Annotated in this window: 53 protein-coding genes, 1 tRNA gene, 1 other RNA gene and 2 pseudogenes (2 of these 57 cut by a window edge); 34 read left to right on the top strand and 23 right to left on the bottom strand. The window is 69.7% G+C overall.

Annotated features, from left to right (window positions below; genetic code table 11):
• Nucleotides 1–1,563: the 3' portion of a bifunctional FO biosynthesis protein CofGH gene (locus I4J89_RS16925; RefSeq protein WP_196414936.1), read on the top strand. The gene continues 939 nt to the left of window position 1, outside the view; only the last 1,563 of its 2,502 coding nucleotides appear in the window; its start codon lies beyond the left edge, outside the window; it ends in the stop codon at nt 1,561–1,563.
• Between the two features lie 390 nt (nt 1,564–1,953).
• Entirely contained in the window at nt 1,954–2,211 is a 258-nt protein-coding gene (locus tag I4J89_RS16920) for a WhiB family transcriptional regulator (protein WP_014688021.1), read from the top strand.
• A 6-nt stretch (nt 2,212–2,217) separates the two neighbouring features.
• Here I4J89_RS16920 and I4J89_RS16915 read toward each other — a convergent pair whose 3' ends face one another.
• Entirely contained in the window at nt 2,218–2,724 is a 507-nt protein-coding gene (locus I4J89_RS16915; RefSeq protein WP_373688137.1) for a metallopeptidase family protein, read from the bottom strand.
• 156 nt (nt 2,725–2,880) lie between these two features.
• Between I4J89_RS16915 and I4J89_RS16910 the strand changes: the two genes are divergently transcribed.
• A complete protein-coding gene (locus tag I4J89_RS16910; RefSeq protein ID WP_196414934.1) occupies nt 2,881–3,243 on the top strand; it encodes a DUF3499 domain-containing protein in 363 nt (120 codons plus the stop codon).
• Nucleotides 3,244–3,448: 205 nt separating this feature from the next.
• On the opposite strand, the gene I4J89_RS16905 is transcribed toward I4J89_RS16910, so the two are convergent.
• The 4 genes from I4J89_RS16905 to I4J89_RS16890 form a co-directional block, all read right to left on the bottom strand.
• Nucleotides 3,449–4,183 carry a polysaccharide deacetylase family protein gene (locus I4J89_RS16905; protein WP_309238350.1) on the bottom strand — a complete coding sequence of 245 codons (735 nt, stop codon included), beginning with the start codon at nt 4,181–4,183 and terminating at the stop codon, nt 3,449–3,451.
• 297 nt (nt 4,184–4,480) lie between these two features.
• Nucleotides 4,481–4,855, bottom strand: coding sequence for a DUF779 domain-containing protein (locus tag I4J89_RS16900; RefSeq protein ID WP_196414932.1), 375 nt, complete (start codon nt 4,853–4,855; stop codon nt 4,481–4,483).
• A gap of 2 nt (nt 4,856–4,857) precedes the next feature.
• Nucleotides 4,858–6,381, bottom strand: coding sequence for an acetaldehyde dehydrogenase ExaC (gene exaC / locus I4J89_RS16895; RefSeq protein WP_196414931.1), 1,524 nt, complete (start codon nt 6,379–6,381; stop codon nt 4,858–4,860).
• A gap of 74 nt (nt 6,382–6,455) precedes the next feature.
• Nucleotides 6,456–7,775: a GAF domain-containing protein gene (locus tag I4J89_RS16890; protein WP_230859108.1), complete on the bottom strand. Its 1,320-nt coding sequence runs from the start codon at nt 7,773–7,775 to the stop codon at nt 6,456–6,458.
• Between the two features lie 41 nt (nt 7,776–7,816).
• On the opposite strand from I4J89_RS16890, the gene nfi reads away from it, so the two are divergent.
• The 13 genes and pseudogenes from nfi to hpf all read left to right on the top strand — a co-directional run bounded on the left by nfi (nt 7,817) and on the right by hpf (nt 22,321).
• Complete coding sequence (gene nfi, locus I4J89_RS16885) at nt 7,817–8,476, top strand: deoxyribonuclease V (RefSeq protein WP_196414930.1); 660 nt, start codon at nt 7,817–7,819, stop codon at nt 8,474–8,476.
• 48 nt (nt 8,477–8,524) lie between these two features.
• Nucleotides 8,525–9,904 carry a phosphomannomutase/phosphoglucomutase gene (locus I4J89_RS16880; RefSeq protein ID WP_196414929.1) on the top strand — a complete coding sequence of 460 codons (1,380 nt, stop codon included), beginning with the start codon at nt 8,525–8,527 and terminating at the stop codon, nt 9,902–9,904.
• A 45-nt stretch (nt 9,905–9,949) separates the two neighbouring features.
• A pseudogene (locus I4J89_RS49550) lies at nt 9,950–10,108 on the top strand (Trm112 family protein); the annotation flags it as partial.
• Between the two features lie 137 nt (nt 10,109–10,245).
• A complete protein-coding gene (locus tag I4J89_RS16870) occupies nt 10,246–11,469 on the top strand; it encodes an SIS domain-containing protein (RefSeq protein WP_196415174.1) in 1,224 nt (407 codons plus the stop codon).
• Between the two features lie 17 nt (nt 11,470–11,486).
• Nucleotides 11,487–12,671: a mannose-6-phosphate isomerase, class I gene (gene manA / locus I4J89_RS16865; RefSeq protein ID WP_230859055.1), complete on the top strand. Its 1,185-nt coding sequence runs from the start codon at nt 11,487–11,489 to the stop codon at nt 12,669–12,671.
• Nucleotides 12,672–13,631: 960 nt separating this feature from the next.
• A complete protein-coding gene (ahcY, locus tag I4J89_RS16860; RefSeq protein ID WP_196414927.1) occupies nt 13,632–15,107 on the top strand; it encodes an adenosylhomocysteinase in 1,476 nt (491 codons plus the stop codon).
• Between the two features lie 169 nt (nt 15,108–15,276).
• A complete protein-coding gene (locus I4J89_RS16855; protein WP_196414926.1) occupies nt 15,277–16,125 on the top strand; it encodes a helix-turn-helix domain-containing protein in 849 nt (282 codons plus the stop codon).
• Nucleotides 16,126–16,175: 50 nt separating this feature from the next.
• A complete protein-coding gene (locus I4J89_RS16850) occupies nt 16,176–16,379 on the top strand; it encodes a DUF397 domain-containing protein (protein ID WP_196414925.1) in 204 nt (67 codons plus the stop codon).
• A gap of 130 nt (nt 16,380–16,509) precedes the next feature.
• Nucleotides 16,510–17,199 carry an MtrAB system response regulator MtrA gene (mtrA, locus tag I4J89_RS16845; RefSeq protein WP_196414924.1) on the top strand — a complete coding sequence of 230 codons (690 nt, stop codon included), beginning with the start codon at nt 16,510–16,512 and terminating at the stop codon, nt 17,197–17,199.
• Nucleotides 17,200–17,252: 53 nt separating this feature from the next.
• Nucleotides 17,253–18,893, top strand: coding sequence for an MtrAB system histidine kinase MtrB (gene mtrB, locus I4J89_RS16840; RefSeq protein WP_196415172.1), 1,641 nt, complete (start codon nt 17,253–17,255; stop codon nt 18,891–18,893).
• Nucleotides 18,893–20,701, top strand: coding sequence for an LpqB family beta-propeller domain-containing protein (locus tag I4J89_RS16835; protein WP_196414923.1), 1,809 nt, complete (start codon nt 18,893–18,895; stop codon nt 20,699–20,701). Before mtrB ends, I4J89_RS16835 begins: the two co-directional genes overlap by 1 nt.
• A gap of 1 nt (nt 20,702) precedes the next feature.
• On the top strand, nt 20,703–21,422 hold the full coding sequence (locus I4J89_RS16830; RefSeq protein WP_196414922.1) for a ComF family protein: 720 nt from the start codon (nt 20,703–20,705) through the stop codon (nt 21,420–21,422).
• A 281-nt stretch (nt 21,423–21,703) separates the two neighbouring features.
• Complete coding sequence (gene hpf, locus I4J89_RS16825) at nt 21,704–22,321, top strand: ribosome hibernation-promoting factor, HPF/YfiA family (RefSeq protein WP_196414921.1); 618 nt, start codon at nt 21,704–21,706, stop codon at nt 22,319–22,321.
• On the opposite strand, the gene I4J89_RS16820 is transcribed toward hpf, so the two are convergent.
• Complete coding sequence (locus I4J89_RS16820; protein ID WP_309238349.1) at nt 22,322–23,398, bottom strand: GNAT family N-acetyltransferase; 1,077 nt, start codon at nt 23,396–23,398, stop codon at nt 22,322–22,324. It lies immediately after the preceding gene.
• 184 nt (nt 23,399–23,582) lie between these two features.
• Between I4J89_RS16820 and secA the strand changes: the two genes are divergently transcribed.
• Nucleotides 23,583–26,489: a preprotein translocase subunit SecA gene (gene secA / locus I4J89_RS16815; RefSeq protein ID WP_196414920.1), complete on the top strand. Its 2,907-nt coding sequence runs from the start codon at nt 23,583–23,585 to the stop codon at nt 26,487–26,489.
• Between the two features lie 151 nt (nt 26,490–26,640).
• On the opposite strand, the gene I4J89_RS16810 is transcribed toward secA, so the two are convergent.
• Together I4J89_RS16810 and I4J89_RS16805 are read right to left on the bottom strand one after the other, a co-directional pair.
• Complete coding sequence (locus tag I4J89_RS16810; RefSeq protein WP_230859102.1) at nt 26,641–27,228, bottom strand: Rv3235 family protein; 588 nt, start codon at nt 27,226–27,228, stop codon at nt 26,641–26,643.
• Between the two features lie 114 nt (nt 27,229–27,342).
• On the bottom strand, nt 27,343–27,570 hold the full coding sequence (locus I4J89_RS16805; protein WP_196414919.1) for a helix-turn-helix transcriptional regulator: 228 nt from the start codon (nt 27,568–27,570) through the stop codon (nt 27,343–27,345).
• A gap of 119 nt (nt 27,571–27,689) precedes the next feature.
• Here I4J89_RS16805 and I4J89_RS16800 point away from each other — a divergent pair, with 119 nt between their 5' ends.
• On the top strand, nt 27,690–28,229 hold the full coding sequence (locus I4J89_RS16800; RefSeq protein WP_196414918.1) for a DUF6912 family protein: 540 nt from the start codon (nt 27,690–27,692) through the stop codon (nt 28,227–28,229).
• Here I4J89_RS16800 and I4J89_RS16795 read toward each other — a convergent pair.
• The gene (locus tag I4J89_RS16795; protein WP_196414917.1) at nt 28,181–29,143 is read right to left on the bottom strand and encodes a hypothetical protein; all 963 of its coding nucleotides are present in this window, start codon (nt 29,141–29,143) and stop codon (nt 28,181–28,183) included. The genes I4J89_RS16800 and I4J89_RS16795 overlap by 49 nt on opposite strands.
• Before the next feature lie 97 nt (nt 29,144–29,240).
• On the opposite strand from I4J89_RS16795, the gene pruA reads away from it, so the two are divergent.
• From pruA to ssrA, 9 genes are all read left to right on the top strand, one after another.
• On the top strand, nt 29,241–30,869 hold the full coding sequence (pruA, locus tag I4J89_RS16790; RefSeq protein WP_196414916.1) for an L-glutamate gamma-semialdehyde dehydrogenase: 1,629 nt from the start codon (nt 29,241–29,243) through the stop codon (nt 30,867–30,869).
• A 269-nt stretch (nt 30,870–31,138) separates the two neighbouring features.
• Nucleotides 31,139–31,654, top strand: coding sequence for a PadR family transcriptional regulator (locus I4J89_RS16785; protein ID WP_196414915.1), 516 nt, complete (start codon nt 31,139–31,141; stop codon nt 31,652–31,654).
• Nucleotides 31,655–31,744: 90 nt separating this feature from the next.
• Nucleotides 31,745–32,857 carry a peptide chain release factor 2 gene (prfB, locus tag I4J89_RS16780; RefSeq protein ID WP_196414914.1) on the top strand — a complete coding sequence of 371 codons (1,113 nt, stop codon included), beginning with the start codon at nt 31,745–31,747 and terminating at the stop codon, nt 32,855–32,857.
• A 140-nt stretch (nt 32,858–32,997) separates the two neighbouring features.
• Nucleotides 32,998–33,678: a cell division ATP-binding protein FtsE gene (gene ftsE, locus I4J89_RS16775; protein ID WP_196414913.1), complete on the top strand. Its 681-nt coding sequence runs from the start codon at nt 32,998–33,000 to the stop codon at nt 33,676–33,678.
• A 66-nt stretch (nt 33,679–33,744) separates the two neighbouring features.
• Nucleotides 33,745–34,620, top strand: a complete 876-nt coding sequence (gene ftsX / locus I4J89_RS16770; RefSeq protein WP_196414912.1) for a permease-like cell division protein FtsX — start codon at nt 33,745–33,747, stop codon at nt 34,618–34,620.
• Between the two features lie 113 nt (nt 34,621–34,733).
• Entirely contained in the window at nt 34,734–35,963 is a 1,230-nt protein-coding gene (locus I4J89_RS16765) for a M23 family metallopeptidase (RefSeq protein WP_196414911.1), read from the top strand.
• Nucleotides 35,964–35,985: 22 nt separating this feature from the next.
• On the top strand, nt 35,986–36,462 hold the full coding sequence (gene smpB / locus I4J89_RS16760) for an SsrA-binding protein SmpB (protein WP_196414910.1): 477 nt from the start codon (nt 35,986–35,988) through the stop codon (nt 36,460–36,462).
• A 72-nt stretch (nt 36,463–36,534) separates the two neighbouring features.
• The gene (locus tag I4J89_RS16755) at nt 36,535–37,209 is read left to right on the top strand and encodes a cellulose binding domain-containing protein (protein ID WP_196414909.1); all 675 of its coding nucleotides are present in this window, start codon (nt 36,535–36,537) and stop codon (nt 37,207–37,209) included.
• 25 nt (nt 37,210–37,234) lie between these two features.
• Nucleotides 37,235–37,612, top strand: a transfer-messenger RNA (tmRNA) gene (ssrA, locus tag I4J89_RS16750).
• A gap of 335 nt (nt 37,613–37,947) precedes the next feature.
• Here the strand turns inward: ssrA and I4J89_RS16745 are convergent.
• Complete coding sequence (locus I4J89_RS16745) at nt 37,948–38,364, bottom strand: effector-associated constant component EACC1 (RefSeq protein ID WP_230859051.1); 417 nt, start codon at nt 38,362–38,364, stop codon at nt 37,948–37,950.
• Here I4J89_RS16745 and I4J89_RS16740 point away from each other — a divergent pair.
• The 3 genes and pseudogenes from I4J89_RS16740 to I4J89_RS16735 all read left to right on the top strand — a co-directional run bounded on the left by I4J89_RS16740 (nt 38,257) and on the right by I4J89_RS16735 (nt 40,985).
• On the top strand, nt 38,257–39,738 hold the full coding sequence (locus I4J89_RS16740) for a M48 family metalloprotease (RefSeq protein ID WP_230859050.1): 1,482 nt from the start codon (nt 38,257–38,259) through the stop codon (nt 39,736–39,738). The genes I4J89_RS16745 and I4J89_RS16740 overlap by 108 nt on opposite strands.
• An 11-nt stretch (nt 39,739–39,749) precedes the next feature.
• Nucleotides 39,750–39,899 (top strand): annotated as a pseudogene (locus tag I4J89_RS51955) (double zinc ribbon domain-containing protein); the annotation flags it as partial.
• A gap of 78 nt (nt 39,900–39,977) precedes the next feature.
• Entirely contained in the window at nt 39,978–40,985 is a 1,008-nt protein-coding gene (locus I4J89_RS16735; protein WP_230859049.1) for a hypothetical protein, read from the top strand.
• Between the two features lie 13 nt (nt 40,986–40,998).
• Here the strand turns inward: I4J89_RS16735 and I4J89_RS16730 are convergent, their stop codons facing one another.
• Nucleotides 40,999–41,805, bottom strand: a complete 807-nt coding sequence (locus I4J89_RS16730; RefSeq protein WP_196414906.1) for an S-methyl-5'-thioadenosine phosphorylase — start codon at nt 41,803–41,805, stop codon at nt 40,999–41,001.
• A 71-nt stretch (nt 41,806–41,876) separates the two neighbouring features.
• On the opposite strand from I4J89_RS16730, the gene I4J89_RS16725 reads away from it, so the two are divergent.
• Together I4J89_RS16725 and I4J89_RS16720 are read left to right on the top strand one after the other, a co-directional pair.
• Nucleotides 41,877–42,476: a YqgE/AlgH family protein gene (locus I4J89_RS16725; protein ID WP_196414905.1), complete on the top strand. Its 600-nt coding sequence runs from the start codon at nt 41,877–41,879 to the stop codon at nt 42,474–42,476.
• Nucleotides 42,477–42,549: 73 nt separating this feature from the next.
• A tRNA-Ala gene (locus I4J89_RS16720) sits at nt 42,550–42,622 on the top strand.
• Nucleotides 42,623–42,854: 232 nt separating this feature from the next.
• Here the strand turns inward: I4J89_RS16720 and I4J89_RS16715 are convergent.
• The 10 genes from I4J89_RS16715 to I4J89_RS16670 all read right to left on the bottom strand — a co-directional run bounded on the left by I4J89_RS16715 (nt 42,855) and on the right by I4J89_RS16670 (nt 52,234).
• On the bottom strand, nt 42,855–43,226 hold the full coding sequence (locus tag I4J89_RS16715; RefSeq protein ID WP_196414904.1) for a helix-turn-helix domain-containing protein: 372 nt from the start codon (nt 43,224–43,226) through the stop codon (nt 42,855–42,857).
• 63 nt (nt 43,227–43,289) lie between these two features.
• Nucleotides 43,290–43,865 carry a type 4a pilus biogenesis protein PilO gene (locus I4J89_RS16710; protein WP_196414903.1) on the bottom strand — a complete coding sequence of 192 codons (576 nt, stop codon included), beginning with the start codon at nt 43,863–43,865 and terminating at the stop codon, nt 43,290–43,292.
• Nucleotides 43,865–44,548 (bottom strand): PilN family protein, encoded by a 684-nt coding sequence (locus I4J89_RS16705; RefSeq protein WP_196414902.1) that lies wholly within the window; start codon nt 44,546–44,548, stop codon nt 43,865–43,867. The genes I4J89_RS16710 and I4J89_RS16705 overlap by 1 nt, the downstream gene beginning before the upstream one ends.
• Nucleotides 44,545–45,570, bottom strand: coding sequence for a type IV pilus assembly protein PilM (pilM, locus tag I4J89_RS16700; protein ID WP_196414901.1), 1,026 nt, complete (start codon nt 45,568–45,570; stop codon nt 44,545–44,547). The genes I4J89_RS16705 and pilM overlap by 4 nt, the downstream gene beginning before the upstream one ends.
• Before the next feature lie 27 nt (nt 45,571–45,597).
• Nucleotides 45,598–46,380 carry a prepilin peptidase gene (locus I4J89_RS16695; RefSeq protein WP_196414900.1) on the bottom strand — a complete coding sequence of 261 codons (783 nt, stop codon included), beginning with the start codon at nt 46,378–46,380 and terminating at the stop codon, nt 45,598–45,600.
• A 103-nt stretch (nt 46,381–46,483) separates the two neighbouring features.
• The gene (locus I4J89_RS16690; protein WP_196414899.1) at nt 46,484–46,966 is read right to left on the bottom strand and encodes a prepilin-type N-terminal cleavage/methylation domain-containing protein; all 483 of its coding nucleotides are present in this window, start codon (nt 46,964–46,966) and stop codon (nt 46,484–46,486) included.
• 110 nt (nt 46,967–47,076) lie between these two features.
• Nucleotides 47,077–48,306 (bottom strand): type II secretion system F family protein, encoded by a 1,230-nt coding sequence (locus I4J89_RS16685; protein WP_196414898.1) that lies wholly within the window; start codon nt 48,304–48,306, stop codon nt 47,077–47,079.
• Nucleotides 48,307–48,310: 4 nt separating this feature from the next.
• Nucleotides 48,311–49,429 carry a type IV pilus twitching motility protein PilT gene (locus I4J89_RS16680; protein WP_196414897.1) on the bottom strand — a complete coding sequence of 373 codons (1,119 nt, stop codon included), beginning with the start codon at nt 49,427–49,429 and terminating at the stop codon, nt 48,311–48,313.
• 90 nt (nt 49,430–49,519) lie between these two features.
• On the bottom strand, nt 49,520–51,187 hold the full coding sequence (locus I4J89_RS16675) for a GspE/PulE family protein (RefSeq protein WP_196414896.1): 1,668 nt from the start codon (nt 51,185–51,187) through the stop codon (nt 49,520–49,522).
• 69 nt (nt 51,188–51,256) lie between these two features.
• The gene (locus tag I4J89_RS16670; protein WP_196414895.1) at nt 51,257–52,234 is read right to left on the bottom strand and encodes a GlxA family transcriptional regulator; all 978 of its coding nucleotides are present in this window, start codon (nt 52,232–52,234) and stop codon (nt 51,257–51,259) included.
• A 53-nt stretch (nt 52,235–52,287) separates the two neighbouring features.
• Between I4J89_RS16670 and I4J89_RS16665 the strand changes: the two genes are divergently transcribed.
• Complete coding sequence (locus tag I4J89_RS16665) at nt 52,288–53,574, top strand: MFS transporter (RefSeq protein ID WP_196414894.1); 1,287 nt, start codon at nt 52,288–52,290, stop codon at nt 53,572–53,574.
• Here the strand turns inward: I4J89_RS16665 and I4J89_RS16660 are convergent.
• Nucleotides 53,564–53,881 carry an STAS domain-containing protein gene (locus I4J89_RS16660; protein ID WP_196414893.1) on the bottom strand — a complete coding sequence of 106 codons (318 nt, stop codon included), beginning with the start codon at nt 53,879–53,881 and terminating at the stop codon, nt 53,564–53,566. The two genes, I4J89_RS16665 and I4J89_RS16660, sit on opposite strands and share 11 nt — an antisense overlap.
• Nucleotides 53,882–53,973: 92 nt before the next feature.
• Here I4J89_RS16660 and fxsT point away from each other — a divergent pair, with 92 nt between their 5' ends.
• Nucleotides 53,974–56,397, top strand: a complete 2,424-nt coding sequence (fxsT, locus tag I4J89_RS16655; RefSeq protein ID WP_196414892.1) for an FxSxx-COOH system tetratricopeptide repeat protein — start codon at nt 53,974–53,976, stop codon at nt 56,395–56,397.
• On the opposite strand, the gene I4J89_RS16650 is transcribed toward fxsT, so the two are convergent.
• A protein-coding gene (locus I4J89_RS16650) for a putative bifunctional diguanylate cyclase/phosphodiesterase (protein ID WP_196414891.1) crosses the window boundary here: on the bottom strand, nt 56,392–56,537 show its end. 1,519 nt of this gene lie beyond the right edge of the window; 146 of the gene's 1,665 nt are visible here — the last part of the coding sequence; its start codon lies off the right edge, out of view — the gene reads right to left on this strand; the stop codon is at nt 56,392–56,394. The two genes, fxsT and I4J89_RS16650, sit on opposite strands and share 6 nt — an antisense overlap.

Genomic DNA, 56,537 nt, shown 5'->3' with positions numbered 1-56,537 from the left:
CCGCCCAACCTGATCGACGACGAGTTCGCGCTGCTGCTGCGGGCCGGGATCGACGACTGGGGCGGCGTCTCGCCGGTGACCCCGGACCACGTCAACCCGGAGCGGCCCTGGCCGCAGATCGACATCCTGGCCGAGAAATCGGCGAAGGAAGGATTCGAGCTGCGAGAGCGGCTCACCATCTATCCGGAGTACGTCCGCCGGGCCGAGGAGGGCTGGCTGGACCCGCGGCTGGCCGCCCACGTCGCCGCGCTGGCCGGTCCGGACGGCCTGGCTCGCTCGGTGAACCCGTCCGGGCTGCCCTGGCAGGAGCCGGAGGAGACCTTCGGCTCCGGGCGTACCGACCTGTTCGCGGCCATCGACACCGAGGGCCGCACCGGCGACCGCCGGTCCGACTTCGACGACGTCTACGGCGACTGGGACGAGGTGGCCGCGCACGTCAAGGAGGCGCCGCGGACCATGCCCACCGATGTGGTGGCGGCGCTCAAGCTGGCCGCCGACGATCCGGGGGCGCTCCTGCTGGAGAAGAACGAGGACAAGGCGATGGCCTTGTTCAACGCCGACGGCCCGGCCCTCGACGAGCTCGCCCGGATCGCCGACGACCTGCGCCGGGCGGTCAACGGCGACGACATCACGTACGTGGTGAACCGCAACATCAACTTCTCGAACGTCTGTTACGTGGGCTGCCGGTTCTGCGCCTTCGCCCAGCGGGAGAAGGACGCCGACGCGTACCGGCTGTCCGTGGAGCAGGTCGCGGACCGGGCCGAGGAGGCGTGGCGGGACGGCGCCTCCGAGGTGTGCATGCAGGGCGGCATCGACCCCAAGATGCCGGTGACCGCGTACGCCGATCTGGTCCGCGCGGTCAAGGAGCGGGTGCCGGGGATGCACGTCCACGCGTACTCGCCCATGGAGATCGTCACCGCCTCGGCCAAGGCCGGTGTCTCGATCCGGGAGTGGCTCACCGAGCTGAAGGCGGCCGGCCTGGGCACCGTCCCGGGCACCGCGGCCGAGATCCTCGACGACGACGTGCGCTGGGTGCTGACCAAGGGCAAGCTGCCCACCTCCAGCTGGGTCGAGGTGGTCACCACGGCGCACCAGGTCGGCATCCGGTCCAGCTCGACCATGATGTACGGCCACGTCGACCACCCCCGGCAGTGGCTCGGCCACTTCCGGGTGCTGGCCGGCATCCAGGACGTCACCGGTGGTTTCACCGAGTTCGTGGGGCTGCCGTTCGTGCACACCAACGCCCCGATCTACCTGGCCGGGATCGCCCGCCCGGGTCCGACGTGGCGGGAGAACCGGGTGGTCCACGCGATGGCCCGGGTTCTGCTGCACGGCCGGATCGACAACATCCAGTGCTCCTGGGTGAAGCTCGGCGACGAGGGCACCCGGGCGATGCTCAACAGCGGCTGCAACGACCTGGGCGGCACGCTGATGGAGGAGACCATCTCCCGGATGGCCGGGTCGGAGCACGGGTCCGCGCGTACCGTGGCCGAGCTCAAGGAACTGGCCGCGTCCGCGGGACGTCCGGCGGTCGAACGCACCACGGTGTACGGCCGGCGGTAGGGCGGAACGCACCACGTTGTACACCTCCCGGCGGGCCTGGACACGTGCCCGCCGGGAGTTGCGTGATCCATTTGGCGGACCCGAGACGGGGGACCCCCTGCCCCTTGATTACAAAACGGGTTAAATTGGACGCGAAGTGTCGGGCTGGCGTTACCTTCCGGTGGCTACGGGAGATAGGGCTGGAACGGGACCCGTGAAGCGTTGCCGACGCTTCGGGGAAACGGGCCCATTTAGCAGGTTCGGCTTGACGACGCACGTCTTACACGCGTGTAATTTTGGTGGGGTTGTGGGGACGATGTGGCACATTCGCGTCGAACCCACAGAAACACGCCGCGTGCGTGGGGGGTCAGCGTCGGCTTCACCGTCGACGCGGAATTTGGAGGCACGCCGATGGAAGCGCAGGTTGAAGGGGTAGACCTGCTCGGGGACGCGCCCGAGTGGCAAGAACGGGCGCTGTGTTCACAGACCGATCCGGAAGCGTTTTTCCCGGAGAAAGGCGGCTCGACGCGCGAGGCGAAGCGCATCTGCGGCCGCTGCGAGGTCAAGGCCGAGTGTCTGGAGTACGCACTGGGCCATGACGAGCGATTCGGGATCTGGGGTGGACTGTCCGAACGTGAGCGTCGCAAGTTGAAGCGGCGGGTCGCCTGAGCCGGCTCAGGCGAGCTCGTCCGGATCCACGCCGAGCAGGTTGGCCACCTGCTCGATGATCACGTCGTGCACCAGGTCGGCGAGGTCCTCGCGATCCATCGCCCGGAACTCCAGCGGGCGGCGGTAGAGCACGATCCGCGGCGGCAGCTCGTGCCGTCCCGGACGGCCGGGCAGCAGCCGGGCCAGAGGCACCTCGCCGTCCTCGAGCACGTCCGAGTCGTAGACGTTCAGCTCGGGTGGCACGTCCTCGACCGCGAACTCGACGCCGGCCAACTCCTTCGCATACCGCCGCTCAAGGCTCTCGACGGTGTCCAGCACCAGGTCGTCGAAGATCTCCGCCTTGGTACGGGCCAGCGGCACAGTCGCCGGCACGAGGCGGCCGCGAAGGCCCCGCCCGTGCCGGTCACGCCGGGTGGGACGGCCCGGTCCGGCGGTACGCGCCGCCTTCGGGTCCGTCCGGCGGCGCTCGGGGCTGGTGGTCACGCGGCCAGCGTATCCCCACCCGGGCTCCATACGTGGTCAGCCCGTACGCATCGTGTGTCTGCGCCGTTAATTCGCCCCAACGGGGCGGCGTGTCGATCCGCCATGGCCGAATCGTGATGCATCCGGGGTCGGCGTGTCGCGGGGTAACGCCCCCCAGATCGGCCGATGGAGAGATAACGTGCCGCCGTGAGGTCACCACGGCGCTGCTCCCGGAACGGCTGTCCCCGACAGGCGGTCGCCACCCTGACCTACGTCTACAGCGATTCGACGGCCGTGGTGGGCCCCCTCGCGGCCTTCGCCGAACCGCACACCTACGACCTGTGCGAGCCGCACGCCCGTAGCCTCACCGCCCCCCGAGGCTGGGAGCTGGTCCGCCACGACGGTGACTTCGCGCCCCCACCCCCCACCACCGACGACCTCGTCGCGCTCGCCGAGGCCGTCCGCGAGGCCGCCCGTCCGGTGCCGCCGCGCCCCGACGAGACCGACCACAGCCCCGGTCACCAGACCGGCCGGCGTGGCCACCTCCGGGTCATCCCGCCCACCCACTGACCGACCTCGGCGGGCCGGCCCCGCGCCGCCCTGTCGCGGCCGTGCGGGCACGCAGCCCCGCGCAGGCCAAGCCGTGCCCGGCGGCTCGCAGCCACCTGCCGTTTCCCGGCGGGCGCCTTTGCGGCCCGGTGCGGGCAGCCAGGCCGCGCCGGCGCCGGCGGGAGGTGTAGCTGTGGTTGTGGACGGCTTAGCCCGTACCGTCGAATCAGAGTGCCACCAGGCGGAAGCGTTGCCGCAGCCACGGCAGAAGCGTGCGGTACGCGGCGATCGTGTCCGGCTGTGCGTAGTCGTGCGAAAGCACGATCGAGCCCGGCCTGGTGTGCCGCTGAACGATCTTGATGATCTTCTTGCGGTGCTGGCCGGGAGACTCGCCCTTCGGGTGCTCCCAGTCGCGCGGGTCGACCTTCCAGTAGATGGAGGTCATGCCCATCTTCTTCGCGGTGACGACCACCGGCTGGTTGAAGTGGCCGCCGGGCGCGCGGAAGTAGGGGATCTTCGCGTCCGGCACGGCGGCGCGGATGGCGGCGTTGGTGCGCTCCAGGTCGGACTTGATCTTCGCGACCGGCTTCTTGCCGAGTTTGAGGTCGTGGTTCCAGGTGTGGTTGCAGAGCGTGTGCCCGGCCTTCGCGATCGCCCGGACCAGATCGGGATGCCGCCTGGCCTGCGTGCCGACCACGCAGAAGGTCGCCTTGATCTTCTCCTTGGCGAGCATCCGCAGCAGTACCGGTGTGTAGTCCGGGTCCGGCCCGTCGTCGAAGGTCAGGGCCACGCCGTCGGTGCCGGTGGTGAGGTGGCTACCGGCCGGGCCGGTGCGGATCTTTCGCTTCTGGACGATCGCCTTCTCGATGGGCTTGCTGGTCGGCTTGGCCGGTGGTGTCTTCGTGGCGGGAGCCGATGAGGGCGGTGTCGTGGTGGGTGCCGAGGGCGGCGGAGTGGTCACCGGAGCCGGAGCCGATGGCTCGGTCCCTAGTGCACTCGCGGTCTGAGCCGCGGCCGCTTGGCCGAGAAGGCCGGTCATGATCAGCAGCGCGCTGATCGTGAGTGCCTTTCGGGTGTGCGACAGCCGCATCAAGATCCTCCCCAGGTTCGACGGCAAAGTGCCGACGATGCCTGGGAATCTGCTCAACCGCTAGTCCCCTTGGGGTCTTTCACACCGAATACGGCACGAATCCGGGGTTAACGGCGTACGCTGCCGGGCCGGCACGCCCCCCGCGTGCCGGCCCGGTAACGCGATCGCTCAGCCGGCCAGTTCGGCCAGCTCCCGCTCGGTGAGCAGGCGTGAGCGGATCAGGAACCGTACGCCCTCCGGCGCCTCCAGCGAGAAGCCGGCGCCCCGCCCGGGGACCACGTCCACCGTCAGATGCGTGTGCTTCCAGAGTTCGAACTGCGACGCCGACATCCAGAAGGTGATCGGCTCCGGCACCCCCTCGATCGCCAGAGACTCCAGCAGGACGTCGGAGCTGCCGGTGCGGAACTCGCCCTCCAGATAGCACATCGGCGAACTGCCGTCGCAGCAGCCGCCGGACTGGTGGAACATCAGTGGGCCGTGCTGCTCCCGCAGCTGCCGCATCATGTCGGCAGCCGCGGGAGTGACATCTACTCGGGTAGCCATCTCTAGAAGAAGCCCATGGCCTTGGGCGAGTAGCTGACCAGCAGGTTCTTGGTCTGCTGGTAGTGGTCCAGCATCATCCGGTGGTTCTCCCGGCCGATGCCGGACTGCTTGTACCCGCCGAACGCGGCGTGTGCCGGGTAGAGGTGGTAGCAGTTCGTCCACACCCGGCCCGCCTTGATCGCCCGCCCGGCCCGGTACGCCTGGTTGATGTCCCGGGTCCACACGCCGGCGCCGAGGCCGTACAGGGTGTCGTTGGCGACCTTGATGGCGTCGTCGAAGTCGGCGAACGGTGCCACCGACACGACCGGCCCGAAGATCTCCTCCTGGAAGATCCGCATCGAGTTGCGGCCCTCGAAGATGGTCGGCTGCACGTAGTAGCCGCCGGACAGATCGCCGGACATCTCGGCGCGGCTGCCGCCGGTCAGCGCGCGGGCGCCCTCCTGCCGGCCGATGTCCAGGTACGACAGGATCTTCTCCAGCTGGTCGTTGGAGGCCTGCGCGCCGACCTGGGTGTCGGTGTCCAGCGGGTTGCCCTGCTTCAGGTTCTCGGTCCGCTTCACCGCGGCGGCCAGGAAGTCGGAGTAGTGGCTCTGCTGGATCAGCGCGCGCGACGGGCAGGTGCAGACCTCGCCCTGGTTGAGCGCGAACATCGTGAAGCCCTCGAGGGCCTTGTCGTAGAAGTCGTCGTCGGCGCGGCTGACGTCGTCGAAGAAGATGTTCGGGCTCTTGCCGCCGAGCTCCAGGGTGACCGGGATCAGGTTCTCCGAGGCGTACTGCATGATCAGGCGGCCGGTGGTGGTCTCGCCGGTGAAGGCGACCTTGGCGACCCGGTTCGAGGAGGCGAGCGGCTTGCCGGCCTCCACGCCGAAGCCGTTCACGATGTTCACCACGCCCGGCGGGATCAGGTCGCCGATCAGCGAGAACAGGTAGTGGATCGAGGCCGGGGTCTGCTCGGCCGGCTTGAGCACCACGGCGTTGCCGGCGGCCAGGGCGGGCGCGAGCTTCCAGACGGCCATCAGGATCGGGAAGTTCCACGGGATGATCTGCGCGACCACGCCCAGCGGCTCGTGGAAGTGGTAGGCGACGGTGTCCTCGTCGAGCTCTCCGGCGGTGCCCTCCTGGGCCCGGATCACGCCGGCGAAGTAGCGGAAGTGGTCGATCGCGAGCGGGATGTCGGCGGCCAGGGTCTCGCGTACCGCCTTGCCGTTCTCCCAGGCTTCCGCGACGGCCAGCTTCTCGAGGTTCTGCTCCATCCGGTCGGCGATCTTGTTGAGGACGATGGACCGCTCGGTCGGCGACGTCCGGCCCCACGCGGGAGCGGCGCCGTGTGCCGCGTCGAGGGCCTTCTCGACGTCCTCGGCGGTGCCCCGGGCGATCTCGGTGAACGTCCGGCCGGTGACCGGGGAGGGGTTCTCGAAGTACTGGCCCTTGGCCGGCGGGACGTACTCACCGCCGATGTAGTGGTCGTAGCGGGACTGGTAGCTGACGATGGCGCCGTCCGAACCGGGCGGGGTGTAGATGGTCACGGTCCTGCCTCCGTACTTCTTAGGGGGTCAGGCCGGACGTTAGTTACGTCAACGTTGCACGGACGTTGCTGTGCTTACCGGCGTCGCCTCCGGCTCGCTGGGATTGCGCCCTTTGACGCCGGTGTCGAGGGCACCGGCGGGCGCAATCCGTAGCTGGTCTGGAGCTCTGCGACGCGGCGGGCGGCGACCGGGTCGGTGGGGGCCAGCACGGCGTAGGCCTCCCACATCTCCAGGTCGTCGGTGCCGAGCGGTCCGTTGAGCCAGGTCTGGAGCAGCCGCCGGTCGCCTGCGGCGAGCACGGCGGCACGCAGCCGATCATCCAGGCGGCGGCGCAGGCGGACCACGCCGGGCGCGTCCGAGGCGGGCAACAACACCCCGGGGTACGCGGACAGCGCCTCCGCCACCCGTCCCGAGTCCAGCAGCCGGGCCACCGTGCCGAAGTCCACCTCGACCTCGGTGCGCAGCCGGTACGGCCGGGAGTCGAGCAGCTCCGGGCCGAGGATGCGGCGCAGACGGGACAGCTCGGCGCGGACCGTCACCGGGTTGACGTCGTCCCCGTACAGGTCGAAGCCGAGCTGGTCACCGGTGCGGCCCTCCGGGTGCGTGGTGAGCAGGACCAGCAGCTCGGAGTGGCGGCGGCCGAGGCGCAGCCGCTTGCCGCCGAAGGTGAGCAGGGCCTCGTCCCGGCCGAGGGCCGCGGCAGCCGGGCGGTCACGCGCGGGCTGTGCCGAGCCGAGGTACGCCTCCGCGGCCAGCGCCGTGGCCCGGACCAGCGCCAGGCTGTGCGGGTTGGCCAGGTGGTCCCCGCCGGTCACGTCGATCGCACCGAGCAGCCGGCCGGTCGCCGGGTCGTGGATCGGGGCGGCCGCGCAGGTCCACCGCTGCACCGGGCGGCTGAAGTGCTCGGTCGCGAAGATCTGGATCGCGTGGTCGACGGCGAGCGCGGTGCCCGGCGCGTTGGTGCCGGCGTGCGCCTCGTCCCAGCGGGCGCCCGGCACGAAGTTCATCGAGGCGGCACCGCGCAGCGTGGCGGCGTGGCCCTCCACCCAGAGCAGCCGGCCGTGCGCGTCGCAGACCGCCAGGATGTGGTCGCCGTCCTCGGCCAGGCCGCCGAGCAGGTCCCGGAAGATCGGCATGACCCGGGACAGCGGATGCGCCGAGCGGTACGCGTCCAGGTCGGCGTCGGCCAGGTCGATGGGCGCGGTGTTGTCGGCGCCGATCCAGGCGGCCGACCGCGCCCAGGAGTCGGCGACCACGGTCCGCATCCGGTCCGGGCGCCCGCCGCCGGAAAGAAAGCTCTCGTGGGCACGACCCACCTGACGAATCCGCTCGGCGGGGTCGTCTCCGGGGGTCAAGGCAAGCCACGGGTTCACCGGCAGCACCTCCAGACCCATCGTGACCCGGGTCACGCGCGGAGACAACATATGTTCAGGCGGTGCAGTCGTGGCCGCGTACCGAAGAAGAAGCTCTTGCCGTGCAGGACACCCTGCGTTCCCGCGTGGTTCTCACACCCGGGCCGATGTCCCCGGCCACCGTGGCCGGTCTCGACGTCGCCTACGACGGCGACCGGCTCGCCGCCGCCGTGGTCGTCCTCGACGCCGCCGACCTCTCGGTACGCGACACCGCCGTGGTCCGGGGCCGCCCCGCTTTCCCGTACGTCCCCGGTTTGTTCGCCTTCCGGGAGGTGCCGGCCCTGCTGGAGGCGCTGGACCGGCTGACCGTCCGCCCGGACGTGCTGGTCTGCGACGGGCAGGGGCTGGCCCATCCCCGCCGGTTCGGTCTCGCCGCGCACCTCGGCGTGCTCACCGACATGCCGTCCTATGGGGTCGGCAAGACCCGCCTCGTCGGTGAGTACGAGCCGGTGGGGGAGGAGCGGGGCGCCCGGTCGCCGCTGATCGACTCGGGCGAGACGGTCGGCGCGGTGCTGCGTACCCGGGCCGGGGTCAAACCGGTCTTCGTCTCGGTCGGACACCGGATCGATCTGGACACCGCATGCGCCCTCACCCTCCGCCTGACCCCGCGTTATCGGCTGCCGGAGACCACTCGGGCAGCTGACCACGCCTGCCGTCTCGCGGTTGCAACCATTCGCATGTGATCGCTCCGATACCCTCGGCCCAAAGGTATTCGGCTGAGGAGTGAGCAAGTGGCTGATCTGTCGCAGATCATCAAGGCGTACGACGTGCGTGGGATCGTTCCGGACCAGTTCAACGAGTCGGTGGCCCGGGCGATCGGTACGGCGTTCGTCGAGATGTTGCGCGAGTCCGGCGACGAACCGGACCGGATCGTGATCGGTCACGACATGCGCGAGTCCGGGCCGGGCCTGGCCGCCGCGTTCGCCCGGGGCGTCAACTCCGCCGGTGCCGGGGTCGTCAACATCGGACTCGCGTCCACCGACCAGCTGTACTACGCGTCCGGGTCGCTGAACCTGCCGGGGGCGATGTTCACGGCCAGCCACAACCCGGCCCAGTACAACGGGATCAAGCTGTGCCGGACCGGCGCGCGCCCGGTCGGGCAGGACAGCGGTCTGGTCATCGTCCGGCAGCGCGCCCAGGAGCTGCTCGCCGACCTGAACGCGGAGGCCGACGGCGTGTCCCGGGTGGAGCAGCGCGACCTGCTCAAGGACTACGCCGAGCACCTGCGGTCGCTGGTCGACCTCTCCGGGATCCGCCCGCTCAAGGTCATCGTGGACGCCGGTAACGGGATGGGCGGCTACACCGTCCCGGCCGTGCTCGGCGACCAGGTGTTGCCCGCGCTGCCGCTGGAGATCGTGCCGCTCTTCTTCGAGCTGGACGGCTCGTTCCCCAACCACGAGGCGAACCCGCTGGACCCGAAGAACCTGGTGGACCTGCAGAACGCCGTACGCGAGCAGGGCGCCGACATCGGCCTCGCCTTCGACGGCGACGCCGACCGCTGCTTCGTGGTGGACGAGAACGGCGACCCGGTCTCGCCGTCGGCGATCACCGCGCTGGTGGCCGCCCGCGAGCTGGCCAAGTTCCCGGGTGGCACGATCATCCACAACCTGATCACCTCGGCCGCGGTGCCGGAGATCATCATCGAGAACGGCGGCAAGCCGGTGCGCAGCCGGGTCGGCCACTCCTTCATCAAGGCGGAGATGGCGCAGACCAACGCGGTCTTCGGCGGCGAGCACTCGGCGCACTACTACTTCCGCGACTTCTGGTTCGCCGACACCGGCATGCTCGCCGCGATGCACGTGCTCGCCGCGTTCGGCAGTCAGCCGCTGCCGCTCTCCGAGTTCGCCGCCGAGTACGAGCGGTACTCCGCCTCCGGTGAGATCAACTCCACGGTGGCCAATGCCTCCGCCAAGATCGCAGAGGTGCGCGCCGCGTTCCCGGACGCCTCGGTCGACGAGCTGGACGGCATGACCTTCCAGGTCGGCGAGGGTGCCTGGTTCAACCTGCGTGCCTCCAACACCGAGCCGCTGCTGCGCCTGAACGTCGAGGCGCCGGATCCCGAGCGGATGGCGGCGCTGCGCGACGAGGTGCTCGCCATCGTTCGTGGATAGGATCGCCTCGACCCTGTCTTCGCACCACGATGAAGGAGTAGCTCGGTGGCGCTCGATCAGCAGTTGCTGGAGATTCTGGCCTGCCCGGACACCCATCACGCGCCCCTCGACTACGACGCGGACGCGGCGACGCTGACCTGCACCGAGTGCGGGCGGATCTTCCCGATCCGCGACGACATCCCGATCCTGCTGCTGGACGAGGCGGTCGAGCCGTCCACCGCGCCCGGCTCGCCTGATCCGTCCAGCTCGGCTGATTCGTCGAGCTCGGCTGATTCGTCCAGCTCGGCGGCCTCGTCCAGCTCGTCTGATTCGTCTGATTCGTCGGATGAGGAGGGCAAGTGATGGTCAACCCACTGGACGGCTCGGTCGGCGTCAACGGCCATCGCGTCGCCGACGAGTCGCTGCTCAACGACGAGAAAACGATGCTCGGCAACGACCCGGGCGGCATGCTGCGGGCCACCGCCTCGGCCGGCGCCCAGGTACGCGAGTCGGCCGCGCTCGCCGCCGAGGTCGACCTGTCCATGCTGGCCGACGAGGGGCGCCCGCGCGCCGTCGTGGTCGCCGGCATCGGCACCGCCGGCCTGACCGGCAGCATCCTGTCCACCGTCGCGGGCCCGCGCTGCCCGGTGCCGATCATCGGCCACCGCAGCGCGGGCGTGCCCGGCTGGGTCGGAGCGGCCGACGTGGTGATCGCGGTCTCCGCTTCCGGCCGCAGCCCGGAGGCGCTCGCCGCCGCCGAGGCCGCGGCCCGGCGCGGCGCCCGCCTGGTCGCGATCGGCAACCCCGGTTCCGAGCTGGAGGCGATGGCCGAGCGGGCGCGCGCCCCGTTCATCGGCGTGCCGCGCCGCGCCCCGGCCCGCGCCACCCTGTGGGGCCTCACCATCCCGGTGCTGCTCGCCGGCCGGGCGCTCGGCCTGGTCAAGGTGACCGAGGCGGACATCGCTGAGACCGCCACCCGGCTGGACAACGACGCCGAACGGTGCCGTCCCGCCGCCGACTCCTTCGTGAACCCGGCCAAGGAACTCGCGCTCGGCCTGGCCGGTTCGGTGCCGGTCATCTGGGGCTCGTCCCCGCTGGCCACGGTCGCCGCCCGGCGGTTCGCCGACACGCTGGCGGCGAACGCCCGCTACCCGGTGATGGCCGGAGCGCTCGGCGAGGCCGGCCGGGGCCGGGTCGGACTGCTCGACGGCGTCTTCGGCGGGCTCGCCGAGTCGTCGCGCGACATCTTCGCCGACCCGGACGAGACCGACGAGAGCGTGACCCGGCTGCGGCTGGTCGTGCTGCGTGACGGCGGCCTCAACCCGGAGGACGACGCGGACGAGCCGGTCGCCGTGGAGGAGCGGCGCGCCGACGCCGTACAGACGCTCGCTGACCAGCGTGGCGTCCGCTGCGACGTGCTCACCGCCGAGGGCGGATCGACGCTGGAGCGGCTCGCCTCCCTGGTCGCGGTGCCCGACTTCGCCTCGCTGTACCTCGCTCTGGCACACGGTCTCGACCCGATGGCGGTGCCGGCCATCAGCGAGATGAAAGAGCTCTCCAACCCGATGCCGGAAGGTATCCAGTAGCTGCTACTTTGCCGGGTATGACCGTGTATCCGTTGACCGGTGTGATCCGGCCGTACGCGTGGGGATCCCGGACCGCGATCGCCGAGCTGCAGGGCCGTCCCGCCCCCACCGAGGGGCCCGAGGCGGAGCTGTGGCTCGGCGCGCACCCCGGTGACCCGTCCACCGTGCCGGGCCCGGACGGTCCGGTCCAGCTCACCGACCTCATCGCCGGCGACCCGCAGGGCCAGCTCGGCGGCGAGATCGCAGAGACGTTCGGCCCGCGGCTGCCGTACCTGATGAAGGTCCTGGCCGCGGACGCCCCGCTGTCGCTCCAGGCGCACCCCGACCTGGCGTACGCCCGCGAGGCGTTCGCCCGCCAGGAGGCCGACCCGGACGCCCCGAAGAACTACACGGACGCCAACCACAAGCCCGAGATGCTGGTAGCGCTCACCCCGTTCGAGGCGCTCTGCGGCTTCCGCCCACCCACCGTCACCGCCGACGTGATCGCCGGGCTGGACCTGCCCCGCCTGGCCCCGGTAGTCACCACGCTGCGCGCCGGCGACCTCTCCGAAGCCGTCCGGCTGCTGCTCAGCTGGCCAACCGACGACCGCAAGGCCCTGATCGAGGACGTCGTCACCGCCGCCGGCCGCATCCCCGCCGACCATCCGCACACCGACTCGTACCGCCTCGCGCTCGACCTCGCCGGCCACTACCCCGGCGACCCCGGCGTACTGGTCGCGCTCCTGCTCAACCTGGTCCGCCTCGCCCCCGGCGAGGCCATCTGGATGCCCGCCGGCAACCTGCACGCCTACCTCCGCGGCCTCGGCGTCGAACTGATGGCCGCCAGCGACAACGTCCTCCGCGGCGGCCTCACCCCGAAACGGGTCGACGTCGCCGAACTCCTCAAGGTTCTGCGCTTCGAGGTCCTCGACGACCCGCTGCTGCACGGCGCCGAGACCGAGCCCGGCGTGACCTCCTGGCAGGTCCCGGTGCCCGACTTCGAGCTCTACCGAATCACCCTGGCCGAGAACCGCCCCCCGCTCCGCCTGCCCGGCACCGGCCCGCGCATCATCCTTGGCGCCGCCGGCGACGTCCATGTGGGCGAAGACCACGGCATCCCGGTCACGGTCGCACCCGGCGAGGCCGCCTACGCGCCGGCAAGCGCCGGCCCACTCACCGCAGCCGGCACCGGCACGATCTTCATAGCCGCCGTTCCGGCCTGATTCCGGTACGGTCTCCGCCTCCCCAACCCCCGCTACGGGGTTCTCGCCCTACCACGCGCGCTGGGTGCCACTCAGGCCCCAGCGCGCCCGCCGGGCCCATGCACCCACTCACCCTCAACCCACACCCTGCTCCCGCTGGCCGTCACGGGCTCGCACAGCCCGGCCTGGGCCGCCGCTCACGTACCCAACTCGGCGTCCGCAACGCGCCAGCTGAGCCCACCGGGCCAGTTGGCTCAAGGCCCTTAACGCGCCCGCCGAGCTTAAGCACGGCTCACCAGCGGCCGTCGTGCGTGGTCTGGGTCGTGGGCCAGCCGGCATCTCGGTTGGGGCCAGGCAGGGATCCGAGTGTTTGTGACATGTTTCAGCGCCAGCTGGCCCACAGGGCTTGGGGCCCTGCTGGGGTTCCGGCAGCTGCACCGGGGCGCTGTGCTGCGGCCGAGATGCTGCGGTCGCTGCGCGTCGGATGCAGCGCGGTGCTGGGGCGAGTGCGTTGAGGGTGCTGGTGCTGGTGCTGGTGCGTGCTGGTGCTGGGGGCCTAGGGCCCTGGGGGCGTGGTGGGGGGTGGGGTTGAGGGGGCGCGGGAGAGTGGTGAGTGGCGGGTGCGGTTGCTGTCCGTCAAGAGAAAGTCCGAAATTTCGCTAAATTCCTTGACATGGCATGTGCGGAGTGTGAATCTAGAAGCACGCAGCGTCATTGGTGATCGGGGGGTCCCACGGACGCGCGCGGTACCAAACCGGGGGGATGAACGGGGCGGCGGGTTTCGACCTGTCGCCCCGTTCGCTATTCCGGCCCAGGAATAGCCGGGCCCCTGCCGGCCGATGGGCGCGGCGCCGTGGGTGAGTGGGCGGTGAGCGTGCGCTAGTGCCACCGCGGGACGGGGCGGATTGTCGGGGACGGCGTCGTCCGTACAATAAATGGTGTTTATGTATTAATTGCCCCCTCGAGACTCGGGAGATTTGGATGACCAGCACGCAGCCGGCAAGCCGTCCCACGACGCTCGCCGAGGGGGACTTCAAGGTCGCGGACCTGTCGCTCGCCGGGTTCGGCCGCAAGGAGATCGAGCTGGCCGAGCACGAGATGCCCGGCCTGATGGCGCTGCGGGAGGAGTTCGGGGCGAGCCAGCCGTTGCGGGGTGCGCGGATCACCGGGTCGCTGCACATGACGATTCAGACCGCGGTCCTGATCGAGACGCTGACCGCGCTCGGTGCGCAGGTTCGCTGGGCCTCCTGCAACATCTTCTCGACGCAGGACCACGCCGCTGCGGCGATCGTCGTCGGCCGGGACGGTACGCCGGAGGAGCCGCGAGGTGTGCCGGTGTACGCGTGGAAGGGCGAAACCCTCGACGAGTACTGGTGGTGCACCGAGAAGGTGCTGCTCTGGCCGGACGGCGAGGCGCCCAACATGATCCTCGACGACGGTGGTGACGCCACGCTGCTGGTGCACAAGGGCGCCGAGTTCGAGCGGGCCGGTGCGGTGCCGTCGCCGGACACGGCCGGCTCGGAGGAGTACGCGGTCATTCTCAAGCTGCTGGCCCGCAGTCTCAAGGAGGACGACAAGCGCTGGACCCGGACCGCGGCCGGGATCAAGGGGGTCACCGAGGAGACCACCACCGGCGTGCACCGGCTGTACGAGATGCAGCAGAGCGGCACGCTGCTCTTCCCGGCGATCAACGTGAACGACTCGGTGACCAAATCGAAGTTCGACAACAAGTACGGCTGCCGGCACTCGCTCATCGACGGCATCAACCGGGCCACCGATGTGCTGATCGGCGGCAAGGTGGCGGTCGTCTTCGGGTACGGCGACGTCGGCAAGGGCTGCGCCGAGTCGCTGCGCGGGCAGGGCGCCCGGGTCATCGTGACCGAGGTGGACCCGATCTGCGCGTTGCAGGCCGCGATGGACGGTTACCAGGTCGCCACGATCGACGACGTGGTTTCGTACGCCGACATCTTCGTGACCGCGACCGGGTGCTTCGACGTGATCACCCACGAGCACATGGCGCGGATGAAGCACCAGGCGATCGTCGGAAACATCGGTCATTTCGACAACGAGATCGACATGGCGGGCCTGCAGAAGCGTCCGGACGTCACCAGGATCAACATCAAGCCGCAGGTCGACGAGTGGCGCTTCGCCGACGGGCACTCGATCATCGTGCTCTCCGAGGGCCGGCTGCTGAACCTGGGCAACGCGACCGGGCACCCGTCGTTCGTGATGAGCAACAGCTTCTCGAACCAGACGATCGCGCAGATCGAGCTCTTCACCAAGACCGACGAGTATCCCGTCGGGGTGTACGTGCTGCCCAAGCAACTGGACGAGAAGGTGGCCCGGCTGCACCTGGACGCGCTGGGCGTGAAGCTGACCGAGCTCACCAAGGAGCAGGCGGAGTACCTGGGTGTGGCGGTGGAGGGCCCGTTCAAGCCGGAGCACTACCGCTACTGACGTGCCGGAGCCCCCACTCGCCCGCCGAGCGGGGGCTCTCCCCCGGCGGTTGCCGCCACCGGGTCCGGCCTTCGCCTTCTCATTACGTCACGCTGCGGCGGAGCGCTGCAAGTGCATTGCCCTCTATGCAAGTTGCACCACCCCATCGATCCGCCGTTATGGTGGCTCCGTGGCGAGGCCGACATCGACAGCGCGCCGTGAGCTCGGGGGAGAACTGCGCCGGCTCCGCGGCGAGCGCCGTGCTGTCGACGTGGCGACCGCCCTCGGCTGGTCGGAGTCGAAACTGAGCCGGATCGAGACGGCGCACACCGGGATCAGCGAGTCCGACCTGGACCGGTTGCTCACGCTCTACGGCGTCTCCGTGGAGGACCGCAGCCGCCTGCGCGAGCTGGCTCGCCGCGGCCGGGCCCGGGCCTGGTGGACGCCGTACCGTTCGTCGGTGCCTGATCCGTACGACGAGTACCTCGCCCTGGAGGCCGAGGCGGTGCGGATCTCCGAGTGGGAGGCCCAGGTGGTGCCGGGCCTGCTCCAGACCGATGAGTACGCACGTGCGGTGATCGAGACCGGCGCGGACATCGAGGACTCCTCCACCATCCAGCGCCGGCTCGCGTTGCGGATGGCCCGGCAGGCCGTGCTGACCCGCGATCCGCCGCCGGATCTTCGGCTGGTCATCGACGAGGGCGTGCTGTTGCGTGAGGTGGGTGGCCGCGAGGTGCAGCGCCGCCAGCTGAGCCGGCTCTACGAGGCCAGCAACCGTCCCGGCGTGGAGCTGTTGATCCTGCCGTTCCAGGCCGGAGCGCACGCCGGGCTCATCGAGTCCTTCCTGGTGCTGGAGTTCCCGGACGGTTCCCGTAACCCGGTGGTGCACATCGAAGGGCTGACCGGCGGCCTCTTCCGGGTGAAGCCGGAGGAGATCGACGTGTACCAGGACGCCTTCGATGACCTGCTGGAACGCGCCTTGTCGCCAGAAGAGAGCCGAACGGCCATCGCTGAGACGAGGGATCACCTGGGGCGATGAACGCCCGCCGTGGGGTCCAATGGAGAGGCATTCCACGGAAGGAGATGATCATGCAGGACGCCACGCTCACCTGGCGTAAGAGTAGCCGCAGCGGCGCTGCCGGCCATTGCGTCGAAGTCGCGAACGTTCCGGCTGCGGTGCTGGTCCGTGACTCCAAGGACGTCACGGGGCCGGTGCTGAGTTTCGGCACCGGCGACTGGTCCGGCTTCATCGCCGGGGTACGAGCAGGGGAGTTCGACCGGCCCGGCGCATAAATCATGATCACGCGCCACGGGCGGTCCCGGTCCGGGACCGCCCGTTTTTCTATGCCTGCGAGTAGGCTCCCGGGCAAGATCGACCCCCAGGTAGCGCGAGGACCGGGAGGACAGTGCAATATTGGACCGCATGAGAGCCCGGGTACTGGTCGTCGATGACGATCCCGCGTTGGCCGAGATGCTCGGCATCGTGCTGCGCAGTGAGGGTTTCCTGCCATCGTTCGTGGCGGACGGAGAGCGGGCCCTTGCCGCCTTCCGGGAGAATCGTCCGGACATCGTCCTGCTGGACCTGATGTTGCCCGGGATGAGCGGGATAGACGTCGCGCGGGCGATTCGCGCCGAGTCGGGGATCCCGATCGTCATGCTGACCGCCAAGAGTGACACCGTCGACGTCGTGCTGGGGCTCGAGTCCGGTGCCGACGACTACGTGGTCAAGCCGTTCAAGCCCAAGGAGCTGGTCGCGCGGATGCGTGCCCGGCTGCGCCGGGGCGAGGACGCCGCGCCGGAGATGCTCACCATCGGGCCGCCCGGCAATCAGATCACCATCGACGTGCCGGCACACACCGTGTCCCGCGACGGCGACGAGGTGAAGCTGACTCCGCTGGAGTTCGACCTGCTGGTGGCGCTCGCCCGCAAACCGCGCCAGGTCTTCACCCGCGAGGTGCTGCTGGAGCAGGTCTGGGGTTACCGGCACGCGGCCGACACCCGTCTGGTCAACGTGCACGTCCAGCGGCTGCGCGCGAAAATCGAGCCGGATCCGGAACGACCGGAAATCATCCTCACGGTCCGGGGGGTCGGCTACAAGGCGGGCACCGGGTGATGGTTTCCAGCGGCTAACCTTGCCGCGAGATGCGTGCTCCGGCCTGGCTCCCCATGCCCGTGCGCCGCACCCTGCGGGTGGTGCGGCGCTACTGGCGTGTGCTCGTGCGCTGGTTCCAGCACTACACGGCGCCGGCCCGCCGCGCCTGGCGCCGGTCGCTCCAGATCCGGGTGGTCTCGCTCACCCTGGTCGCCTCCAGCCTGCTGGTCGGCACGTTCGGGTGGTTCATCGCGGACCGTAGCGCGGAGATCCTGCTGAGCAGGACCAAGGACGAGGTCTCCTCGTCGCTGAACGGCAAGGTGGCGTACGCGTACAAGCAGTTGACCGTGCACCCGCTGGCCCGCGACCCGGAGCTGCCGAACACCATCGCGGCCACGGTCAACGACCTGTTCGACGGTGACCCGGCCGAGGACGGCGGTTCGGTGATCTCCATCCGGGCGGCCAACCACCCGGACCTGGGTGCGGTGACGCTGCCGAACGTGGATACCCGGCAGCTGGTCACCCCGGAGATGGTCCGGGCGGTGGCCGAGTCCGGTTCGGTGGCGCAGCAGATCCGCACCGCCGAAATCGACGGGCAGACCGTCAAGTACCTGGTGTACGGCTCGCCCGTGCAGACCAAGTTCGGTCACGTCGAGCTGTACTACATGGTTCCGCTCACCACCGAGGACCGGACCGCCAACCAGATCCGGACCACGGTGCTGGCCACCGGCATCGCGCTCGTCTTCCTGCTCGGCGTGGTGGCCGGCCTGGTCACCCGCCTGGTGGTGAATCCGGTCCGGGTGGCCGCGCGGACCGCGCAGCGGCTCTCGGCGGGCCTGCTGGACCAGCGGATGAAGGTGACCGGCGAGGACGATCTGGCCCTGCTCGCGGCCGCGTTCAACCAGATGGCGGCCAACCTTCAGCGGCAGATCGTCCGGCTGGAGGAGATGTCCCGACTGCAACGCCGGTTCACCTCGGACGTCTCGCACGAGCTGCGGACGCCGCTGACGACCGTACGGATGGCCGCCGACCTGATCTTCTCGGAGCGGGACTCGTTCGAGCCCGCCGTGGCGCGCAGCGCCGAGCTGCTCCAGGCCGAGCTGGACCGGTTCGAGGACCTGCTCACCGACCTGCTCGAGATCAGCCGTTTCGACGCCGGGTTCGCCGCGCTGGACGCCGAGCACACCGACCTGCTCCCGATCGTGCAGCGGGTCGCCGAGCGCCTCACCGGCCTCGCCGACCGGGCCGGCGTCGAGCTGGACCTGCGCCTGCCGGAGGCGCCGGTGATCGCCGAGATCGACCCGCGGCGGGTCGAGCGGGTGCTGCGCAACCTGGTCGGCAACGCGATCGAGCACGCCGAGGGCAAGCCGGTGGTGATCACGGTGGCGACGGATGAGGCCGCTGTGGCGATCACTGTTCGTGACTACGGGATCGGGTTGAAACCCGGCGAGGAGCGACTGGTCTTCAACCGCTTCTGGCGGGCGGACCCGTCCCGGGCCCGGCAGACCGGCGGCACCGGTCTCGGGCTGTCGATCAGCGTGGAGGACGCCCGGCTGCACGGCGGCTGGCTGGAGGCCTGGGGCGCGCCCGGTGAGGGCGCCCAGTTCCGCCTGACCCTGCCGGTGCGGGCGGGGGACCGGCTGGTGGCGGCTCCGCTGCCGCTGATCCCGCGGGATCGTCCCGCCGCGACCGGCGAACCGGCGGAGGTGAGCTGATGACGCGGCATCGCCTGCCCGCCGTCACGGCGGTGGTGGTCCTGCTGCTCGGCGGGTGCGGGATCCCGGACGAGACCGGGGTCACCGAGGTCGGTTCCGGGCCGTCCACCGGCGTCTCCTCCGGTGACAACGACACCCCGGTGCCCGAGGCCACCCGGGGGACGACGAAGGACCGCACCCAGTTCATCGCCAACTACCTGGAGGCCGCGGCCGGCGACTTCGACACCGCGTCGGAGCGGGTGAAGGGCTTCATGACCCAGTCGCTGGCCGACCGGTTCAAGCCGGCGCCCCAGCCGCGGGTCATCCGGCTGACCGACGAGCCGTCGGTCACCGTGGGCCAGGAGAAGGTGGAGCTCTCGTACGAGCTGATCGGCACGCTGGGCAAGAACGGCGTGCTGGAGCCGGCCGCCGAGCCGCTGCGCAGCAATTACGACATCACGGTGGCCGAGGTGGCCGGTGAACCCGGGCTCTTCATCGCCGACGCGCCGAACTTCCTCCTGCTCAGCGACACCGCGCTGGCGGAGAAGTACGAGGAGCGGACGATCTACTTCTGGAACACCGAGCGCACCGCTCTGGTCCCGGACGTCCGGTACATGCCGCGCAACCTGCCCAGGGAGCAGGAGCCCAACACGATCCTCAACTGGCTGATCGGCGGCCCGGCGCCGTGGCTGCGGAACGCGGTCGAGGTGCTTCCGGAAGGCACCGCCGCCGAGGGCAAGGTGCCCGCCATCGACGGCGGCCGGTTGCAGATCAACCTGAACGCACAGGCGGTGCCGGCCAAGGGCGCCGCGGAGGCGCTGGATCGGCTGCGCCGTCAGCTCCAGTGGTCGCTGCGGCGGGTGCTTCCGCAGTACCTCGAACTCAAGATCGGCCACGAGGAGGCGGTGGAGTTCACGGGGCCGGAGTACTACTCCAGCAATCTGGCGAACCGGCTGGCCTCGCGCCCGGAGCGGTTCGTGGTGTACGACGGCAAGATCGCCCGCGTGTCCGAGTCGACGAACGACGAGGAGCCGATCCCGGCGATCCCGGCCGAGGCCAACAAGGACGTCCGGACCGCGGCGCTGGACACCTCGACGACCCACACCTACGCGGCCGTGGTCAGCGGAGTGGGCAGGAGCGAGGCGCTGCGGGTGGGCGCCGCGCCGTTCGGCCAGCCGGCCGAGTTGCAGGTGGTCTCCGGTCTGCCGGCCGGGCGAGGGCACCCGGTGTGGGCGATAACCCCGGACGGCGAGACCGAGGGCGCGGTGGGTCTGATCATCGCGAACGGCCGCCTGTACAGCTTCGGCGCGCGCGGTGGCAAGGCCCAGCCGGTGCCGCTGCCCGGCGGAAGCGGGAAGATCAGCGCGGTGTCGGTGGCGCCGGACGGGCGCCGGGTGGCGCTCGTGGTCGGCGGCCGGCTCTACCGGGCGGTCCTCACGATCACCGGTGACGGCGTCGCGCTCAGCGACCCGGAGCAGCTCCACCCGCCGCTGGACAACATCACCGCGGTCGCCTTCAGCAGCGAGAGCTGGCTGAACGTGGCCGGCGCCCGCCGGGGCCGGGTCTCGATCATCCAGGTGTCGATCGACGGTGCCCGGCAGGGGCCGCGCCCGCTGGACATCGGCAACGGCGTGGTCGACTACCTGACGGCGTACCCGACGAATCCGCAGTCGGACGAGTACCAGTCGGCCGCGGTGTCGTTCACCATCGGCACAGCGGCCTACGACGTGCTCCTGAACGCGACCCAGATCGGCGTGAACAACCTGGCCCGGCCGCCCGCCCAGCCGCCGGCCGGCAAGATTCCGACCGCGCCGTTCTTCCTGAGCTGAGATGGTCGCGGCGCTCCTCGGCGAACTGGCCGACCTGGTCCTGCCGGGCGCGTGCGCGGGGTGCGGCGCGGAACGGGTCCGGCTGACCTACGGCACCTGTACCGACTGTGTGGCGGCTCTGGAGGCGTTGCGGCCCCATTTCACCGCACCGACCCCGTCCCCGGCCGGCTTTCCGGCGTGTGTGACCGTCGGCCCGTACGCCGGGCCGTTGCGGGGCGCGCTGCTCGCGTACAAGGAAAAGAAGCGCCACCGGCTCGCCCGGCCGCTCGGCATCCTGCTGGCCGGCGCGGTCGCGGCGGTCGCGCCGCGCGACCGCCCGGTGGTGCTCGTCCCGGTGCCCTCCACCGCGGCCGCCCGCCGGGAGCGGCACGGCGATCACATGGCGCGGCTGACCGGGTACGCGGAACGCCGCCTGCGATCGGCCGGTTACACCGTGACGACCGTGCAGCCGTTGCGGGCCCTGCCCCGCCCTGACTCCACGTCGCTGGACGCTGCCGGTCGGTTGATCTCCGCTGTCAATTCGCTGCGAATCAGTCCTCGAATCGGCGTTCTTCGGCGCGGCGGCCGGATGAGAGGCACGCTTGTTGTGACGGATGACATCGTCACCACCGGTGCCACTCTGGCCGCGGTGGTACGCCGTCTTGAGGAGGCGGACATGCAGGTCACGGGCGCCGCAGTGCTGGCAGCGACACAACTGCGCGGAACATCTCCCGGTAATTGAGGGCCCCGTCTCCGGTTTCCCGATAGAGGCGAAAGTCAGCCCTCAGTTATCCCAAACGTGTGGTGACGGGCGGGCATAGGCGGGTTAGCGTCTAGGTGACGAGGGTAAGCGGACCGGCTTACCCGCCACCGGAGCGCCGACAGGGCCTCGTTCGCCGCACCGGAAAGGAGTCGTCTCATCCCCGTAGGCCGCGTCGGTGGCAGTCACGCGGCGTTTTCCCTGAGCAACACGACGCGCCGCGGTTCGGCGCCCGCATGTAAACACGTTGGGGGAGGTCACGAGTGGACATTGTCGTCAAGGGCCGCAACGTAGAGGTTCCCGACCATTATCGAGAGCATGTCGCTGACAAGCTGAGCAAGGTCGAACGTTACGACCAGAAGCTGATGAGGGCGGACGTGGAGCTCTTCCACGAACGCAATCCGCGACAGTCCGACACCTGCCAGCGGGTGGAGATCACGGTCATCACCAAGGGCCCAGTGATCCGCGCCGAGGCACAGGCACAAGACTTCTATGCAGCCCTGGACTGCGCCATCAACAAGCTGGATGCCCGGTTGCGCCGTTCCGCCGACCGGCGCCGCGTTCACCGCGGACGGCACGCTCCGGTATCCGTAGCGGCCGCGACTGCCAACCTCCCCACCGATCTGACCGGTAGCGTCGCCACGCTGACCGCCGAGTCCTCCGTCGACACGGAGCTGGCCGAGCACGACGAGAGTCAGCCGTGGCGGATCGTCAGGGAGAAGGAGCACGCGGCGGAGCCGATGACGGTGGACGACGCGCTCTTCCAGATGGAACTGGTCGGCCACGACTTCTACCTGTTCCTGGACAAGGACAGCGGCCGCCCCAGCGTCGTGTACCGGCGCCGCGGGTACGACTACGGCATCCTGAGTCTCGCTGTGTGATCAACCCGTGCTGGAGGCCTGCGCCAGCAGGTCTCCAGCCAGCAGCACGTACTGGACGTCGTCGACACGGGTGCCGTCCGGCCCCGGCAGGCGCGAGCGCTGATAGGCCTCCTGCCGGAAACCGGCCTTCTCCAGCACCCGCTTCGAGCCGACGTTCGTCGGCAGCGCGCCCGCGATCAGCCGGACGATGTCGGTCTCCGCGAACGCCCAGAGCGCCACCAGCTGCGCGGCCCGGGTGGTCAGGCCCCGGCCCCGGTACGCGGGCAGCATGCTGTACCCGATCATCGCCTGGGCGAGCGGTGGCTCCTGGTAGTAGAGGCCGATCTCACCCGCCTGCGCCCCGGTTGCGGCGTCGGTGATGATCAGGTCGGCACGGGTGCCGGCCAGCCACTGCGCCTCGGCCCGGAAACAGCGCTGCCGGATCTCGTCCGCCGGCATCGGCACCGGTGGCACGCTGGTCGCGATGACGTCCGCCAGGGTGTGCAGCTCGGTGTAGAAGTCGACGTCCGACTCCGCGAGCGGGCGCAGCGTCACCACGCCGTCGGTGAGCTCACCGCCGGGCAGGTCCGGGAGCAGGCGGGTGGCCGGTTCCTGCGGATCGCCGGCCAGCCGGGTGTAGACGAGCATGTCGTCCCGCCCACCCGAGGCGCTCGGGAGGGCACCTCGCCGTACGCCCTCGCGGGTGTAACCGGCCGCCATCGCGACCCGCTGAGCCGCCGGGTTGTCCCAGTGGATCAGCAACTCGAGCCGTTCCAGGCCGCTGCCGAAGGCGTACTGGTCGAAGGCTCGCAGCGCCGCCGTGGCCACCCCGCGCCGTCGCGCCCACGGGCCGACCCAGAACGTCACCTCGGCCTGCCGCCGCCCGGGCGACGCCGCGTTCAGACCGATGCCGCCGAGCACCTCGTCGGTGCGCTCGTCGGCGATGACATGGCCGGTGGGTGCCGGCGGGCCGGTGTCCGGCCGGGAGAAGCGGCGGAACACCGGGTCCTCGTACCCTTCGGTGAACGCCGCCGCGTCTGCCGGGCGGTATTCCCGCAGCCGGATTCCGCTGTCCTTGTCCCGCTGGTCCTGATCCACAGAGCCATCCTCGCTGGGACGCGCCCGGGCGCCAAATCAGTTTGAAAGGACTGGCGGCTGCGCTATCAGCGAACTCAGTGGGACGTTTCATGCTTTTTGTGAGTTTCACGGGAGGCTCGGGTCACAGGTCTCAGGCGGAGGTGCCTACGATGGTCCGGCAGACTGTCTAGGGGAGCGTTGACCCGTGTCGATATTGGAAAAGATCCTCCGTGCCGGCGAAGGCCGCATGGTGCGCCGGCTCAAGGCGATCGCGGACGCGGTCAACTCGATCGAGGACGACTATGTCGACCTGACCGATGACGAGTTGCGCGAGTGCACCCAGCAGTTCAAGGAGCGCTTCGCCGACGGCGAGTCACTTGATTCGCTGCTGCCGGAGGCGTTCGCGGTGGCTCGTGAGGGTGCCAAGCGCGTGCTCGGCCAGCGGGCGTATGACGTGCAGCTGATGGGCGGCGCCGCGCTGCACTTCGGCAACATCCCGGAGATGAAGACCGGTGAGGGCAAGACCCTGACCGGTGTGTTCCCGGCCTACCTCAACGCGTTGAGCGGCAAGGGCGTGCACATCATCACGGTGAACGACTACCTCGCCCAGCGTGACGCCGAGTGGGTCGGCCGGGTGCACGTGTTCCTCGGCCTCACCGTCGGCGTGATCCTGCCGAACCGGCCGGCCGCCGAGCACCGCGCGGCGTACGAGTGCGACATCACGTACGGGACGAACAACGAGTTCGGCTTCGACTACCTGCGCGACAACATGGCGTGGGCGAAGTCGGAGCTGGTGCAGCGCGGGCACAACTTCGCGATCGTCGACGAGGTGGACTCCATCCTCATCGACGAGGCGCGGACCCCGCTGATCATCTCCGGCCCGGCCGAGCACTCGGCCCGGTGGTACGGCGAGTTCTCGCAGATCGTGAACCGGCTTCAGGCCGGCAAGGACGGCGAGGGCGACTACGAGGTCGATGTGGCCAAGCGCACGGTGGCCATCACCGAGCGCGGTGTCGCCAAGGTCGAGGACCGCCTGGGCATCGACAACCTGTACGAGTCGGTGAACACCCCGCTGGTCGGTTACCTGAACAACGCCATCAAGGCCAAGGAGCTCTACAAGCGCGACAAGGACTACATCGTCAGCCCCGAGGGCGAGGTCCTGATCGTCGACGAGTTCACCGGCCGCATCCTGCACGGCCGCCGCTACAACGAGGGCATGCACCAGGCCATCGAGGCGAAGGAGGGGGTGGAGGTCAAGCAGGAGAACCAGACCCTGGCGACCGTCACCCTGCAGAACTACTTCCGCCTCTACGAGAAGCTCGGCGGCATGACCGGTACGGCGCAGACCGAGGCCGGCGAGTTCAACAGCGTCTACAAGGTCGGCGTCGTGAGCATCCCGACGCACCGGCCGATGATCCGGATCGACCACCCGGACGTCATCTACAAGACCGAGCGGGCCAAGTTCAACGCGGTCATCGAGGACATCGCCGAGCGGCACGCCACCGGCCAGCCGGTCCTGGTCGGCACGGTCTCCGTGGAGAACTCGGAGATCCTGTCCACCCTGCTGCGCAAGCGCGGCATCCCGCACAGCGTGCTGAACGCGAAGTTCCACGCGCAGGAAGCCACGATCATCGCGCAGGCGGGCCGCAAGGGCGGGGTCACGGTCGCCACCAACATGGCCGGCCGTGGTACCGACATCCTGCTCGGCGGCAACCCGGAATTCCTCGCGGCGAGCGAGCTGGCTCAGCGCGGCCTCGACCCGGTGGAAAACCCGGAGGAGTACGCGAAGGCGCTCGAAGAGGTCCTGCCGACCTGGAAGGAAGCCTGCGAGGCGGAGGCCGCGGAGGTCACCGCCGCCGGTGGTCTCTACGTGCTCGGCACCGAGCGGCACGACTCCCGCCGCATCGACAACCAGCTCCGCGGTCGTTCCGGCCGGCAGGGTGACCCGGGCGAGTCCCGCTTCTACCTGTCGCTGCAGGACGACCTGATGAAGCGGTTCCGGGCCGGGGCGGTCGAGGCGGTCATGGAGCGCTTCAACATCCCCGAGGACGTGCCGATCGAGTCGAAGATGGTCACCCGGCAGATCCGCAGCGCGCAGACCCAGATCGAGGCGCAGAACGCGGAGATCCGGAAGAACGTCCTCAAGTACGACGAGGTGATGAACAAGCAGCGCCAGGTCGTCTACGCCGAGCGCAAGCGGGTCCTCGACGGCGAGGACATGCACGACCAGGTCACCCACATGATCGACGACGTGATCGCCGACATCGTCACGGTGGCCACCTCCGACGGGTACGCGGAGGACTGGGACCTGGACCAGCTCTGGACCAACCTCAGGCGCCTCTACCCGCTCACCCTCACGGTCGAGGACATCGTCGAGGAGTCCGGCGGCGAGCGGAACACGCTCGACCAGGAGTACCTGATCGAGCAGCTCAAGCAGGACGCACGGGCGGCGTACCAGGCACGGGAGGAAGAGCTCGGCTCGGAGGCGCTGCGGGAGCTGGAGCGGCAGGTGCTGCTCGCGGTCATCGACCGGAAGTGGCGTGAGCACCTCTACGAGATGGACTACCTGCAGGAGGGCATCAGCCTGCGGGCATACGCGCAGCGCGACCCGGTGGTCGAGTACCAGCGCGAGGGCTTCGACATGTTCAACCAGATGATGGAGGGCATCAAGGAGGAGGCGGTCGGCTTCGTCTTCAACCTGGAGGTCCAGGTCGAGGAGCAGCCCACCGTCACCGTGGACCCGTCTCAGGCGTACGAACTGCCCAAGGTCGACGCCGAGGGCACGCCGGACGGTCAGGAGCCGCACGAGCGGGTCGAGGTGCACGCCAAGGGTCTCGGCGGCCCCGGCCGTCCGCGGAACCTGCAGTACACGGCGCCCGCCATCGACGGTGAGGCCGGCACCGGTCGCCCGGTGATCCAGCAGCAGTCGGAGCCGCCCGCCGGCATCGGTCCCGGCGGCTCGCCGGTCCCGGCCAGCCCGGCCCACACCGGTGCCCGGCGCGCACGCTCCGGCAACCAGGCGGAATCGAGCGGGCCGTCCCGCAACGCGCCCTGCTACTGCGGCTCGGGCAAGAAGTACAAGCGCTGCCACGGGGCGCCGGGCACGGCCTGATCCCCATTCGCTGCATCAAGCGGCCCGCCGCCGGCATCCGTGCCGGCCGGCGGGCCGCCGCCGTTAGGGGCCGCTGGAACCCGGAACGCCCGCCGCCCGTGTCGCTCACCGGACGCCCCGGGGGCCGTGAAGTCCTGTCGGAGGGTGCCGGTCAGATGAGGCGCAGCGTGGTGGCCGCCCAGCTCTGCTGGTGCAACTCCATCCGCAGCGCCATGGCCCAGGTGCGCTCACCGGTCACCAGCGCCACGGCGGCCTCCACCGCGCCCGGCCTCGGCTCGCAGAGCCGCAACCGCAGCACGGCCACCGGCACCGGCCGGCGAGTCCGTCGGCCGGCCGCCCGGCTCGCGTTGCGCAGCTCGGCGACCCGCCGTGCCCCGGCCAGGCCCTCGGCCACCACGTCCGCCGCCTCGGCGGGAAGGGCCAGCCGGCGCAGGTGCGCGGCCGGGCGGTATCCGTTGAGGACCTCGACGCAGAGGTGCACGAAGCGGCGGACGGCCAGTTTCGCGTCACTCGAGGCGCCGGCCAGCACCGGCGGCGCCGGAGCGGGTGCCGGCTGGTCGCCGGAGGGTGCCGAGGCCGGTGGAAGCTGCCGAGCCGTCCAGTCCAGGGGGAGCTGCCGTGCCGAGGCCCAGACCTGGGGAGTCAGCTCGTCGTCGAACGGGGGTTCGTACCGAGGCACCGGGCGCAGCCGAATCGCCGGCCGGTGCCCGGTGGATGCCATCACAGCCGTCGACCGCATCGCCACCGCCAATCCTTGCGTTTGCCTCCGTTTGCCTTCGACAGCCGAAGTCTGGTCGGTGGGCGAGCGCCGGGTCAACCGAGTGCCATCAATACGGGAAGAGGCGCAAAAGGCTCATTCCGGCTCGCGTTCGGTCAGCGGGTTGTCGCGTACCCATGCGGCCGTCTCCGCGTACTTCTGCTGGATGTATTCCTCCAGCTTGGCGCGCTCGACGCGCCACTGACCGCGCCCACCGATCTTGATCGCGGGCAGTTCGCCGCTGCGCACCATGTGATAGACCTGCGAGTCGGAGACGTTCAGCTCGGCGGCGACCTCGGACAGCAGGAGGAACCTGGACTCCACGTCCTCAGTTTGCCATCGTTTGCCTCCGGTGGCTTCCCCTCGATCCGCTGCTCCCGGGTCACCACGATCCGGAGACGCCTGGTGAAATGGGGCCTGCCCGGCCCGCAGTGGCGGCTGTAATGATCCGGGACAAGACGCAGGAGGACGAAGTGCCGATCACCGAGCTGGTCCGGGTCTACGTGCCGGCCACCCTGCCGATGCTGGCTGCGCTGCGCAAGTCCGGGCAGCTCGGCGAGGGGGCGATGGTGGCGCACGCGGTGACGCCGGCGCTACGGGAGTGGTATGCGGAGGGCGACGAGGAGGAGCTGGAGTACGTCGCCTTCACCCGGGCCGCTCAGGGAGCGCTGCAACTGCTGCGGCACGACGCGTCCGCGCCGCGCCGCCGGGTCGTGGTGTCGGCGGACGTGCCGGCCGCGAGCCTGCTGCGCGAGGACACCGAGCTGGGATCGAGCACGGTACGACTACCGCAGCCGGTGATGCTCAAGGACCTGGCGAGCATCCACGTCGACGGCACCGACGCGGCCGAGTCGGTCGCCGCGGCCGCCGACGTGGTGGAGGAGGCGCTGGCCGGTGACCCGGACGCGCAGTTCACCGTCGACAGCGCCGAGGATCATGAGTTGGAGTGGTACGCGGTCTCCGAGCTGGACGAATTGCTCTGAGGATCGTCCTCGTCGGCCGCCGGGGACAAGGTCCGCCCGACCGCCAGGATCGCCGTGATCGCGCCGACGAACAGCACGACCAGTCCGCTGTTCAGCCGCGCGGTGCTCAGGATCTGCTGGGCCAGCTGGTCCATGGGACTGACCTTCTCGGCCAGCTGGAGTACCTCAGCGCCCGCGGTCCGCGACAGCACCTCCCCGATCACCACGATCAGGCCGGGGCCGGCGCCGGCGGCGGCGTACAACGGCCAGCGGACGTCGGCGCCACCGGCGCGGCGGCGGGCCCGGCGTAGCACCGCGTACGCGATCAGGCCGGCCGCCAGGCCGCTGAGGGCGGCTTGCCCGTAGGAGAACCACTGCGCCGCGTTCGCTGACGACTCGGTGTCGCCCGCGCCCAGCAGCTCGAGCACCGGCTCCTGGAACAGGTTCAGCACGAACCCGATCACGAAGACTCCGATGGCGGCGGCCGCGGCCGCGGCGATGACCGGCGGGATACGGAGCCCGGCGATCGCGCCGCCGATCGTCGCGGCGGCGGCCACCGTGCCGCCGACGATCGCGTAGAGCGACCCGGCGGTGTTGATCGTGATGATCGGCAGTGCGCTGAGCACACCGACGAGCAGGCCGGTCCCGGTGGCGACGGCGAAGCGGGTGGTCGCGCCGAGCGTGCGGCGGCGGCTGATCAGGGTGAGCACCAGAAGCGCCACGCAGGCGCCGGCGACCAGGTCGGCGGAGACCGCGCCGGGCAGCGCGTACGCCGTGGAGGTCACCTCCATCTCGGCGTTGGGACGGCCGGTGATGGTGACCCGGGCCGACCAGAGCATCGCCGCCGTCCAGACGAGGGCGGCTGCCGCGAGCAGCGCCACGGTGAGCCGGGATTCCTCGACGGTCTCCGGTGCGGCGGTCGGGCGGTCAGTCATGGGGGTCAGGGTAACCGGCGAACCTGCGGCCACCTGACCGGCCGCCCGCGAGGTGCGAGGATGGGTGAACCGCGCCCCTCGACGTGGAGGAGTTCGCATGGATGCCCAGTTCTCGGTGCCGGCGCCCCACAACGAACCGGTTCGCGGCTATGCGCCGGGCAGCCCGGAACGCGAGTCGCTTCAGGAACGGCTGGCGGCCCTGCGTCGCGATCGGCCGGATCTGACCATGACGATCGGTGGCCGGCACCGGATGGCCGACGGCCCGCCCATCGAGGTGGTCCAGCCGCACCGCCGGCGCGACGTGCTGGGTGTGACCGGCAACGCGTCGCGGGCCGATGCCGCGGCCGCGGTGGCCGCCGCGAAGGAGGCGGCGCCGCTCTGGCGTTCGCTGCCCTACAGCGAACGGGCGGCGGTGTTCCTGCGGGCCGCCGAGCTGCTGGCCGGCCCCTGGCGGGACACCCTGAACGCGGCCACCGTCCTGGGCCAGTCGAAGTCCTGCTATCAGGCGGAGATCGACGCTGCCTGCGAGCTCATCGACTTCCTGCGGTTCAACGTGTACTTCGGCGAGCGGCTGCTGGCCGAGCAGCCGGAGTCGGCGCCGGGCGTCTGGAACCGCTTCGACCACCGCCCGCTGGAGGGCTTCGTCTACGCGATCACGCCGTTCAACTTCACCGCGATCGCCGGCAACCTGCCCTCGGCGCCGGCGCTGCTGGGCAACACCGTGATCTGGAAGCCGTCGCCGACCCAGCAGTTCGCCGCGCACTTCACGATGCGGCTGTTCGAGGCGGCCGGCCTGCCGCCCGGCGTGATCAACATGGTGACCGGGGACGGCTTGGCGGTGTCGGACGTGGTGCTCGCCGACCCGGATCTGGCCGGCATCCACTTCACCGGGTCGACGACGACCTTCCGGCATCTGTGGCGCACGGTCGGCGAGAACATCGACCGCTACCGCACCTACCCGCGGCTGGTGGGGGAGACGGGTGGCAAAGACTTCGTCTTCGCACACCCCAGTGCGGACGCCGACGCTCTGCACACCGCGTTGCTCCGGGGGGCGTACGAGTACCAGGGGCAGAAATGTTCCGCGGCGTCCCGTGCCTACGTGCCCCGCAGCCTCTGGGAGAGCGGCCTGCGGGACCGGCTGGCCGCTTCGGTCGCGTCGATCCAGTACGGCGACGTCGGTGATCTCTCCACCTTCGGCGGTGCCGTGATCGACGGCCGGTCGTTCGCCAGGCTGGCCGGTGCCCTGGACCGGATCAAGAACAGTGACTCCTGCACGGTGCTGGCCGGTGGGGTGGCCGACGACTCGGAGGGCTGGTTCGTCAGCCCCACGCTGGTGGAGGGCACCGATCCGACGCACGAGGTGTTCACCACCGAGTTCTTCGGCCCGATCCTCGCGGTGCACGTCTATCCCGACGGCGATTTCGAGGCCGCGGTGGCGCAGGCGGACGCCGCCACGCCGTACGCGCTGACCGGCTCCATCTTCGCCACCGACCGGTCGGTGATCGACCGGGCGCAGCAGGCGTTGCGGTTCACCGCGGGCAACTTCTACATCAACGACAAGCCGACCGGCGCCGTGGTCGGGCAGCAGCCGTTCGGCGGCGCGCGGGGCAGTGGCACCAACGACAAGGCCGGTTCGATCTTGAATCTGGTGCGCTGGGTGTCGCCGCGGACCATCAAGGAGACGTTCGACCCGCCCGTCTCGTGGCGTTACCCGCACATGGGGTGACGCTGGAGTGGCGAGTGGGAAAGTTGGCGAGGAATGTCTGATCTTGCGCGGCGCTATGTCGCTTTTAGGCTGGTTCCTGCCTCGGACGCGCCGTCTGACCGATTGAATGCTCCATTTTACCTGCTCAACCGCCGCTCGAGGGGCGAAACGCGGGCGAACGACGCTCGTTGTCGGACTGTCTGTGCGGGACAGTCGTTTGTGGAGGCGCAAACTGGACGGATCAGGCGAAATCCTGGACGGCGGCGTTACAAAGTGGCAGCTTAGAAGGCATGCCCGACTTCCAAATCAATCCGACGGCGGCTGCCCTACTCGGGCTTCTCCACGAGGGGCCGATGACCGGCGGCCAGCTGATGGCGGCTGCCGAACGCCGCCTCGGGCCCTACTGGTCAATGACGCGGAGCCAGGTCTACCGCGAATTGCCCGTGCTGGCCGAAATGGGGTATGTCCGGCTCGGTAAGCCGGGTCCCCGGTCCAGCCAGCCCTACGCCATCACCGCTTCCGGCAAGCGCGCCTTCACCCGGTGGCTCGCCGAGTCTCCCGGTCGCGACGCGCTGCGCAACCCGGTGGCCCTCCGGGTCGCCTTCGGCCAGCAGCACAGTGGCGACCAGTTGCAGGAGCTCTACACCTCCGCCAACGCCTACCATTCGGAGGCCATGGCGATGGCGAAAGAGCAGGCCAAGGAGGCCAAGAAGAACGGCGACCCGTACGGCGCCGCGGCACTGGAGTTCGCGGTGGCCTATCACAAAGCCGCTCTCTCCTGGCTCAAGGTGGTTCCGACGACCTGAGGCTGTGCCTGCCCACAGCGGAAACCGAAGCCAACCCGAATAGAGACCGCCCGGCCGACATTCCGGCCGGGCGGCGTAGTCTTGAGTGTCGTGACCGCTGCCGACTTTCCCGAGCAACTGAAGGCCCTCGACGCTACCCTGCGCAACATCGAGAACGTCCTGGACGTCGACAAGCTGCGCCGGGACAAGGCGGACCTCGAGGAGCAGGCCTCCGCGCCGGACCTGTGGGACGACCAGGCCCGCGCGCAGGAGGTGAACAGCCGCCTGTCGTACGTGTCGGGCGAGATCTCCAAGCTGGAGCGCCTGCGCACCCGGCTCGACGATGCCGGCCTGCTGCTCGAGATGGCCGAGGACGAGGGGGACGCCTCGTCGATCGCCGAGGTGGGTGACGAGCTCGTCGCGCTGACCAAGGCCATCGAGGAGATGGAGGTCCGCACCCTGCTCTCCGGTGAGTACGACTCCCGGGAGGCCCTCGTGGCGATCCGGGCCGGTGCCGGTGGCGTGGACGCGGCCGACTTCGCCGAGATGCTGATGCGGATGTACCTGCGCTGGGCGGAACGCCACGGCTACCCCACCGAGGTCTACGACACGTCGTACGCGGAGGAGGCCGGCCTCAAGTCCGCCACCTTCACCGTCAAGGTGCCGTACGCGTACGGCACGCTGAGCGTCGAGTCGGGCACCCACCGCCTGGTCCGGATCAGTCCGTTCGACAACCAGGGCCGCCGGCAGACCAGCTTCGCCGGTGTGGAGGTGATGCCGGTCGTCGCGCAGACCGACCACATCGACATCCCGGACAACGAGATCCGCACCGACGTGTACCGCTCCTCCGGCCCCGGTGGGCAGAGCGTCAACACCACCGACTCGGCGGTCCGCCTGACCCACATCCCGACCGGCATCGTGGCGTCGTGTCAGAACGAGAAGTCGCAGCTGCAGAACAAGGCGGCCGCCCTGCGGGTGCTCCAGGCCCGCCTGCTGGAGCGCAAGCGCCAGGAGGAACAGGCCAAAATGGCCGATCTCAAGCAGGACACCACCGGATCGTGGGGCGACCAGATGCGTTCGTACGTCCTGCACCCCTACCAGATGGTGAAAGATTTACGGACCGAGCACGAAGTCGGTAACCCTTCGTCGGTTTTCGACGGCGACTTGGACGGGTTCATCCAGGCGGGCATCCGTTGGCGGAAGCAGAATCAGATCGCCGCCTGACGAAACTCGTCACTCTGCGCCACCCCGCCTGAACGCTCGGTCAGGCGGGAGGTGCCCGGATTTACTGTTACCGCAGGTGACCAATATTCCTGGCACCGGCGGGCTTGGCGATTTCGTTACACCGCGTAGACTCCAGTCCCGTGATTCAGCTCGAGAACGTGACGAAGACGTATCCGAAGGCGTCTCGGCCGTCGTTGGACAATGTCAGCGTCGGCATCGAGAAGGGTGAGTTCGTCTTCTTCATCGGCCCCTCCGGTTCCGGCAAGTCGACGATCATCAAGCTGCTCCTCCACGAGGTCGCGCCGACCCGTGGCAAGGTGGTGGTGAACGCGAAGGACGTGACCACGCTGCGGTCCTGGAAGGTCCCACACTTCCGCCGTTCGATCGGTTGCGTGTTCCAGGACTTCCGCCTGCTGCCCAACCGCACCGCGTACGAGAACGTGGCGTTCGCGCTCGAGGTGATCGGCAAGACGAAGGCGGTCGCCCGGCGCGTCGTTCCCGAGGTCCTCGAGCTGGTCGGTCTCGGCGGCAAGGAGCACCGGTACCCGCACGAGCTCTCCGGTGGTGAGCAGCAGCGTGTCGCGGTCGCCCGGGCGTTCGTGAACCGGCCGCTGATCCTGCTGGCCGACGAGCCGACCGGTAACCTCGACCCGGACACCTCGATCGAGATCATGCGACTCCTGGACCGGATCAACCGGACCGGTACGACGGTCGTGATGGTCACCCACGACTCCAACATCGTCAACCAGATGCGCCGCCGGGTCATCGAGATCGAAAGCGGACGGATCGTCCGTGACCAGGCGCGCGGTGTCTACGGATAAGCCCGGCTCCGCTCACTTGACGTCAGCTGAAGCAGAGACACGCGGAGTCCTGGAAGGATCCCCCCGATGCGCGTGAAGTACGTCCTCAACGAGGTCCTGGTGGGCCTGTGGCGCAACGTCACGATGACGGTCGCCATGATCATCACCATGTCGGTCTCGTTGACCATGCTGGGCGCAAGCGTGCTCATGTACATGCAGGTCGACCAGATGAAGGACTTCTACTACGACAAGATCGAGGTCTCGATCTTCCTGGCCGAGAACGCGGACGAGGGTCAGAAGGCCGCGATCAACCAGGCGATCGACTCGAGCCCGCTCGTCGAGAAGAAGACCCACGAGACCAAGGAGCAGGCGTTCGAGCGCTTCAAGCTGCTCTGGAAGGACTCGCCGGACTTCGTCAACGCGATCAACGCGGAGAGCCTGCCAGAGTCGTACCGGGTGCAGTTGAAGGACCCGGAGAAGTACGGCGAGTTCGCGAAGCAGATCGAGGGTCTCCCAGGGATCCGGCAGATCATCGACCAGCGCACGCTGCTCGACAAGGTGTTCAACATCTTCAACTCGATCCAGCTGATGTCCCTGGTGGTCGCGGCGGTCATGGCGTTCGCCGCGTTGCTGCTGGTCGGTAACACGATCCAGGTGGCGGCGTACAGCAAGCGGCGCGAGGTCGCGGTCATGAAACTGGTCGGCGCCTCGAACTGGTTCATCCAGGCGCCGTTCGTACTGGAGGCGGTCGTCGCCGGCCTGATCGGCGCGATACTCGGCTTCGTCGCGCTCTTCATCGGCAAGGTGGTCCTGCTGGACAACAAGCTCCAGGCGCTGACCACGATCCTGACGCCGATCCCGGACGGCAACGTCTGGCTGATGCTCCCGCTGCTGGCCGGCGTGGGTGCCCTGGTCAGTGCGGTCACCGCCTGGGTCACGCTGCGCTTCTACCTCAAGGTCTGACGCGTCTGGCGTACCGCCCGATCGCTGAAACCGACGGCCGCGAACCTTCTGGTTCGCGGCCGTCGGGCGGTTTAGGGCTTTGCGGGTGATTAGTCGGAGTACGGTGACTCTTCGTGGGGTATCGCCGATTCGAGCCGTGGCTCGCCGCCTGCCTCTGCCTGCTCGGCCTGCTGGCTGTCCCGGCGCCGGCCGCGGCTGACCGGGGCGACGACGCCGCCCGGGCGGTACGCAGAGCCGAAGCGCTGCTGGAGAGCGCGAGCGTCGCCGCCCGCACCGCGGCCCGCAACCTCGCCCACGCCACCGCGGCCCTGCCCGCCGCACAGCACAAGGTGGCCACCACCCGCGGCGTGGTCGTCGCCACCCGCGTCGAGGCGAGCACCGCCCGCCGCCGCGCGGACACCGCACGCCTGGACTACCAGCGGATCGCCGAGCGCTACACGAGTGCGGCCGAACTCGTCCAGGGCGCCCGCGAGCGGGTCGACGAGATCGCCCGGGTCAGCTACATGGGCAGCGGCTTCGCCCGGCTCAACGTGCTGGTCTCGGCGAACGGCCCACAGGACCTGATGGACCGGCTGGGGCTGGTCGACCAGCTCATGGATCACGAGCGCGCCGAAGTGCGTACGCTCGTCGACGCTCGCCTGCGGGCCCGCGCCGCGCAGGATCGCGCCGGCGTCGCCAAGCGCGCCGCCGAGGACGCCGAACGTGCGGCCGTGACCAAACTGCGTGCCGCGCATGCCGCCGAGGCCGCCGCGGTCCGTGCCCGCCAGGCCCTCTCCCACCTGGTTGTCGCCCGGCGCGCCGCGCTCCGGTCCGCCGAGGCCCAGCGCGGTACCGTCCTCGCCCAGTACCGGGCGGCCGTCGCCGCCGAACGCCGGGTGCAGGTCACCCTCCGCGGCTGGGACGCCAGGAACGGCAGCACCGGGCGGTACGGCGGTGGCCGGCTCGCCATGCCGGTCCACGGCTGGAAGAGCAGCGACTTCGGTCACCGCTACGACCCCTACTACCGGGTGTGGCAGCTGCACGCCGGCACCGACTTCGCCGCCGGTTCGGGCACCCCGATCCGGGCGGCCGCCGCCGGGCGGGTCATCCAAGCCGGCTGGAACGGTGGCTACGGCCGGTACACCTGCATCAACCATGGCCGGCTCAGCGGATACGGCTTCACCACCTGTTACGGCCACCAGTCCCGGATCTACGTCCACACAGGCGAGTACGTGCGGCGCGGCGAGGTGATCGGCCGGGTGGGCAGCACCGGCGCCTCGACCGGCGCGCACTTGCATTTCGAGACCCGGTTCGCCGGTGTGCCGCGAAATCCGCTCAACTACCTCCCCGGCTGCCTCTGCTGAGCGTCAAGGTACTCTCGGGGGCATGCCACGCGAACAGGGGCGCAAGCTCGTCGCCTCCAACCGCAAGGCACGTCACGACTACGCCATTCTGGACACGTACGAGGCTGGGCTGGTTCTCACCGGCACCGAGGTGAAATCGCTGCGTGCGGGACGCGCCTCCCTGGTCGACGCCTTCGGCCACGAGAAGAACGGCGAGATCTACCTGCACGGCATGCACATCCCGGAGTACACGCAGGGCACGTGGACCAACCACGAGCCGCGCCGGGTGCGCAAGCTGCTGCTGCACCGCGAAGAGATCCACAAGATGATCGGCAAGCTTCGCGACGACGGCGTCACCCTGGTGCCGCTCTCGGTCTACTTCGAGAATGGGTACGCGAAAGTCGAGCTCGGCGTCGCCAAGGGCAAGAAGGCGTACGACAAGCGGCAGGACCTGGCCACCCGGGACGCTCAGCGGGAGATCACCCGGGCGCTGGGCCGCCGTGCCAAGGGCCGCGACTGACGGGGTATTCTGCCCCGCGCTGTCGCCCGTTCCGCTCCGTCGATCCCCCTTGCCTTCGAGGAGACCCGGCCGTTGCCCAAGCACTCCGCCCGCCAGTTCACCACGGCACGTCTCATCCTCGGATTCGCCGCCGCGGTCCTGGTCGCCCTCGTCGGCTGGGTCGCCGTCCGTGCCGGTGGGCCGGCCGCCGCCGACGAGCCGGTGATCGTCCAGCCGCCTGCCCGGCAAGCCGTCGAGAGCGCGGTCGCCGCTTCGGTGACCTCCGCACCCAACGTCGCGGCCTCGCCGTCTCCGTCGCCCTCCGCATCCCTGTCGCGGTCACCGTCGCCGTCTCCGTCGCCGTCGCGCAAGAAGTCACCCTCGCCGTCGAAGAGCAGCAAGGTGCCCGCCAGCCCCAGCCCCAGCCCGTCCCCGGCCGCACCCTCGCCGGCCGGCAGCCTCCAGGTCACCTACGCCACCGGTAGCGCCTGGCGGGACGGCTTCACCGCCGGCGTGCGGGTAGTCAACAACGGCTCGGTGGCGCGGGACTTCACCGTCACCATCAGCTACGCCTCCGGCACCGACCTGCGCATCCGCGGCGACTGGAACGCCTCGGTCAGCGCCGACGGCAACCGGGTGACCGTCCGCGGCGGACCGCTCGCCCCGGGTGCCTCGGTCACCGCCGGCTTCCAGGTCACCAAGGGTGACGATGACAGCGCCAAAGCCTCCGGTTGTACCGTTGTGGGCGGCACCTGCACGGTGAGCTAAGATTGTCGGGCTGTACCAATGTCCAGGGGGTGACTGGTTTCGACTTCGTACGTGGAGACAGGGGAAGCGAGCCGAGGAAGCCGACGTCGTCTCGAGAATCGGTCGTCGGAAACTTATAAGCGCCAAGGATAACTCCCGCGCTGACTTCGCTCTTGCCGCCTGAGGTAAGTAGCAAGTCTGTCGACCCGGGGTCGCCTTCGACCCGGTCTGTCGGCATCAGCTAGAAGGCTGGCCAAGCGGTTCTAGTCGTGAGGACCGTGCGGCGAGATCAAACACGACTGGGCCTGTCATCCGGACTTGCACACGTGATCCGGAGGGCCGAGTAGAGGCACAGTGAGCTGCGCTCGGAGAAGCCCTGACGAAGCAACGAAGGACCCGGGTTCGATTCCCGGCACCTCCACGAGAGGGTTCTTACCTGAACCCACGGCGGCACCGCCCACCTGGGCGGTGCCGCTTCCGTTTCGGGCGTGGTTGACCAGCGGAGACACAAGATCGGCCAGTTCGCCGGCCGCAACGTAGGGGCCGCCACCGTCGTCATCGAGGTACTGCGTCGTGAAGCACGCTTGATCCAGCGCAGGGCGGGTGGCCAGTCCGGATCGTCGATCACGGCGAGAAAGCGATCTTCTTTCGCGTCCGGGTCCTTGACGCGGGCAGCCACCTTCGCGCGGATTTCCTTCTGAGCCTCGGCCGACCCGATCAGCCGCTCCTCAACGAGCGCGACCGCTGCGCCGGTGTGGGTCAGCTGGTGATCTCTGGCTGGCTGGGTGGGGTGGGGAGCGGCTTCGGCGGGCTGTCGTCGACGGCGTCCCTCAGCTGTTTGACCAGTTCGGTGATCTGGTCGGGGTCGAGGCGCCGGACCCGCTGAGCGGCAAGCTCGATCCGAGACCCGTCGGGCCGGTGCACGGTGAGCCGGGTGTTCGAGGTGCGGTAGCGGATCCACGTCACCAGAGCGCCGGCGAGACCACCGACAGCGGCCGGGCCCAGCTCCACGATGATCGTGATGATCGACTGGGTCATGCCCGAGGTCTGGCGGCGTTCGGTCGTCAGATGAACGCGGCCGCGAAGCTGCTGCTGACTGTCCAGGTAAGCGGAGAGCTCCTTCTCCAGTACACCGGGCTGGTCCCCGCCGCCGTCGACCAGCAGCTTGACTCGCAAATCGTCCTCCTCGTCACGGGTTGCCGGAGCCGGCGCGGCCCGTGGCGAAAAGGGGGCCGCGCCGACGGCCAGCCTGCACCATACTCACTCCGGTCACTATTCATCTGCATCGAGGTCCGAAGGGCAGTCATCGTGCCGCACGAATCCGTGGATGCCGGCATCACATCGTCGGAGGCGACCCCAGCAGCCCAGGTCGAGAGCGTTGCGCCACTGGCCGATCGGCTCACCGAGGGGCGGCCGACCAACTTTCCCAGCGCTCTCGTCTGGCTCCGATCCGGCATCCTGCGAAATGCCCGCGGAGTGTTCGCGGCCTTTGTCGCGGCCTGGCTCTACGTCCCCGCCGCGCTGGCGGCGGCGGCACTGCTCGCTTTCACGACAGGCGGCGCGGCGTATGTCTACAGCGGCGTCCAAGGGGAACGAACGCTGCCGCAGGAACTGCGGGACGTGCCGCTCCTCGGCGACGCCATGGAAAACCTGCTGCTGCGTTCGAGCGGGGTGCAGGCCGCGCTCATCGGTGTGATCCTCGGTGCGCTGATCGGATTCCTCATCGGCATGATCTGGGTCTTCCTCGGCCCGTTTCAGGACGGCGCGCTTGATGGCATCGCCACGGTCCTCGGCGCGATCGTCCTGGGCCTGATCGTCGGGTTGCTCTACACGATCTACCGCGTGGTCTTCGAGCGGCGCATTCTCGCCATCACGGGAGCCCGCCGGCTCAGCCGCCGCGAAGCGGCCTACCTCCTTCCACTGGTCGTCGATGCGGCGGCCCGGCTCGGACTTCGTAATCACCCGCCCCTGCTGATCGACGACGGCCGGGATGCCAACGCCTTCGCCTACACCCGGCACATCGTGATCAATCAGGGATTGCTGGACGAGTTCAACTACGAGCGCGAGCCGATCGCCGCGGTCCTCACCCATGAGCTGGTGCACTGGCGTAACGGCGATCCGATCTCCGCGGCGTTCGTACGCGGGGTGGCGCTGCCCCTCTATCTGGTACAGGCCGGCGGCGGCTGGCTGCGGGAGCGGGCACGCAACTCGGTTCTACGGTTTCTCGTCTGGCTGGCCTTCTGGCCGGTCTTCGTGACGGTGCGGTACTTCGTCGTGCCGATGCAGGCGGCTGACTCCCGCCGGGCCGAATACCGGGCCGACGAGGGAGCAATCCTGGCCGGACATCGGGACGGAATGCGGCGGGTGCTCGCGCGGTTCCGTCGTTCCTTCGAAGGCGGCCGGAACGGCTGGGTCGCCGCGGTCTGTGCCTCACATCCCCCGAACGAGTTACGGCTGGAAGCCCTGGAGGAGCCGGGAATCGACTACCCGCTGCCGGACGACGACGCCCCGGCCCTTCCGCTCCCGGTGCTCCTGACCGGCACGGACTGAACGGACGTCAGATGGCCACGATGACCGCCTGCCCCGCTTGCCGGACCGTCGTCCTGCCCGGCCAACAAGCCTGCATGCGATGCGGGGACACGCTGGGTGAGAAGCCCGTCCGTACCTGTGCCGCATGCGGACGCGCGAGCGGCGAGGAAGCCCGATTCTGCGCCCGCTGCGGGCATGCGCTGGACACCCCGGCCGTGCCGCCCGAACCGCCTGCCCCGCCTGCGGACACGACCGACGTCATGATCGGGGCCGCGTCGTTCCCGAAGCGGCTGACCGCGTTCCTGGCCGCGCTGTTCTCGCTGATCGTCGCGGTGACCGTGCTCCAGATCGTGGAGAACCGGTACTTCCAGCCGGAGAGCACGGTCACGGCCTTCTTCCGGGCACTCACCGGACGGGACGCGGAGGCGGCCGGCGAGCTCCTGACGTCCGTACCCGGGGCGGTGGACCAGGTCTTGTTGCAGGACTCGGTGCTCAAGGCGAACGGCTACACGCCGCCGGACGATCCGAAGGTGGAGAACGCCGAGATCACCGGGAACGACGCGACGGTCCGGGTGAGTTTCCAACTCGGCGGGCAGCGGCACGAGCAGTCGCTGTACCTCGTCCGGGACAGCGCGGCGACGGCGGGGCTGTTCCACCGATGGCGCCTCGCCGGCGGCATTTACTCGCTCGACGTGGCGGCAGCGGGTCTGGACTCCGTACTGGTGGCGGGCACCCCGGTCGCGCTTCCCCTCGACGAGTACCCGACCGTGACGCTCGCGGCGTATCCCGGTGCGTACACGGTGAGCCTGCCGGAGCATCGGCTGTGGGCGGCCCAGCCCGCCGTTGCCTACGTGGGTGGATCAGCAGACGACGGAGTATCGGGGACGGCTGTGGAACTCTTGCCGGCCGTCAAGGACAGCGCACGGACGGAGATCGATGAACAGATCCGCGCCTACCTGGACGAGTGTGCCGGGAAAAGGACGCTCACTCCCAGCGGTTGCCCCTTCTCCAGCTACTCGTACCAGGAGGTCAGAAAAGTACGCTGGAAGATCACCCAATACCCGCAGTACGACCTGAGCCCGGCCGGTGGCCAGCTCGTTGTGACGACGGTCAACTACGGCATGGCCGAGGTCAGCGGGATCGTGCCCTCCAGCTTCGGTGCCGGCGGCTATCCGTACAGCGACCAGGTCACCTTCCCGATCTCCGGCACTGTCACCGAGTCGGGCGGCGGGCTCACCTACCAGCCGGCGGCGGAAGCGATGGATTAGCGCGGGCGGCGGGTCAAGGCAGGTCGAACGGCAACTTGATGCCGTCCAGGGCGTTCCGGCAGGGGCAGGTGCGCTCGGCGGGCAGCTCGGTCACCGCCTGCAAGAGCACATCGCGTAGGCGAGTCGTGTTCTCCGCGAAGACCTTGAAGACTTCCTCCTGGGTAACGCCGTGATCACCCTCGACACCGGCGTCCAGGTCCGTCACCAGGGCGATGGCGGTGTAGCAGAGGGCCAGCTCGCGGGCGAGGACGGCCTCGGGGTGACCGGTCATGTTGACGATGGTGCCGCCTATGGCGGTGAACCAGCGGGACTCGGCTCGGGTAGAGAAGCGGGGGCCCTCGACCACGACCATGGTGCCGCCGTCTACCGCGTTCACCTGGGCGGCGGAATTCAGGACCGTGGCGCGGCCTGTGGGGCAGTACGGATCGGCGAAGGAGACGTGCACGGCGCCGGTGTCGTAATAGGTCTGCGTGCGGCCGGTCGTGCGGTCGATCAGCTGGTCGGGCACGACGAACGTGCCTGGACCCAGGTCGGGGCGGAGGCCGCCGACCGCGCACGGGGCCAGGATCTGGCGTACGCCCAGGGAGCGCAGGGCCCAGAGATTGGCACGGTACGGAATCTTGTGCGGCGGGAACCGGTGATCGCGCCCGTGCCGCGGCAGAAACGCCACCCGGCGCCCGCTCACCTCGGCAACGGTGATCTTGTCTGAGGGAGCGCCGTAGGGAGTGGTCACCTCGACTTCCGTGGCGTTGTCAAGGAGCGCGTACAGCCCCGAGCCGCCGATGACACCGATCTCTGCTGCCGTAGGTGGCGGGTTCATGTCCAGACCTTATCCATGGCCGGAAACGCAAGCTAATGTGCGAGGCATGGCTACGTCGAGCGGACGGCGGTATGCACGTGTTCGGTGAGGGGCAGCGGATCGGAGGCCGGTCAGTGGAGTCGATGACCGGTCAGCTGCTCGTTGCCACGCCCACCCTCAAAGACCCCAACTTCGACCGTACGGTCGTGTTGCTCGTCGCCCACGAGACCGGCGGCGCCCTCGGCGTCGTCCTCAATCGAGCGACCGAGGTTCCGGTCTCCGAGGTGCTGGGCAACTGGGGAGAGCTGGCCGGTGACCCGGCGGTCCTCTTCGAGGGCGGCCCCGTGCAGCCCGAGTCGGCGATCTGCCTGGCCCGCACCCGGCCCGAGGTCAAAAAGCGGGTGTCCGGCTTTCACCCGGTGAGCGGGTCGCTCGGCACCCTCGACCTCTCCGTCGACCCGGACCGCATGCGCGAGAACGTCGCCGGCATCCGCGTCTTCGCCGGCTACTCCGGCTGGTCCGCCGGTCAGCTCGAGGAGGAGATCGCGGCCGGATCCTGGTTCGTCTTCGACGCCCTCCCCGGCGACCCCTTCGTGGAACGGCCGGACGACCTCTGGGCCATGGTGCTGCGCCGGCAGGGCGACATCCTGGCCGCTGTCGCCCACTTCCCGCCGGACGTCTCCCTCAACTGAGGGGGTGCCGCGAGGCCCACCGGAGGAGTGTGTAGTATTTCCAGCGTGCCCGGGCGACCGGGACGCAAAGCAAGGGGCTGTGGCGCAGCTGGTAGCGCACCACACTGGCAGTGTGGGGGTCAGGGGTTCGAGTCCCCTCAGCTCCACGAGTGCGAATTGGCGATCTGTGTCCGCGGAAAGCGCGGACCCAGGTCGCCCTCGTCATTTCTGCTCCGGGGGCCGAGCCCCCGGAAACCCCGCGTTACGGTGGGCGCGCTTGGTGCGACGGTCTCGCTTTTCCGGTGGCTCGCGCTTCGCGCATCGGGCTTTGGTGGCCCTACGGTCTCGCTTGGCTCGCGCATCGGGCGCTTTATTCGGTCTTGGGCTGTGTGAATCGGATTAGGTTGCCGAAGGGGTCGCGGAGGGCGCAGTCGATTCCGTACGGACGTTCGGCGGGTTCTTCGGTGAACTCGACGCCGCGGGCGAGCAGTGTCTCGTAGTTTTTAACGTACCCAGGCTGCCGAAGCAGATCTCCGTCACGCTCAGGTCGGTTTCCCGGAGCAGGTACATGGCCAGCTCGACCCGGCGTCGTTGCAGGTAGCGATGTGGTGTCTCGCCGAACGTGGCGCGGAACGTGCGGGTGAAGTGTGTTGGCGACACGTGAGCGATGCGGGCCAGCGCCGGGACGTCCAGGGGCTCGGCGTACGCCCGGTCCATCGCGTCGCGAGCCCGCAGCATGCGGCGGTTGGTGTCCTCGGTGCTCCGGCTCACCGTGCATCACATCACCGACAGCAGCGGCCGGGCCCCATCGGGGCCCGGCCGTGAAGCAGGAGTTCAGCTGATGTCTTCGGTCTCGGTCGAGGTGACGTACGCGTTGAGCGACAGTGACAGCGTCGCCCTGTCTTCGTCGTCGATCGCGAGGTTGCCGCTGTCGATCAGTACGGCCCGCGGCTGGGTCGTCTGGAGCTGCTTGATGAACTTGCTGACCCTCTCCACGTCGCCCTCTACGTTGAGCGTGATCGGCAGCGCGGTGATGGTGGTCAGGTCCTTGGAGTCCTCCTCCGCCGAGGCGCTGTAGCCGCTGACCTCGACGTCCAGCTTGGTGCCCATGGTCTGCAGCTGCTTCAGGAAGTCCGGGATGCCGTTGGTCTTGCTGGCCACCGGCAGCGCCGCCTGGTATTCGGCGAGCTGCTCGGTGTACTCGTCGAGCTTCGCGGTCTCGTCCTTGAGAGCGCGGAAGCCGTTCTTCGCCTTGTTCAGTTGGATCGTGGTGTCCTGGGTGTCCGCCTGGGCCTTGGCCTCGTCGGCGTACTTCGGGCTGATCAGCATGAACCAGCCACCGGCGATGAGCAGGGCGATCAGGGCCAGCCCACCGAAGAGCCAGATCTGGTCGATACGGCGTGCAGTCATCACTTGCCTTCGCTCTCGCACTCGGTGGTGAAGCGGCCGCACAGCCCCTCGTCCGTGACGGTCACCGTGAGGGCGAAAGCGAACCTGTTGTCGTCACCCTCGTTCACGCTGTTCACGAACGGGTCGGACACGTAGGCCAGCTCGCCGAGCGCCTCGACGTACTCGGCGACCTCTTTCTTGTTGCCCGCCGTCCCGGAGACGTTCAGGGTGCCGACGGCTCCGTCCTCGGCTTTCGCGCTGTCGGTCAGGCCGCCGCTGATCTCGCTGACCGTCACGCCGGTGCCGGTGCTGGTGTCCCGGACCAGGTCGAGCAGATTGGCCCAGGACATGTCCTGGACGAGCAGCGACTTCAGCTCCTTCTCCAGGGCCTTGTTGCCCTGCTTGACCGCCACCATCTTCTGGACGTCCTTGTCCTTCTTCTGCTGGTTCTGCACCGTGGCGAGCTGCTCGAGGGCCTGGTTGTAGGCCTCCTCGGCGTCGTTCTTGGCGGCGGCGGCCATCGCATACCAGCCACCCAGCCCGGCCAGCACGAGCACCAGCGTGACCAGTACGAAGCCGCGGGTCCGCCGGGCCCGCCGGCCGTCCCGGATCTCCGGCGGCAGCAGGTCGGCGCGGATGGTCAGCACCCGGGACGCCTGCTGCGGGGAGACCGTCGGGTCCAGGGGCATCAGAGCCGTGGTCATCGGGACGCTCCCAGGGTGAGGCCGATCGAAACTGCCGCCGACGGCACGAAACTGTCGAATCCGCGTTCCCGGGCGCGCCGGGTCTCACGGAGACGGACGGCGCTGTCCGCGTAGACCACTGCGACACCGAGCTCGTGCTGAAGGTGCTCGGCGAGGCCGGGCATGAGTGCGCTGCCGCCGCAGAGCGAGACCCGGGTGACCTGCTTCTGCCGCTCGCCGGAGGCGAGGTAGGTGAACGAGCTGCGCAGCTCGGTGGCGAGCGGACGGACCGCGTCGGTCAGCGCGGCGACGCTGTCCGGGTTGCCGTCGCCGTGCAGGCCGTGCCGGCACTTCAGCGCCTCGGCCTCCGCCATGCTGATGCCGAGCCGGGTGGCGATGCTCTCGGTGACCTCGGCACCGCCGCGGGGCAGGGTTCGCACGAAGATCGGCTCGCCGTCCGCGTGCACCACCACGCTGGTGATGTTGGCGCCGATGTCGACGATCGCCTCGACCTGAGCGTCCAGCCGGGAAGCGGCGCGCAGCAGGGCGAACGAGGCGAGGTCGACGCCGGCGACGTGCAGCCCGGCCTTCTCGACCGCCTGCACCAGGCCGATCACGGCGTCCTTCGGCATGGCGACCAGCAGCCCGCGGACGGTCGGGTTGTCCCCGGCCTGCTCCAGCGGGTAGAAGTCCAGCAGCGACCGGTCGACCGCGAGCGGCAGCTGCTCCTTGACCTGGAACGGCAGCGCCTGGCGCATCTGGCCGGCCGGCAGGTTGGCGACCGACATCTCGCGGACCACCAGCTGCGGGTTGGTGACGCCGAGCGTGACGCGCTTGCTGCCGAACTTGGAGGAGGCCCAGAGCTGCTTGAGGGCGGAGGTCACCGCGCCCGGGTCGTGGACCACGCCGGCCGTGACGGTGCCGGGGGCGAGCGGGAACTGGCCGAAGTTGATGAGTGTGTAGTCGTCCTTGGAGCGGCGGACCTCTACGGCTCGAATGGAGGACGAGCCGATGTCCAGCCCGATCGGTGTTGCGCCAGCCATCGGTCTTCCTTCCTTACGAGGTGGGCCTTACGAGGTGGGCAGAAGCAGGGTGGTGTACCAGTCGGCGACCGGTGCCGCGGCGAAGACCGCGAGGAAGGCGCCGGCCAGCATGTACGGGCCGAACGGGATCCGGCTCTTGCGGCTGGCCAGCTTGAGCGCCAGCAGGACGGCCCCGACGAGGCCGCCGAGCAGGAAGCCGGCGAAGGCGCCGAAGGCGACCGCGCTCCAGCCGAGCCAGCCGAGGTAGAAGCCGAGCAGCGGGGCGAGCTTCACGTCGCCGCCGCCCATGCCCCAGACGGCCAGCACCCGGTAGACCGTGTAGAGCAGCGCGGCGGCGAACAGCCCGCGTAGCGGCGCGGTCAGATCACCCTCGGCCAGTGAGACCGGCACCAGGAGGGCGGCCGCGACGGCGTACGAGGGGAGGACGATCTTGTCGGGGAGCCGCATCACGTCGAGGTCGATGAGGGCCAGGGCGATCGCGACCGCGGCGAGGTAGAGGTAGGCGGGGAGTTCCCAGGACCAGCCGAACCGGGCCGCGACCGCCACGAACAGGGCGGCGGTGCCGGCTTCGACCAGCGGGTAGCGGGCGCTGATCCGAGTGCCGCAGTCGGCGCACCGGCCGCGCAGCAGCAGCCAGCCGAGCACCGGCACGTTGTGCCGGGACCGGACCCGGTTGCCGCAGTTCGGGCAGTGTGACCCGGGACTGACCAGCGACTCGTCGCGGGGCACCCGGTGGATCACGACGTTCAGGAACGAGCCTATGGCCAGTCCGAGCAGGGCGACGAAGCTGAGCAGCAGTGGCTGGGGCATGGTCGATCCTCCTCGGGCGGGCCGTAGCGGTTGGATCAAGGCAGAGGGTGGTGGTGCTGTCGCCGCCACCACCCTCTGGTGTTACCTACTGGCGTCAGGCGCCTCAGGCGGTGCAGGTTTCCATGGCAGGGACGCCCGACTCCTCGGTGACGGACCCACCGGCCGCGCTGTTGTAGAGGAAGAACTTGTCGTCAGTGCCGCCCTCGTTGAACGCGCAGACCAGGTAGGTGTCGTCGTCGTTGTTGACGTAGGCGAGGGTGGTGCCGTCGGAGACGGTGATGACACCGTCCTGGCCACTGTCTTCGATCTTCTCCAGAGGGAGCTTGCCCTCGTCGGCGGCGTCCTCCGTGTTGGCGTCCTCCGGGTAAGTGTTGCTGTTGCTGGTGTAGAACTGCTCGATCGCGCTGATCGCTCCACGAACATCCGACTGCGCCGACTTGTCAGCCGCGCCCTTCCGGTAGTTCAGGTAGACCGGCACGGCGATCGCGACCAGGACGCCGATGATGACCACGACGACCAGGAGCTCGATCAGGGTGAAGCCTTCGTCGTCCTTCTTGTTACGGAGACGGTTGATGACGTCCTGCATGGTGGGGTGCCTCCAGGGGCGTTTGCGAAGGTGGGGTGAGGACGGGCTCGGGCGCCCGGTGTTGCGGACCGACCGTCGGGAGCGGTCGGGGGAGCGGCACGCCGGTCGGCTTACGCGCCGATGTTCTGGTAGATCGTGAACATCGGCAGGTAGAGGCAGACGACCATGCCGCCGACCACGGCACCCATGACGAGCACCATGATTGGTTCGATCGACGCGGCGAGGGACTCGGCGGCGGAATCGACTTCCCTGTCGTAGAAGTCGGCAACCTTGTCCAGCATCTGACTGATCTGGCCGCTCTCTTCGCCGACTTCGATCATCTGGGTGACCATCTGCGGGAAGATCTTGTGATTGCGCAGCGCCGTGGACATCGGCTGGCCGTCACGAACGGTGGCCTGGACGTCCTTCATCGCGGCGTTGATGACCTCGTTGCCGGTGGTCTCGCCGACCACCGAGAGCGCCTGCATGACCGGAACACCGACGTTCAGGAGCAGGCCCAGGTTGCGGGCGAAGCGGCTCATCGCCAGCTTCTGGAAGAGCGAGCCGAAGACCGGCATGCGGAGCTTCAGCTGGTCCACCTTCAACCGGAACTCGGCGCTCTGCCGATGCTGCCGCTTGTAGAGGACGGTGCCGGTGATCCCGACCCCGATCACCAGCGGCCCGATCCAGTACATGTTGTGACTGGTCGTGACGAGGAACTGGGTGATCCCCGGCAGCTCGCCACCGAGGTTCTTGAACATCCCCTCGAAGACCGGGACGATGAAGATCAGCATCGCCGCGATCAGCACGAACGTGAAGCCGAGCACGATCGCCGGGTACGTCAGCGCACTCTTGATCTTGCCGCGGAGCGCGGTGTCCTTCTCCAGGCTGTCGGCGATCTGTTCGAGCGCCTTGTCGATCATGCCGCCGGCCTCGCCGGCCCGGATCATGGCGATCATCAGCCGGGGGAAGACCCGGTCGTGTTTCGCCATCGACGCCGAGAGCCCGCCGCCGCCGGCAACGTCGGTGCGTACCTCGGCGATCGCCTTCTTCAGCGGCGGCGCCGAGGTCTGCTCCTCCAGGATCGAAAGGGAGCGCAGCAGCGACATGCCGGATGCGGTCATCGTCGCGAACTGCCGGGCGAAGACCGCGAGATCCTTGAGCTTGAGCTTGCCGCCGAGGCCCGGGATCTTGAGCTCACGCTGGAGGCCCTGGCCCGCCTCGGTGACGTCGAGCGGCACCTCGCCGCGCTGGCGCAGCATGTGGGTGGCGGCCGCCTCGGTGGGGGCCTCGATGGTGCCCTTCGCCTTCTTGCCGGTGGCGTCGATGGCGTTGTAGTGGAAAGTCTTCGTGTTGGCCATCGGATCACGCCCTTCCGACGAGGCGCTTGAGCTCCTCGGGTGAGTGGCACATCTCCAGGGCGGTCTGCATGCTGACCAGGCCGTCCCGGATCTTCTCGGCCAGGTGCTGGTCGAAGGCGAGCATGCCTTCGGCGGCGCCGGCCTGCATGAACGACGGGATCTGGTGGGTCTTGCCCTCGCGGATCAGGCTGCGGATGGCCGGGGTGCAGCTGAGGATCTCGGCGATCACCACTCGGCCCTTTCCGTCGGCCTTCGGCGCCAGCGCCTGGGTGATCACGCCCTGGAGACTGGCCGCCAGCTGGGCGCGGATCTGCAACTGCTGGTGCGGCGGGAAGATGTCGATGACCCGGTCGATGGTCTGCGTGGCGCTCTGCGTGTGCAGGGTCGCCAGCACCAGGTGGCCGGTCTCCGCCGCGGTCAGGGCCGTGGCGGTGGTCTCCAGGTCACGCAGCTCGCCGACCAGGATGATGTCCGGGTCCTGCCGCAGCGCGTGCTTGAGCGCACTGGCGAAGTTGTCGGTGTCGGCACCGACCTCCCGCTGGTTCACCACACTGCGCTTGTGCGGGTGCAGGAACTCGATCGGGTCCTCGATGGTGATGATGTGGTCGGCCCGGCTGCGGTTCGCCAGGTCGAGCAGCGAGGCCAGGGTGGTGGTCTTGCCGGAACCGGTCGGGCCGGTGACCAGCACCAGGCCACGCGGCAGGTGGGCGAAGCGGGCCACCGACTCCGGCATGCCCAGCTCGTCCAGCGGCTTGATCTTGTGCGGGATGGCCCGGAAGACCGCGCCGCAGGAGGTCCGCTGCCGGTACAGGTTGCCCCGGAACCGGGAGACGCCGACGATGCTGTGCGCGAAGTCCATCTCCTGCACGCGCAGGAAGGTCTCCCACTGGTCGGCGCTGACCGCGGCGCGGGCCAGCAGCTCGGTGTCGTGGGCGTTCAGCTTGCCGTACCCGGGAACCGGGCGCAGCGAGCCGTCCACCCGCATCATCGGCGGCGATCCGACCGTCAGGTGCAGGTCGGAGCCGCGGGATTCGACCAGCGTGATGAGCAGCTGGTCGAGCACGTCCAGGTCGTCCGCGGACGGCACCGCCGACTGGTACGCCTGGCGCTCGATCGTGTCCATCTGTGTTCCGGCCTTTCCTCGCGTTCCGACGCCTGTTGAATCGGCACCGAGGGGACCGGGTTTAGTAGCGGCTTCGGTGCGGTCCGGCCGCTAGACGGCGACCCGGGACACTTCGCGGATCGAGGTCAGCCCGCCGACCGCCTTGACCAGGCCGTCGGTGCGCAGGTCGTACATGCCCTGGGCCAGGGCGATCTCGCGGATCTCGCCGGCCGAGGCGCGCCGGATGGTCAGCGACTCGATCTCCGGGCTGACCGGCATCACCTCGTGGATCGCGATCCGGCCCTTGTAACCGGTGTTCGCGCAGTTCCGGCAGCCGACCGGGCGGTAGAGCACCTCGGGGAAGGCGAGGTCCTCCAGCGGCCAGCGGGCACCCACGATCTCCTCCTCGGTCGGGACGTACGCCTCCTTGCACCAGTCGCAGATGCGGCGGGCCAGTCGCTGGGCCAGTACGCAGTCCAGCGACGACCCGACCAGGAACGGCTCGATCCCCATCTCGGTGAGCCGGGTGACGGCGCCCGGTGCGTCGTTGGTGTGCAGCGTGGAGAGCAGCAGGTGCCCGGTGAGCGCGGCCTCGACCGCGATCTGCGCGGTGGCGCCGTCCCGGATCTCGCCGATCAGCACCACGTCCGGGTCGGTACGCAGAATCGCCGGCAACACCGCCGCGAAGGTGAGCCCCGCCTTGGCGTTGACCTGCACCTGGTTGATGCCGCGCAGCCGGTATTCGACCGGGTCCTCGACGGTGATCACGTTGACCTCGGGCCGGCTGATCTTGCCGAGCGTGGCGTAGAGCGTGGTCGACTTGCCGGAACCGGTCGGGCCGGTGACCAGCACCATGCCGTGCGGCTTGCTGAACGAGGCGCTGAAGCGTTCCAGGTTGTGCTGGGTGAAGCCGAGCTTCGCCAGGTCCAGGTCGATGCCGCCGGTGTCGAGCACGCGGAGCACGATCTTCTCGCCCCAGACCGTCGGCAGCGTGGCGGTACGCAGGTCGACGGACCGGTCCCGGATCAGGGCGGTGATCCGGCCGTTCTGCGGGACCCGCTTCTCGGTGATGTCGACCCCGGACATGATCTTGATGCGTGAGGTGAGAGCCGCCATCACGCCGCGGGGCACCATGTCCACCTCGTGCAGCACGCCGTCGATCCGGTACCGGACCCGCATGTCGTCCTCGGTCGGCTCCAGGTGCAGGTCGGAAGCTCGGTTCATGACCGCCTGCTCGATCAGGCTGTTCACGTACCGGACGATCGGGGCGTCCTCGGTGCTGGTGGCCTGCGCGGCCATGCCGCCCTGGTCCTCCAGCGAGCCCTCGGCCAGATCGGCGAGGTCGGCGCCCTCACGTTGCAGGCGTTCGATGATCCGGCGGACCTCGCTGCGGGCCACCACCACCGGCCGGATGGTCATGCCGGTCGCCGCGCGTACGTCGTCGAGCGCCACCACGTCGGCCGGGTCGGTCACGCCGACCACCAGCTCGCCGTCGCTGATGGCCAGACCCAGTACGCGGTGCCGGAGGACCACCGGCAGCGGGATGCGTTTGAGCGCGATCGGGTCCGGGGTGTATCCGACCAGGTCCAGCGTGTTGATACCGAAGGCCTTGGCGGCCGCCTCGGTCAGTTGCTCCTCGGTGACGACCTGGTCGTTGATCAGTACGGCCCGGACCGGCCGGCCGCTCCGTTGCGCCTCCTCGGCAGCCGCGTCGACGGCACGAGGGTCGACGCCGATCTGCTTCAGTGCTTCAAGCAGCGGGCGGAAGGTCTGATCCATGGAGTCCTCAGGTGCGGCCGAGCAGGGTATACACCCAGCCCATCGGACATTTCGCCCGGAAGCTGAGCGTCAACCGGCGTGCCGGAAGGTCCGCCGGTACGCCGACGGCGCGACCCCGATCGTGGCGTGCAGGTGCTGCCGCAGAGCGGTGGCGCTGCCCAGTCCGGAGCGGCGGGCCACCGTGTCGACCGCCAGGTCCGTCGACTCGAGCAGGATCCGGGCGTGCTCCACGCGCTGGCGGAGCAGCCACTGCCGAGGGCTGAGCCCGGTCTCGTCGCGGAATCGCCGGGTGAACGTCCGTACGCTCATCCGCGCGTGCCCGGCCATCTCCTCCAGGGTGACCGGCTCGGCCAGCCGCTCCAGCACCCAGGTCCGGGTCGCCTCGGTGCCGCTGCCGTCGGCGGCCGGCATCGGCCGTTCGATGAACTGCGCCTGGCCGCCGTCCCGCCACGGCGGCACGACACACCGGCGGGCCGCCCGGTTCGCCACGTCGGCGCCGTGGTCGGAGCGGATGATGTGCAGGCAGAGATCCACCCCGGCACCGACGCCGGCCGAGGTCAGCACGTCCCCGTCGTCGACGAAGAGCACGTCGAAATCCCAGTCGACCCGCGGATAGAGCCCGCCGATCCGCCGCGCCCAGGCCCAGTGGGTGGCGGCCGGGCGGCCGTCCAGCAGGCCGGCGGCGGCCAGCACCGAGGCACCGGTGCAGATCGACACGATCCGGGCGCCACGCCGGGCCGCCGCGACCAGCGCGGTCCGGACCGCGTCGGGCAGCGTGCCGTCGGTGACCGGACCGCCGCGGTGGATGCCCGGCACGATCACGGTGTCCGCCTGCTCCAGCGCGTCGAGACCGTGATCGGGGACGACCGTGAAGCCGGCCTCGGTATGGACCGGGCCGGGACCGCAGACGCGCATGTCATAGAGGCGGTTGCGCTCGCCGTCGCGGGCCGCGCCGAAGACCTGTGGCGGAACGCCGAGGTCGAACGGCACCACGCCGTCGAGGACCAGAAGCACGATCCGGTGGGCCATGGCCTGATTCTTGCGCATGATGGCCTCCCGGCCACTCGTCCGTCCGGTCCGGCCTCGAGAGAATCGATCACGTGAAGTTGCGCATCCACCCCGCCTGGCTGGTCGCCGTCGCGGCCTTCGTCGCCCTGATCGGCGCCGCCGGCTTCCGGGCCACCCCCTCCGTCCTGATCCAGCCACTGAACGAGGAGTTCGGCTGGTCCCTCGGCACCATCTCGGCCGCGGTCTCGGTGAACCTGCTGCTCTACGGCCTGACCGCGCCGTTCGCCGCGGCGCTGATGGACAAGTTCGGCATCCGGCGGGTCGCCATGGCCGCGCTGCTGCTGGTCTCGGCCGGCTCCGGGCTGACTCTGTGGATGGATCAGAGCTGGCAGCTGATGCTCTGCTGGGGCGTGCTGGTCGGCCTGGGCACCGGATCACTCGCCCTCGGCTTCGTCGCGACCATCACCGGGCGCTGGTTCGTGCGGCATCGCGGCCTGGTCACCGGTGTGCTCACGGCCGGTGGGGCGACCGGCAACCTGATCTTCCTGCCGGTCCTCGCCCGGCTCACCGAGTCGAGCGGGTGGCGGGCGGCCTCGCTGACGGTGGCGGTGGCGGCGCTTCTGGTCGTACCCCTGATTTGGTGGCGTCTGCGCGACCACCCGGCGGACCTGGGGGTGACCGCCTACGGCTCCACGGTCGCGGAGGAAATGCCGGCGAAGCCGGCCGGAGGCGCCGCGCGCAACGCCTTGCGTGCGCTGCGCGACGCCGCACGCACGCGCGCGTTCTGGCTGCTGGCCGGCGGGTTCGCGATCTGCGGGGCGACTACGAACGGCCTGGTCGGCACGCACTTCATCCCGGCGGCACACGACCACGGCATGGCGCAGACCACCGCGGCCGGCCTGCTCGCCCTGGTCGGGATCTTCGACATCGCCGGGACCATCGCCTCCGGCTGGCTGACCGACCGGGTGGACAGCCGGATCCTGCTCGGCGGCTACTACGCGCTGCGCGGGCTCTCGCTGCTGGTGCTGCCGTCGATCCTGGCCGCCACCGCGCATCCCGGGATGCTGGTCTTCATTCTGTTCTACGGTCTGGACTGGGTGGCCACCGTGCCGCCGACGGTCACCCTGTGCCGGGAGTACTTCGGCGCCGCCGGACCGATCGTCTTCGGCTGGGTCTTCGCCTCGCACCAGTTCGGCGCGGCCGTCGCCGCCACCTCGGCCGGCCTGGTCCGCGACCAGCTCGGCTCCTACACCTGGGCCTGGTACGGCGCCGGCGCCCTGGCGATCCTCGCCTCGATCCTGAGCCTGATGCTCTTCGCCGGTAAGCGTCTGAAGCCGGTCGCTCCCGGAATCGGACTGGCGGTCCCGGTCAGCCGGTGAGCTCGACGACCTCCAGCAGACCGCTCAGCACGAGGATCTGCCGCACGTTGTGGCTGGGCCGGGCCAGCCGGAAGCCGATGTCCCGGTCCCGGGCGCGCTGGAAACCGGAGATCAGCGCGCCCAGGCCGGTGGAGTCGATGAACGCCACGTCGGCCATGTCCACCACGATCCGCTGAGGCCCGGCGGCGACCGCCTCACCCAGCACGATCCGCACCTGCTCCACGGTCAGGATGTCTATCTCGCCGTGCAAGGACACGGTGGTCGTGCCGTCGACGGTATCCACGCTCGTCACGCTCTCATCGGTCACGGGGGACCCTTCCGTCTCGGCGCGCGCCAGCTTTGCGTTGGCGGGGCTTCCACGTACGGTAATCGGCATCACCAACACGTGAGGAGCACAGTGTGCCGATCCGTGGCGGCCTGCCGCCTCGCAACCCCCGATTCGTGGGTCGTGAGGGACTGCTGACCCGGGTGCGCGGCATGCTCGGCAACGGCCCAGTGGTGCTGCTGCCCAGCCCGGACCACCAGCTCGGTGGCACCGGACGTACCCAACTGGCCGTCGAGTATGCGTATCGGCACGCCGACGGGTACGAGCTGGTCTGGTGGATCCCCGCCGAGCAGAACGCCGGGATGCGCGCCGCACTGGCCGGGCTGGCCCAGAAACTCGGGGTGCCGGAGTCGCGGGACCTCAACCGGACGCTCGGGGCGGTCCGCGACGCGTTGAGCCGGGGCGAGCCGTACCGGGACTGGCTGGTCGTCTTCGAGAACGCGAACCGGCCCGAGGACATCATGCCGTACCTGCCGAGCGGTGCCGGCCACGTGCTGGTGACCAGCCGGAACCCGCGGTGGACCGCCGAGGTGGCGCAAGCCCTGCCGGTGCCGGTCTTCGACCGGGCGGACAGCGTGGACCTGCTCCGCGTGCGATCCACCGACCTCGCCGCGGCGGATGCGGACCGGCTGGCCGCGCGGCTGGGCGACGTGCCGATGGCGCTCGATCTGGCCGCCGCGGTCCGCGAGGCGGTCGGCTGGCCGGTCGCCGAATACCTGGAGCGGTACGAGCGGCGCGCTGTCGAGCTGGCGTTCCCCACCCCGATCCGGGTCGCCTGGGGACTGGCCGCCGAGGCGCTCGGCGCCGCCGCCCCGGCCGACCGGATCCTGCTGGAACTCTGCACCTTCCTGGCCAGCGCGCCGATCTCCTGGCGGCTGCTCTGGGCGGCGCGCACCCTGCCGCTGGACACCGAACTGGCCCGGACCGTACGCGTCGAGCGCCGGCTGCGCACCGCGATGCGCCGGATCAGCCGGTACGGCCTGGCCGACCTCGACCCGGCCGGCGAGCACCTCACCGTGCACCCGCTGATCCGCGGCATGTTCGGTCAGGAGCTCAGCTCCGAGCGGCACGCGGAGCTGCTGCGCACCGTGCGCGGGATGCTGGCCGCGGCCGATCCCGGCGATCCGGATAATCCGGCCGGCTGGTATCGGTATGCCGAACTGGCCCCGCATCTGATCCACTCCGATCTCCTCGGCGGCGACGCCGAGGAGATCCGTCAGCTGGTCATCAACTGCGTCCGGTACCACTATGCCCGCGGCGACTACGACTCCAGCCGGGACCTGGCGGCCTCGGCGGTGGCCCGGTGGCGCGACGCGCTGGGCGAGACCGCCGAGCAGACCCTGCTCGCGGCGTTTCACCTGGCCAACGCTCTGCGCGCGGTGGGTCGTACGGCGGACGCCCGCAACCTGAACCTGCAGACGTTGCGTACCCAGCGGGAGGTCTTCGGCGGCGACGACGAGGCGACGCTGGCCACCGCCAACAGCGTCGGCGGGGACCTCCGGATCCAGGGCCACTTCGGGCAGGCGCGGCAGCTCGACGCGGACAACCTGGTGCGTTACCGGCGGTTGTTCGGGGAGAGCTTCCCGACCGCGCTGCGGTGCGCCAACAATCTCGCCGCCGACCTGCGGCTGCTCGGCGACTTCCGGGGCGCCCGGGCGCTCGACGACCAGGTCCTCCGGCACCGCCAGGCGATCTTCGTACCTGGGCATCCGGAGACCCTGTCGTCGCGGACCGGGCTGGCCTACGACCTGTTCGGGCTGGGCGACTACGCCGGCGCCGCCGCGCTGCTCGCCGACTCGCACCTGGAGAACGTTCCGGCCGACCACCCGTTCGCGCTCTGGGCCGGCCGGTTCGCCGCGATGGCCGCCCGCCGCCGCGGCGACCCGGAGGCCCGGCCCCTCGCCGAGGCGAACTTCGCGGCCTGCCGGCAGAAGTTCGGCGATCTGAGCGTCGACACGCTCGCCTCGGCGGTCTCGCTGGCCAACTGCGCCCGCGCCGAGGGTGCCCTCGATGATGCCCACGAGCTGCTGGAACGCGCCGTGATCCGGTATCACGCAGTGCTCGGCGACGAGCACCCGTTCACGCTCGCCGCCTCGGCCGCGCTGGCCGGCGTGGTCCGTGCCGCCGGCCGGTACGCCGATGCGCGCACCATCGACGAAGAGGTGCTCAGCGGCCTGCGGCGTAGTGTCGGCGCGGACCACCCGTTCGCGCTGAGCTGCGCCACCGGGCTGGCCGCCGACCTGGCCGCGGCCGGCGAGGCGCAGCGGGGCCGTGAGCTGGCCGCGGACACGTTGCGGCGATCCCGGGTGGTCCGCGGTGTCGATCACCCGGACACCGTGGCGTGCGCGTGGAACCTGGCGCTCACCGACGGCGACGAGGCCGCCCGGCAGCAGGCCCTGACCGGGCTGGCCAAGGCGTACGGCGACGGCCATCCGGTGTTCCGGACGACCGCCGCCGGTCAACGGCTGGAGACCGATATCGATCTTCCGCCGCTATAGCGTCTGGATCGGGACCCCCTGCTTGTCGAGCAGTTCGGTCACCCCACCGGCCGGCATCGGCCGGGCGAAGTGGTAGCCCTGTGCCCGGCCGCAGGCCAGATCCCGCAGGCGGGACGCCTGCTCGGCGTTCTCGATGCCCT

The sequence above is a fragment of the Actinoplanes aureus genome, assembly GCF_015704865.1.
Lineage (GTDB): Bacteria > Actinomycetota > Actinomycetes > Mycobacteriales > Micromonosporaceae > Actinoplanes > Actinoplanes aureus.
Note: the sequence above shows the minus strand (reverse complement) of the source record. Positions and strands in the feature narration are given on the sequence as shown.

What these genes read in the sequence shown, in the direction of transcription:
- I4J89_RS16920 (WP_014688021.1), top strand. Translation starts at nt 1,954, where the DNA reads ATGGAAGCGCAGGTTGAAGGGGTAGACCTGCTCGGGGACGCGCCCGAG.
- I4J89_RS16915 (WP_373688137.1), bottom strand. Translation starts at nt 2,724, where the DNA reads ATGGAGCCCGGGTGGGGATACGCTGGCCGCGTGACCACCAGCCCCGAG.
- I4J89_RS16900 (WP_196414932.1), bottom strand. Translation starts at nt 4,855, where the DNA reads ATGGCTACCCGAGTAGATGTCACTCCCGCGGCTGCCGACATGATGCGG.
- I4J89_RS16890 (WP_230859108.1), bottom strand. Translation starts at nt 7,775, where the DNA reads ATGGGTCTGGAGGTGCTGCCGGTGAACCCGTGGCTTGCCTTGACCCCC.
- I4J89_RS16870 (WP_196415174.1), top strand. Translation starts at nt 10,246, where the DNA reads ATGGTCAACCCACTGGACGGCTCGGTCGGCGTCAACGGCCATCGCGTC.
- manA (WP_230859055.1), top strand. Translation starts at nt 11,487, where the DNA reads ATGACCGTGTATCCGTTGACCGGTGTGATCCGGCCGTACGCGTGGGGA.
- ahcY (WP_196414927.1), top strand. Translation starts at nt 13,632, where the DNA reads ATGACCAGCACGCAGCCGGCAAGCCGTCCCACGACGCTCGCCGAGGGG.
- I4J89_RS16850 (WP_196414925.1), top strand. Translation starts at nt 16,176, where the DNA reads ATGCAGGACGCCACGCTCACCTGGCGTAAGAGTAGCCGCAGCGGCGCT.
- mtrA (WP_196414924.1), top strand. Translation starts at nt 16,510, where the DNA reads ATGAGAGCCCGGGTACTGGTCGTCGATGACGATCCCGCGTTGGCCGAG.
- mtrB (WP_196415172.1), top strand. Translation starts at nt 17,253, where the DNA reads ATGCCCGTGCGCCGCACCCTGCGGGTGGTGCGGCGCTACTGGCGTGTG.
- I4J89_RS16835 (WP_196414923.1), top strand. Translation starts at nt 18,893, where the DNA reads ATGACGCGGCATCGCCTGCCCGCCGTCACGGCGGTGGTGGTCCTGCTG.
- I4J89_RS16830 (WP_196414922.1), top strand. Translation starts at nt 20,703, where the DNA reads ATGGTCGCGGCGCTCCTCGGCGAACTGGCCGACCTGGTCCTGCCGGGC.
- I4J89_RS16810 (WP_230859102.1), bottom strand. Translation starts at nt 27,228, where the DNA reads ATGCGGTCGACGGCTGTGATGGCATCCACCGGGCACCGGCCGGCGATT.
- I4J89_RS16800 (WP_196414918.1), top strand. Translation starts at nt 27,690, where the DNA reads ATGATCCGGGACAAGACGCAGGAGGACGAAGTGCCGATCACCGAGCTG.
- I4J89_RS16795 (WP_196414917.1), bottom strand. Translation starts at nt 29,143, where the DNA reads ATGACTGACCGCCCGACCGCCGCACCGGAGACCGTCGAGGAATCCCGG.
- pruA (WP_196414916.1), top strand. Translation starts at nt 29,241, where the DNA reads ATGGATGCCCAGTTCTCGGTGCCGGCGCCCCACAACGAACCGGTTCGC.
- I4J89_RS16785 (WP_196414915.1), top strand. Translation starts at nt 31,139, where the DNA reads ATGCCCGACTTCCAAATCAATCCGACGGCGGCTGCCCTACTCGGGCTT.
- ftsX (WP_196414912.1), top strand. Translation starts at nt 33,745, where the DNA reads ATGCGCGTGAAGTACGTCCTCAACGAGGTCCTGGTGGGCCTGTGGCGC.
- smpB (WP_196414910.1), top strand. Translation starts at nt 35,986, where the DNA reads ATGCCACGCGAACAGGGGCGCAAGCTCGTCGCCTCCAACCGCAAGGCA.
- I4J89_RS16740 (WP_230859050.1), top strand. Translation starts at nt 38,257, where the DNA reads ATGAACGCGGCCGCGAAGCTGCTGCTGACTGTCCAGGTAAGCGGAGAG.
- I4J89_RS16735 (WP_230859049.1), top strand. Translation starts at nt 39,978, where the DNA reads ATGATCGGGGCCGCGTCGTTCCCGAAGCGGCTGACCGCGTTCCTGGCC.
- I4J89_RS16730 (WP_196414906.1), bottom strand. Translation starts at nt 41,805, where the DNA reads ATGAACCCGCCACCTACGGCAGCAGAGATCGGTGTCATCGGCGGCTCG.
- I4J89_RS16725 (WP_196414905.1), top strand. Translation starts at nt 41,877, where the DNA reads ATGCACGTGTTCGGTGAGGGGCAGCGGATCGGAGGCCGGTCAGTGGAG.
- I4J89_RS16710 (WP_196414903.1), bottom strand. Translation starts at nt 43,865, where the DNA reads ATGACTGCACGCCGTATCGACCAGATCTGGCTCTTCGGTGGGCTGGCC.
- I4J89_RS16705 (WP_196414902.1), bottom strand. Translation starts at nt 44,548, where the DNA reads ATGACCACGGCTCTGATGCCCCTGGACCCGACGGTCTCCCCGCAGCAG.
- pilM (WP_196414901.1), bottom strand. Translation starts at nt 45,570, where the DNA reads ATGGCTGGCGCAACACCGATCGGGCTGGACATCGGCTCGTCCTCCATT.
- I4J89_RS16695 (WP_196414900.1), bottom strand. Translation starts at nt 46,380, where the DNA reads ATGCCCCAGCCACTGCTGCTCAGCTTCGTCGCCCTGCTCGGACTGGCC.
- I4J89_RS16690 (WP_196414899.1), bottom strand. Translation starts at nt 46,966, where the DNA reads ATGCAGGACGTCATCAACCGTCTCCGTAACAAGAAGGACGACGAAGGC.
- I4J89_RS16685 (WP_196414898.1), bottom strand. Translation starts at nt 48,306, where the DNA reads ATGGCCAACACGAAGACTTTCCACTACAACGCCATCGACGCCACCGGC.
- I4J89_RS16680 (WP_196414897.1), bottom strand. Translation starts at nt 49,429, where the DNA reads ATGGACACGATCGAGCGCCAGGCGTACCAGTCGGCGGTGCCGTCCGCG.
- I4J89_RS16675 (WP_196414896.1), bottom strand. Translation starts at nt 51,187, where the DNA reads ATGGATCAGACCTTCCGCCCGCTGCTTGAAGCACTGAAGCAGATCGGC.
- I4J89_RS16670 (WP_196414895.1), bottom strand. Translation starts at nt 52,234, where the DNA reads ATGCGCAAGAATCAGGCCATGGCCCACCGGATCGTGCTTCTGGTCCTC.